68 protein-coding genes and 2 riboswitches (2 of these 70 running past the window's edge) are annotated in these 54,781 nt (G+C 38.0%); of the genes, 38 read left to right on the top strand and 30 right to left on the bottom strand.

Annotation, left to right across the window (positions count from 1 at the left end; genetic code table 11):
• Window positions 1–194: the 3' end of an assimilatory sulfite reductase (NADPH) hemoprotein subunit gene (gene cysI / locus U9R83_RS15600; protein WP_014459366.1), read on the top strand. 1,528 nt of this gene lie to the left of the window's left edge; only the last 194 of its 1,722 coding nucleotides appear in the window; the start codon falls outside the window, past its left edge; its stop codon occupies window positions 192–194.
• Window positions 195–242: 48 nt separating this feature from the next.
• On the opposite strand, the gene U9R83_RS15595 is transcribed toward cysI, so the two are convergent.
• A complete protein-coding gene (locus U9R83_RS15595; RefSeq protein ID WP_098113282.1) occupies window positions 243–509 on the bottom strand; it encodes a hypothetical protein in 267 nt (88 codons plus the stop codon).
• A gap of 199 nt (window positions 510–708) precedes the next feature.
• On the opposite strand from U9R83_RS15595, the gene U9R83_RS15590 reads away from it, so the two are divergent.
• Window positions 709–1,458 carry an SDR family NAD(P)-dependent oxidoreductase gene (locus U9R83_RS15590; RefSeq protein WP_226555288.1) on the top strand — a complete coding sequence of 250 codons (750 nt, stop codon included), beginning with the start codon at window positions 709–711 and terminating at the stop codon, window positions 1,456–1,458.
• A 40-nt stretch (window positions 1,459–1,498) separates the two neighbouring features.
• On the opposite strand, the gene U9R83_RS15585 is transcribed toward U9R83_RS15590, so the two are convergent.
• Both U9R83_RS15585 and U9R83_RS15580 read right to left on the bottom strand, forming a co-directional pair.
• The gene (locus U9R83_RS15585) at window positions 1,499–2,029 is read right to left on the bottom strand and encodes a GNAT family N-acetyltransferase (protein ID WP_243549506.1); all 531 of its coding nucleotides are present in this window, start codon (window positions 2,027–2,029) and stop codon (window positions 1,499–1,501) included.
• A 236-nt stretch (window positions 2,030–2,265) separates the two neighbouring features.
• A complete protein-coding gene (locus U9R83_RS15580) occupies window positions 2,266–3,270 on the bottom strand; it encodes a DUF3231 family protein (RefSeq protein WP_098113283.1) in 1,005 nt (334 codons plus the stop codon).
• Between the two features lie 317 nt (window positions 3,271–3,587).
• Here U9R83_RS15580 and U9R83_RS15575 point away from each other — a divergent pair, with 317 nt between their 5' ends.
• From U9R83_RS15575 to U9R83_RS15550, 6 genes are all read left to right on the top strand, one after another.
• Entirely contained in the window at window positions 3,588–4,382 is a 795-nt protein-coding gene (locus U9R83_RS15575; RefSeq protein WP_243549504.1) for an aminoglycoside N(3)-acetyltransferase, read from the top strand.
• Between the two features lie 270 nt (window positions 4,383–4,652).
• Window positions 4,653–5,885 carry an NAD(P)-dependent malic enzyme gene (locus U9R83_RS15570; protein WP_014459372.1) on the top strand — a complete coding sequence of 411 codons (1,233 nt, stop codon included), beginning with the start codon at window positions 4,653–4,655 and terminating at the stop codon, window positions 5,883–5,885.
• A gap of 164 nt (window positions 5,886–6,049) precedes the next feature.
• Window positions 6,050–6,355: an antibiotic biosynthesis monooxygenase family protein gene (locus U9R83_RS15565; RefSeq protein ID WP_209366965.1), complete on the top strand. Its 306-nt coding sequence runs from the start codon at window positions 6,050–6,052 to the stop codon at window positions 6,353–6,355.
• A complete protein-coding gene (locus U9R83_RS15560) occupies window positions 6,352–6,717 on the top strand; it encodes a hypothetical protein (protein WP_025751140.1) in 366 nt (121 codons plus the stop codon). Before U9R83_RS15565 ends, U9R83_RS15560 begins: the two co-directional genes overlap by 4 nt.
• 192 nt (window positions 6,718–6,909) lie before the next feature.
• Complete coding sequence (locus tag U9R83_RS15555) at window positions 6,910–7,554, top strand: hypothetical protein (RefSeq protein ID WP_243549503.1); 645 nt, start codon at window positions 6,910–6,912, stop codon at window positions 7,552–7,554.
• Window positions 7,555–7,653: 99 nt separating this feature from the next.
• The gene (locus U9R83_RS15550; protein ID WP_115654299.1) at window positions 7,654–8,073 is read left to right on the top strand and encodes an Rrf2 family transcriptional regulator; all 420 of its coding nucleotides are present in this window, start codon (window positions 7,654–7,656) and stop codon (window positions 8,071–8,073) included.
• Window positions 8,074–8,103: 30 nt separating this feature from the next.
• On the opposite strand, the gene U9R83_RS15545 is transcribed toward U9R83_RS15550, so the two are convergent.
• From U9R83_RS15545 to U9R83_RS15525, 5 genes are all read right to left on the bottom strand, one after another.
• Entirely contained in the window at window positions 8,104–9,726 is a 1,623-nt protein-coding gene (locus tag U9R83_RS15545) for an APC family permease (protein WP_182420942.1), read from the bottom strand.
• A gap of 401 nt (window positions 9,727–10,127) precedes the next feature.
• Window positions 10,128–10,583, bottom strand: coding sequence for a hypothetical protein (locus U9R83_RS15540; protein WP_243549501.1), 456 nt, complete (start codon window positions 10,581–10,583; stop codon window positions 10,128–10,130).
• 240 nt (window positions 10,584–10,823) lie between these two features.
• Window positions 10,824–11,276, bottom strand: a complete 453-nt coding sequence (locus U9R83_RS15535; RefSeq protein WP_013057779.1) for a DMT family transporter — start codon at window positions 11,274–11,276, stop codon at window positions 10,824–10,826.
• Between the two features lie 12 nt (window positions 11,277–11,288).
• Complete coding sequence (locus U9R83_RS15530; protein WP_243549499.1) at window positions 11,289–11,717, bottom strand: DMT family transporter; 429 nt, start codon at window positions 11,715–11,717, stop codon at window positions 11,289–11,291.
• A 70-nt stretch (window positions 11,718–11,787) separates the two neighbouring features.
• Window positions 11,788–12,102 carry an ArsR/SmtB family transcription factor gene (locus tag U9R83_RS15525; RefSeq protein ID WP_013083854.1) on the bottom strand — a complete coding sequence of 105 codons (315 nt, stop codon included), beginning with the start codon at window positions 12,100–12,102 and terminating at the stop codon, window positions 11,788–11,790.
• 296 nt (window positions 12,103–12,398) lie between these two features.
• Here U9R83_RS15525 and U9R83_RS15520 point away from each other — a divergent pair, with 296 nt between their 5' ends.
• The 3 genes from U9R83_RS15520 (at window position 12,399) to U9R83_RS15510 (ending at window position 14,869) form a co-directional block, all read left to right on the top strand.
• Window positions 12,399–13,889, top strand: a complete 1,491-nt coding sequence (locus U9R83_RS15520) for an MFS transporter (protein WP_243549497.1) — start codon at window positions 12,399–12,401, stop codon at window positions 13,887–13,889.
• 286 nt (window positions 13,890–14,175) lie between these two features.
• Entirely contained in the window at window positions 14,176–14,346 is a 171-nt protein-coding gene (locus U9R83_RS15515) for a hypothetical protein (protein WP_013057775.1), read from the top strand.
• A 130-nt stretch (window positions 14,347–14,476) separates the two neighbouring features.
• Complete coding sequence (locus tag U9R83_RS15510; protein ID WP_221781250.1) at window positions 14,477–14,869, top strand: hypothetical protein; 393 nt, start codon at window positions 14,477–14,479, stop codon at window positions 14,867–14,869.
• Between the two features lie 23 nt (window positions 14,870–14,892).
• Here U9R83_RS15510 and U9R83_RS15505 read toward each other — a convergent pair whose 3' ends face one another.
• Window positions 14,893–15,249 carry a helix-turn-helix domain-containing protein gene (locus tag U9R83_RS15505; protein WP_014459381.1) on the bottom strand — a complete coding sequence of 119 codons (357 nt, stop codon included), beginning with the start codon at window positions 15,247–15,249 and terminating at the stop codon, window positions 14,893–14,895.
• 267 nt (window positions 15,250–15,516) lie between these two features.
• On the opposite strand from U9R83_RS15505, the gene U9R83_RS15500 reads away from it, so the two are divergent.
• Window positions 15,517–16,500, top strand: coding sequence for an asparaginase (locus tag U9R83_RS15500; RefSeq protein WP_047750529.1), 984 nt, complete (start codon window positions 15,517–15,519; stop codon window positions 16,498–16,500).
• A 20-nt stretch (window positions 16,501–16,520) separates the two neighbouring features.
• Window positions 16,521–17,951, top strand: coding sequence for an aspartate ammonia-lyase (gene aspA, locus U9R83_RS15495; RefSeq protein WP_014459383.1), 1,431 nt, complete (start codon window positions 16,521–16,523; stop codon window positions 17,949–17,951).
• A gap of 31 nt (window positions 17,952–17,982) precedes the next feature.
• On the opposite strand, the gene U9R83_RS15490 is transcribed toward aspA, so the two are convergent.
• On the bottom strand, window positions 17,983–18,426 hold the full coding sequence (locus tag U9R83_RS15490; protein WP_140451398.1) for an HIT family protein: 444 nt from the start codon (window positions 18,424–18,426) through the stop codon (window positions 17,983–17,985).
• A 204-nt stretch (window positions 18,427–18,630) separates the two neighbouring features.
• Here U9R83_RS15490 and U9R83_RS15485 point away from each other — a divergent pair, with 204 nt between their 5' ends.
• The 4 genes from U9R83_RS15485 (at window position 18,631) to U9R83_RS15470 (ending at window position 20,817) form a co-directional block, all read left to right on the top strand.
• Entirely contained in the window at window positions 18,631–19,053 is a 423-nt protein-coding gene (locus tag U9R83_RS15485) for a MerR family transcriptional regulator (protein ID WP_328575326.1), read from the top strand.
• A 427-nt stretch (window positions 19,054–19,480) separates the two neighbouring features.
• On the top strand, window positions 19,481–20,062 hold the full coding sequence (gene clpP, locus U9R83_RS15480) for an ATP-dependent Clp endopeptidase proteolytic subunit ClpP (protein ID WP_182421064.1): 582 nt from the start codon (window positions 19,481–19,483) through the stop codon (window positions 20,060–20,062).
• A gap of 12 nt (window positions 20,063–20,074) precedes the next feature.
• Window positions 20,075–20,239 (top strand): hypothetical protein, encoded by a 165-nt coding sequence (locus U9R83_RS15475; protein ID WP_014459387.1) that lies wholly within the window; start codon window positions 20,075–20,077, stop codon window positions 20,237–20,239.
• A gap of 161 nt (window positions 20,240–20,400) precedes the next feature.
• A complete protein-coding gene (locus tag U9R83_RS15470) occupies window positions 20,401–20,817 on the top strand; it encodes a hypothetical protein (protein ID WP_014459388.1) in 417 nt (138 codons plus the stop codon).
• 279 nt (window positions 20,818–21,096) lie between these two features.
• On the opposite strand, the gene U9R83_RS15465 is transcribed toward U9R83_RS15470, so the two are convergent.
• Window positions 21,097–21,366 (bottom strand): GlsB/YeaQ/YmgE family stress response membrane protein, encoded by a 270-nt coding sequence (locus U9R83_RS15465; protein WP_013083843.1) that lies wholly within the window; start codon window positions 21,364–21,366, stop codon window positions 21,097–21,099.
• Window positions 21,367–21,716: 350 nt separating this feature from the next.
• Here U9R83_RS15465 and U9R83_RS15460 point away from each other — a divergent pair, with 350 nt between their 5' ends.
• On the top strand, window positions 21,717–22,532 hold the full coding sequence (locus U9R83_RS15460; protein ID WP_014459389.1) for an STAS domain-containing protein: 816 nt from the start codon (window positions 21,717–21,719) through the stop codon (window positions 22,530–22,532).
• Between the two features lie 43 nt (window positions 22,533–22,575).
• On the opposite strand, the gene U9R83_RS15455 is transcribed toward U9R83_RS15460, so the two are convergent.
• Both U9R83_RS15455 and U9R83_RS15450 read right to left on the bottom strand, forming a co-directional pair.
• Window positions 22,576–22,761 (bottom strand): aspartyl-phosphate phosphatase Spo0E family protein, encoded by a 186-nt coding sequence (locus U9R83_RS15455; RefSeq protein ID WP_014459390.1) that lies wholly within the window; start codon window positions 22,759–22,761, stop codon window positions 22,576–22,578.
• Window positions 22,762–22,919: 158 nt separating this feature from the next.
• Complete coding sequence (locus U9R83_RS15450) at window positions 22,920–23,183, bottom strand: GlsB/YeaQ/YmgE family stress response membrane protein (RefSeq protein ID WP_013083841.1); 264 nt, start codon at window positions 23,181–23,183, stop codon at window positions 22,920–22,922.
• Window positions 23,184–23,380: 197 nt separating this feature from the next.
• Here U9R83_RS15450 and U9R83_RS15445 point away from each other — a divergent pair, with 197 nt between their 5' ends.
• The 3 genes from U9R83_RS15445 (at window position 23,381) to U9R83_RS15435 (ending at window position 25,384) form a co-directional block, all read left to right on the top strand.
• The gene (locus U9R83_RS15445; protein WP_014459391.1) at window positions 23,381–24,145 is read left to right on the top strand and encodes a GNAT family N-acetyltransferase; all 765 of its coding nucleotides are present in this window, start codon (window positions 23,381–23,383) and stop codon (window positions 24,143–24,145) included.
• Window positions 24,146–24,286: 141 nt separating this feature from the next.
• Complete coding sequence (locus U9R83_RS15440; RefSeq protein ID WP_115654294.1) at window positions 24,287–24,763, top strand: hypothetical protein; 477 nt, start codon at window positions 24,287–24,289, stop codon at window positions 24,761–24,763.
• Between the two features lie 138 nt (window positions 24,764–24,901).
• Window positions 24,902–25,384: a hypothetical protein gene (locus U9R83_RS15435; RefSeq protein ID WP_115654293.1), complete on the top strand. Its 483-nt coding sequence runs from the start codon at window positions 24,902–24,904 to the stop codon at window positions 25,382–25,384.
• Window positions 25,385–25,420: 36 nt separating this feature from the next.
• Here the strand turns inward: U9R83_RS15435 and U9R83_RS15430 are convergent, their stop codons facing one another.
• Both U9R83_RS15430 and U9R83_RS15425 read right to left on the bottom strand, forming a co-directional pair.
• On the bottom strand, window positions 25,421–26,254 hold the full coding sequence (locus tag U9R83_RS15430) for an STAS domain-containing protein (RefSeq protein WP_014459394.1): 834 nt from the start codon (window positions 26,252–26,254) through the stop codon (window positions 25,421–25,423).
• Window positions 26,255–26,499: 245 nt separating this feature from the next.
• Window positions 26,500–27,282, bottom strand: coding sequence for an STAS domain-containing protein (locus tag U9R83_RS15425; protein WP_014459395.1), 783 nt, complete (start codon window positions 27,280–27,282; stop codon window positions 26,500–26,502).
• 152 nt (window positions 27,283–27,434) lie between these two features.
• Between U9R83_RS15425 and U9R83_RS15420 the strand changes: the two genes are divergently transcribed.
• The 3 genes from U9R83_RS15420 to U9R83_RS15410 all read left to right on the top strand — a co-directional run bounded on the left by U9R83_RS15420 (window position 27,435) and on the right by U9R83_RS15410 (window position 29,527).
• Window positions 27,435–27,698 (top strand): hypothetical protein, encoded by a 264-nt coding sequence (locus U9R83_RS15420; protein WP_014459396.1) that lies wholly within the window; start codon window positions 27,435–27,437, stop codon window positions 27,696–27,698.
• Window positions 27,699–28,050: 352 nt separating this feature from the next.
• Window positions 28,051–28,716, top strand: a complete 666-nt coding sequence (locus U9R83_RS15415) for a cobalamin B12-binding domain-containing protein (RefSeq protein ID WP_014459397.1) — start codon at window positions 28,051–28,053, stop codon at window positions 28,714–28,716.
• Window positions 28,703–29,527 (top strand): STAS domain-containing protein, encoded by an 825-nt coding sequence (locus tag U9R83_RS15410; RefSeq protein ID WP_014459398.1) that lies wholly within the window; start codon window positions 28,703–28,705, stop codon window positions 29,525–29,527. The genes U9R83_RS15415 and U9R83_RS15410 overlap by 14 nt, the downstream gene beginning before the upstream one ends.
• Before the next feature lie 239 nt (window positions 29,528–29,766).
• On the opposite strand, the gene U9R83_RS15405 is transcribed toward U9R83_RS15410, so the two are convergent.
• Window positions 29,767–30,681 (bottom strand): LysR family transcriptional regulator, encoded by a 915-nt coding sequence (locus U9R83_RS15405; protein WP_014459399.1) that lies wholly within the window; start codon window positions 30,679–30,681, stop codon window positions 29,767–29,769.
• 409 nt (window positions 30,682–31,090) lie between these two features.
• Here U9R83_RS15405 and U9R83_RS15400 point away from each other — a divergent pair, with 409 nt between their 5' ends.
• On the top strand, window positions 31,091–32,194 hold the full coding sequence (locus U9R83_RS15400; RefSeq protein WP_014459401.1) for a citrate synthase/methylcitrate synthase: 1,104 nt from the start codon (window positions 31,091–31,093) through the stop codon (window positions 32,192–32,194).
• A 54-nt stretch (window positions 32,195–32,248) separates the two neighbouring features.
• Here the strand turns inward: U9R83_RS15400 and U9R83_RS15395 are convergent, their stop codons facing one another.
• A complete protein-coding gene (locus U9R83_RS15395) occupies window positions 32,249–32,713 on the bottom strand; it encodes a DUF4306 domain-containing protein (protein ID WP_223260182.1) in 465 nt (154 codons plus the stop codon).
• A gap of 188 nt (window positions 32,714–32,901) precedes the next feature.
• Between U9R83_RS15395 and U9R83_RS15390 the strand changes: the two genes are divergently transcribed.
• Window positions 32,902–33,786 (top strand): diacylglycerol/lipid kinase family protein, encoded by an 885-nt coding sequence (locus U9R83_RS15390; protein WP_243549495.1) that lies wholly within the window; start codon window positions 32,902–32,904, stop codon window positions 33,784–33,786.
• Window positions 33,787–33,814: 28 nt separating this feature from the next.
• Here U9R83_RS15390 and U9R83_RS15385 read toward each other — a convergent pair whose 3' ends face one another.
• Complete coding sequence (locus tag U9R83_RS15385) at window positions 33,815–34,378, bottom strand: YitT family protein (protein WP_014459404.1); 564 nt, start codon at window positions 34,376–34,378, stop codon at window positions 33,815–33,817.
• Window positions 34,379–34,738: 360 nt separating this feature from the next.
• Here U9R83_RS15385 and U9R83_RS15380 point away from each other — a divergent pair, with 360 nt between their 5' ends.
• Window positions 34,739–35,893, top strand: a complete 1,155-nt coding sequence (locus tag U9R83_RS15380; protein ID WP_328575325.1) for an MFS transporter — start codon at window positions 34,739–34,741, stop codon at window positions 35,891–35,893.
• A gap of 186 nt (window positions 35,894–36,079) precedes the next feature.
• Window positions 36,080–36,526: a GNAT family N-acetyltransferase gene (locus tag U9R83_RS15375; RefSeq protein WP_014459407.1), complete on the top strand. Its 447-nt coding sequence runs from the start codon at window positions 36,080–36,082 to the stop codon at window positions 36,524–36,526.
• A 328-nt stretch (window positions 36,527–36,854) separates the two neighbouring features.
• On the opposite strand, the gene U9R83_RS15370 is transcribed toward U9R83_RS15375, so the two are convergent.
• Both U9R83_RS15370 and U9R83_RS15365 read right to left on the bottom strand, forming a co-directional pair.
• Window positions 36,855–37,211 carry a hypothetical protein gene (locus U9R83_RS15370; RefSeq protein ID WP_115654289.1) on the bottom strand — a complete coding sequence of 119 codons (357 nt, stop codon included), beginning with the start codon at window positions 37,209–37,211 and terminating at the stop codon, window positions 36,855–36,857.
• 66 nt (window positions 37,212–37,277) lie between these two features.
• On the bottom strand, window positions 37,278–38,144 hold the full coding sequence (locus tag U9R83_RS15365; protein WP_014459409.1) for a YitT family protein: 867 nt from the start codon (window positions 38,142–38,144) through the stop codon (window positions 37,278–37,280).
• A 162-nt stretch (window positions 38,145–38,306) separates the two neighbouring features.
• On the opposite strand from U9R83_RS15365, the gene cobT reads away from it, so the two are divergent.
• Window positions 38,307–39,344, top strand: coding sequence for a nicotinate-nucleotide--dimethylbenzimidazole phosphoribosyltransferase (gene cobT, locus U9R83_RS15360; protein ID WP_014459410.1), 1,038 nt, complete (start codon window positions 38,307–38,309; stop codon window positions 39,342–39,344).
• A gap of 59 nt (window positions 39,345–39,403) precedes the next feature.
• On the opposite strand, the gene U9R83_RS15355 is transcribed toward cobT, so the two are convergent.
• Entirely contained in the window at window positions 39,404–39,538 is a 135-nt protein-coding gene (locus U9R83_RS15355) for a hypothetical protein (RefSeq protein WP_013057740.1), read from the bottom strand.
• A 313-nt stretch (window positions 39,539–39,851) separates the two neighbouring features.
• Between U9R83_RS15355 and U9R83_RS15350 the strand changes: the two genes are divergently transcribed.
• Window positions 39,852–40,532 carry an FHA domain-containing protein gene (locus U9R83_RS15350; RefSeq protein ID WP_115654288.1) on the top strand — a complete coding sequence of 227 codons (681 nt, stop codon included), beginning with the start codon at window positions 39,852–39,854 and terminating at the stop codon, window positions 40,530–40,532.
• Window positions 40,533–40,547: 15 nt separating this feature from the next.
• On the opposite strand, the gene U9R83_RS15345 is transcribed toward U9R83_RS15350, so the two are convergent.
• The 3 genes from U9R83_RS15345 to U9R83_RS15335 all read right to left on the bottom strand — a co-directional run bounded on the left by U9R83_RS15345 (window position 40,548) and on the right by U9R83_RS15335 (window position 42,361).
• Window positions 40,548–41,315 carry a class I SAM-dependent methyltransferase gene (locus U9R83_RS15345; RefSeq protein ID WP_014459412.1) on the bottom strand — a complete coding sequence of 256 codons (768 nt, stop codon included), beginning with the start codon at window positions 41,313–41,315 and terminating at the stop codon, window positions 40,548–40,550.
• A gap of 188 nt (window positions 41,316–41,503) precedes the next feature.
• Complete coding sequence (locus tag U9R83_RS15340) at window positions 41,504–41,965, bottom strand: DinB family protein (RefSeq protein WP_014459413.1); 462 nt, start codon at window positions 41,963–41,965, stop codon at window positions 41,504–41,506.
• Between the two features lie 120 nt (window positions 41,966–42,085).
• The gene (locus U9R83_RS15335) at window positions 42,086–42,361 is read right to left on the bottom strand and encodes an AbrB/MazE/SpoVT family DNA-binding domain-containing protein (RefSeq protein ID WP_013057736.1); all 276 of its coding nucleotides are present in this window, start codon (window positions 42,359–42,361) and stop codon (window positions 42,086–42,088) included.
• A 412-nt stretch (window positions 42,362–42,773) separates the two neighbouring features.
• Between U9R83_RS15335 and rpsN the strand changes: the two genes are divergently transcribed.
• Window positions 42,774–43,043 (top strand): 30S ribosomal protein S14, encoded by a 270-nt coding sequence (gene rpsN, locus U9R83_RS15330; protein WP_014459415.1) that lies wholly within the window; start codon window positions 42,774–42,776, stop codon window positions 43,041–43,043.
• A gap of 29 nt (window positions 43,044–43,072) precedes the next feature.
• On the opposite strand, the gene U9R83_RS15325 is transcribed toward rpsN, so the two are convergent.
• Window positions 43,073–44,824, bottom strand: coding sequence for an SH3 domain-containing protein (locus U9R83_RS15325; RefSeq protein ID WP_209366959.1), 1,752 nt, complete (start codon window positions 44,822–44,824; stop codon window positions 43,073–43,075).
• Window positions 44,825–45,381: 557 nt separating this feature from the next.
• Between U9R83_RS15325 and U9R83_RS15320 the strand changes: the two genes are divergently transcribed.
• The gene (locus U9R83_RS15320; RefSeq protein ID WP_014459419.1) at window positions 45,382–45,915 is read left to right on the top strand and encodes a GrpB family protein; all 534 of its coding nucleotides are present in this window, start codon (window positions 45,382–45,384) and stop codon (window positions 45,913–45,915) included.
• A 35-nt stretch (window positions 45,916–45,950) separates the two neighbouring features.
• Here U9R83_RS15320 and U9R83_RS15315 read toward each other — a convergent pair whose 3' ends face one another.
• From U9R83_RS15315 to U9R83_RS15300, 4 genes are all read right to left on the bottom strand, one after another.
• Window positions 45,951–46,631 carry a DUF4397 domain-containing protein gene (locus U9R83_RS15315; protein WP_014459420.1) on the bottom strand — a complete coding sequence of 227 codons (681 nt, stop codon included), beginning with the start codon at window positions 46,629–46,631 and terminating at the stop codon, window positions 45,951–45,953.
• Window positions 46,632–46,746: 115 nt separating this feature from the next.
• Complete coding sequence (locus U9R83_RS15310; RefSeq protein ID WP_014459421.1) at window positions 46,747–47,184, bottom strand: hypothetical protein; 438 nt, start codon at window positions 47,182–47,184, stop codon at window positions 46,747–46,749.
• A gap of 92 nt (window positions 47,185–47,276) precedes the next feature.
• Window positions 47,277–48,014 (bottom strand): oxygen-insensitive NADPH nitroreductase, encoded by a 738-nt coding sequence (gene nfsA / locus U9R83_RS15305; protein ID WP_014459422.1) that lies wholly within the window; start codon window positions 48,012–48,014, stop codon window positions 47,277–47,279.
• Window positions 48,015–48,043: 29 nt separating this feature from the next.
• Window positions 48,044–48,328: a putative quinol monooxygenase gene (locus tag U9R83_RS15300; protein ID WP_014459423.1), complete on the bottom strand. Its 285-nt coding sequence runs from the start codon at window positions 48,326–48,328 to the stop codon at window positions 48,044–48,046.
• A 203-nt stretch (window positions 48,329–48,531) separates the two neighbouring features.
• Between U9R83_RS15300 and U9R83_RS15295 the strand changes: the two genes are divergently transcribed.
• Window positions 48,532–48,846: an ArsR/SmtB family transcription factor gene (locus tag U9R83_RS15295; protein ID WP_013083811.1), complete on the top strand. Its 315-nt coding sequence runs from the start codon at window positions 48,532–48,534 to the stop codon at window positions 48,844–48,846.
• A 19-nt stretch (window positions 48,847–48,865) separates the two neighbouring features.
• On the opposite strand, the gene U9R83_RS15290 is transcribed toward U9R83_RS15295, so the two are convergent.
• Window positions 48,866–49,201: a CHY zinc finger protein gene (locus U9R83_RS15290; RefSeq protein ID WP_014459424.1), complete on the bottom strand. Its 336-nt coding sequence runs from the start codon at window positions 49,199–49,201 to the stop codon at window positions 48,866–48,868.
• A gap of 178 nt (window positions 49,202–49,379) precedes the next feature.
• On the opposite strand from U9R83_RS15290, the gene U9R83_RS15285 reads away from it, so the two are divergent.
• From U9R83_RS15285 to kdpB, 5 genes are all read left to right on the top strand, one after another.
• A complete protein-coding gene (locus U9R83_RS15285; RefSeq protein ID WP_042992053.1) occupies window positions 49,380–50,447 on the top strand; it encodes an undecaprenyldiphospho-muramoylpentapeptide beta-N-acetylglucosaminyltransferase in 1,068 nt (355 codons plus the stop codon).
• A 159-nt stretch (window positions 50,448–50,606) separates the two neighbouring features.
• Window positions 50,607–50,749, top strand: a riboswitch (cyclic di-AMP (ydaO/yuaA leader).
• Between the two features lie 72 nt (window positions 50,750–50,821).
• The gene (locus U9R83_RS15280) at window positions 50,822–50,959 is read left to right on the top strand and encodes a hypothetical protein (protein ID WP_014459426.1); all 138 of its coding nucleotides are present in this window, start codon (window positions 50,822–50,824) and stop codon (window positions 50,957–50,959) included.
• A gap of 15 nt (window positions 50,960–50,974) precedes the next feature.
• A riboswitch (cyclic di-AMP (ydaO/yuaA leader) is annotated at window positions 50,975–51,115 on the top strand.
• Window positions 51,116–51,412: 297 nt separating this feature from the next.
• Window positions 51,413–51,493: a potassium-transporting ATPase subunit F gene (locus tag U9R83_RS27705; RefSeq protein ID WP_080564759.1), complete on the top strand. Its 81-nt coding sequence runs from the start codon at window positions 51,413–51,415 to the stop codon at window positions 51,491–51,493.
• Between the two features lie 24 nt (window positions 51,494–51,517).
• Complete coding sequence (gene kdpA, locus U9R83_RS15275; protein ID WP_182421063.1) at window positions 51,518–53,179, top strand: potassium-transporting ATPase subunit KdpA; 1,662 nt, start codon at window positions 51,518–51,520, stop codon at window positions 53,177–53,179.
• Between the two features lie 21 nt (window positions 53,180–53,200).
• On the top strand, window positions 53,201–54,781 hold the 5' portion of the coding sequence (gene kdpB, locus U9R83_RS15270) for a potassium-transporting ATPase subunit KdpB (protein ID WP_014459429.1). The gene runs 495 nt beyond the window's last position; only the first 1,581 of its 2,076 coding nucleotides appear in the window; its start codon is at window positions 53,201–53,203; the stop codon falls past the right edge of the window.

Raw genomic sequence — 54,781 nt, 5'->3', positions numbered from 1 at the left:
GAGCAGCATTTGATGGCAGCCGCTTAAGCAAAATGTATCGTGAAAATATCAGTGAAGAAGAAATTTTAAATGAACTGCGCGTCTTGCTTCCTCGCTATGCAAAAGAAAGAGAAGAAGGCGAGCACTTTGGTGACTTTGTCATCCGCGCCGGAGTAATCGAAGCTGTAACAGACGGTACAAATTTCCACGCATAATACGTATGAAGGGACTTTTCTAACTTACAGAAAAGTCCCTTTTTTATTTTAGTACTCTCTAACAAATACAGCTACTCCAAATACCCCTAATCTTTCCGCGGTAATTTGTTCAAAGCCGTTATCAAGTAAACAATGTGCTGCAGTACGATAGCGCTGATCTGGAGCTAATAAGCGTCCACAAGGATTTGCGCTGCCAATCACTGTTGCTTCCACGATAGTACGAGGAGCTTGTCTATCCAAAGGATTTCGCTCCCAAAGAATTGTTACCACATCCGGAGGACGGGGAATAGATACATTGCCTGTGTGTTCATGCATAGCCATCACCTCCTTACCCTATAGTAAATGCAAAAAATGACAGACTGCTTGTACACATGCTGATTTTTAGTAAAAAAGGCATTCAACTATGCCTAACTTGACTAATTTCATAGCAATGAGGTGATTAATAGAAACGGCTGGTAGAAAAAAAGAATGCTATAATGTAAAAGAAAGGAATTTTCATCAAGGAGGGAGAAACATGCAGCAAAAACGAGTAGCGGTTATTACAGGGGGAGCAAGTGGAATTGGCAAAGAGACTGCGTTAAAGTTTGCGCAAAAAGGAGACGCGGTGGTCATTGCTGATTACGATGAAGAAAAAGGAAAAGAGACGCTTCAACAAATTGAAGAAGCTGGAGGCAGCGCTTTGTTTGTGAAAACGGACGTCACAAAGTTCGAAGAAGTAGAAGCACTGATTGAGAAAACGGTGAACAAATTTGGACGAATTGATGTGATGTTTAACAATGCAGGTATCGGACGCCCTACATCTGTTTTAGATCAAGACTTAGAAGAATATCACCGTATTATTAATGTCAATCAGCACGGCGTTACATATGGCATTATGGCAGCGGGCAGGAAAATGAGAGAGCTAGGTATAAAAGGCGTTATTATCAATACGGCATCTATTTTTAGCTTCTTAGCCTCACCCGGTACCTATGCCTATCACGCAACGAAAGGAGCTGTTGTCATGATGACGAAATCAGCTGCGCTAGATCTCGCTAAATACGGTATTCGCGTCGTCGCCGTTGCGCCAGGATTTGTTGATACGCCCATTATTCAAGGCTATAAAGACAACGGTATGATTGAAAGAATGAAAGCTAAAACGATGAGCAGGGAGCTCACTACACCTAAACAAATTGCAGATATGGTTTATTTGCTTTCCTTAGAAGAAGCGGGAGCTGTAAACGGCAGCGTCATCATGGCTGATGATGGGTATGCGGCATTTAAATAAAAGGAAAAAGGATTCTTTTTAAGAAAAGAATCCTTTTTTATTATGTAGTAGGTAGGGAACTATAAACAAACGTATTGTGAGCTTTTCCGTTTTGATACATATAGTTTTTTAACACTCCTTCTTTTTGAAAACCGAGCTTTTCAAGCACATGCTGTGATGCTTTGTTTTCAAGAAACACAACAGCTCCGATCCGCACTAGCTGAAGGGTATCAAATCCATAAGCCATAACAGCCGAAGCAGCTTCCGAAGCATAGCCGTGACTCCAGTGCTGAGGGTGTAGCTCATAGCCAATTTCCGCACGCTTATGCTTTTGGTTCCACTGATTAAATCCAACTGTCCCAATTAATTCCCCCGTATCGAGCCGTTCAATTCCCCAGCGCATGCCTTTTTGATTTCTGTAATTTTCAGCAAAAATATCAATCAGAATCAGAGCTTCTTGAATAGTTGTGAATTTTTCTTGCCCGTAATATCTAATAACTTCTTTCTGAGAGAAGCAGTCAAAAATAGTATCTGCATCCGCTTCTGTTATTTCACGCAGTGTAGTGCGAGGTGTACGAAGAATAGGAAACATATTTTTCTCCTTTCTATTTTATATAGAAAGATTTCGTCAGCTCAGAGAAAATACCTTTTATTTTATTTTTCTGTTATAAATTAAGTAGAAATATGAGCTAAACGACTAAGAAAAAGACAGGAACAGCTTCTAAATAACGCAAACATTCGTTACGTACTAGCACTAAAAACAGTATACTAAAAAAACAAAAAGAGCTAGCTGTACGTAGAGCAGCTAGCTTTTCTGTAGGAAAGAACCTATTTTTTAGTTAACTGATTGCGATCCTCAATTTGAGGAGGCTCTTCAAGCCATCCGTTTTGAATCATAATTTTGCCGCCTTCTTTCGCCAAACTGTAAATGTCTTTTGCAAGCTGGAGCATCTTTAATGGCAAATCACTTCTTAAACTAAAGGCTCCTCCTAAAGCATTACTCCCCAGACCGAACGTACTCAAAAGACTCGTATTGTACATCATCAGCTTATCTGAAAAAGGAGGAACGGTTGAATTCGTCGCTTTTCCGGCATGAGTAGCCGGGGGTTCTATGTAGCTATGGCGTAAAATATCACCTAGTTCTGTTTCAATTTTCTTCGAAAGCTTCATACCCCTGACAAAATGCTGCTGTGCCTCTTTGTTGTTGGCCACTTGAGCAAAACCAATCATCAGCTGCATTCCTACAAGATTTGTATCAACAGCATGTTGAATAAGTGACACTTCAATGGTATTCAGCGATCGTTTTTCGCTAAGCCAGCTCAATCCGCCTATATAGTTTTGTTCATGGACAAAATGGACTTCCTTAGGCATAGAAACGTATGGGGGTTTTGCGATGACACCCGTTTCTAACAATACTTGTGTGGATTGATTGTATATGTCCTGTGCTTCTGCTGTTGCCTCTACGAAGAAATTTCGGACATCTTCTCGGTAAGACATGGTCGAATGCAAAGCAAACAGTCCTGTTTCAATTTGAGACATTAAGCGTATATACATGACTTCGAACATGTGGTCATATAGTTTAGGAACTCCTACGTTCACGTCATCTTTCGTAAAACCAATTGGGATAACAGCGCCTTCGTTCTCAAATATTTCTTTAATTCGAGCTACACTTTTTAAAGATCGGCTATAATATAGCTCAAAAAGTTCTTTGTAATCTTGTTTATCTTCCAGAAAATATTCTAGAAACCTCAAAATCATCGTTTTTTCTTGATAAGTCATCCATAAGTTAGCAAGCTCCGAGGACGTGAGCGGCGGAAGTTTTGATGTGCTCATTGTACACATTCCTCCTGAAAATAGTGATAAGTAAATATGTATAGCTTCATTAGTATTTCTTTTATTTATAGGAATATTCTTCTTTTTAATTTATTGAAAAGCTTCAGCAGCCGTTATTATAGTAAGATAGTTGAAGGAAATAAAACTTACTAACAAGTCAGTTGTATGATAACTGATATGAATAAAACTAAGTTTTTCTATTACTTTAAATAATTTGACAATTGATGTTATTCTTACTATTATGGAAACATAAGTTTTACATATATTGCTAGAGTTCAGCAAAATATTCTAGCAGCACTATAAGTAAGGAGCTTACGATGAAGCACATTGTCCAAGCAACAGATCACCCTAGAACGAAAGACACGTTAAAAGAAGATTTACGCAGGTTAGGCATAACCCAAGGGATGACTATCATGGTTCATTCTTCACTATCTTCATTAGGATGGGTAAACGGAGGTTCAGTAGCCGTTGTTCAAGCTTTAATGGAGACAGTGACAGAGGAAGGAACTATTGTTATGCCATCACAGTCGGTCGATCTTTCGGATCCATCAGAATGGAGCAATCCGGCTGTGCCAAAAGAGTGGTGGGAAAATATTCGGGAAACGATGCCTGCATATGATCCAGTGCATACACCGACAAGCGGTATGGGACAAATCGTAGAAACGTTTCGAACATACCCTGGCGTAAGAAGAAGCAGCCATCCAATGTATTCATTCGCCGCTTGGGGAAAGGACAGCGAAGATATCTTAAGAGATCATCCCCTTGAATTCAGTTTAGGCGAAAATTCTCCTCTTGAAAGGCTTTACAAAAAACATGCCTTTGTTTTATTATTAGGTGTCGGGTTTGGGAATAATACTTCTTTTCATCTAGCGGAATATCGGATTCCATATCGAAACGTGATTCAAAAAGGATCTCCAGTTATGGATTCAGGAAAGCGAGTATGGAGGACGTATAAAGAATTAGAGTTCCGAGAAGAGCTGTTTGAAGAGATAGGTGAAGCATTTATTGAAGCAAAAGGAATAAAAGCTGAAAAAATCCGTTCAGCACGTGCATACTTCTTTTCAATGCCTAAAGCCGTCGATTTCGCTGAAACGTATTTGAAAGCGCTATAGTAAGCAGTTGTATGTTTTCTAAGTTGTCTGTATATCAGACAACTTAAAGTGAGACAAACATGAGGCGCCGCCGCGTCTAGACTTTATATTAACAAAGCGCAGCAGTGGTTTAAGCAAGATAGTTTACTTTTTATATTCCTTGTTTCATAATGGCACTTGTCAGTGAATTTATCCAGTCAGGTTGTCTTACAATTATGAAGATGAAAAGCAAGTGTTAAATAAATTCATTAAAAAATTTAAATGTATAGAAAAAAAGGAGAGAATACAATTATGTCACTACGTGATCAAGCACTACATATGCATCAAGAAAAACAAGGTAAGTTAGAAGTTAAATCAAAAGTTGAAGTTCAAAACGCTCAAGATTTAAGCTTAGCTTACTCTCCAGGAGTAGCAGAACCTTGTAAAGAAATTCATGAACATCCAGAAACGGTGTATGATTACACAATGAAAGGAAACATGGTCGGCGTTGTGACAAATGGTACGGCTGTCCTTGGCCTTGGAAACATCGGACCTGCAGCTTCACTTCCTGTTATGGAAGGAAAAGCAATTTTATTTAAAAGCTTTGCAGGCGTAGACGCATTCCCAATTGCACTTGATACAACAGATACAGATAAAATTGTTGAAACTGTGAAATTAATGGCTCACACATTCGGAGGCATTAACTTAGAAGATATCGCAGCTCCACAGTGCTTTGAAATTGAAGAGCGCTTGAAAAAAGAAGTAGATATTCCTGTATTCCATGATGATCAGCACGGTACAGCAATCGTAACGGTAGCAGGACTTGTAAATGCACTGAAAATTGTTAACAAATCAATGGAAGACTTAAAAATCGTCTTAAACGGAGCAGGAGCTGCCGGCATTGCCATTACAAAGCTTCTTTATTCTTACGGCGTACGTGACATGATCATGTGTGATACAAGAGGTGCTATTTATGAAGGACGCCCTCAAGGTATGAACAAAGTAAAAGCCGAAGTGGCTTCTTATACGAATGTAAACAAAGAAAGCGGTACGCTAAGCGATGTAATTAAAGGCGCAGATGTATTTATCGGCGTATCTGCAGCAGATGCATTATCTCAAGAGATGGTTAAATCAATGAATGAAGATGCAATTATCTTTGCGATGGCAAACCCTAATCCAGAAATCAAGCCGGACGCTGCAAAAGAAGCAGGAGCTGCTGTTATTGGAACAGGTCGTTCAGACTTCCCTAACCAAGTAAATAATGTTCTTGCATTCCCTGGAATTTTCCGCGGTGCTCTAGACGTTCGCGCTACTCACATTAACGAAGAAATGAAAAAAGCTGCTGTTGAAGCAATTGCAGCGCTTATTACAGAAGAAGAGCTAAACGCAGATTACGTTATTCCTGGACCATTTGATCCTCGCGTAGCGCCAGCTGTAGCAGAGTCTGTAGCAAAAGCGGCAATGGATTCAGGCGTTGCCCGTATTACAATTGATCCAGCACGTGTAAAAACACATACAGAACAATTAACAAAAATCGAAAACTAATAACGGATAAAAAAGCCCTTTGAAATGCTGTTTCAAAGGGCTTTTTATGTTAAAGACTTGCTGTAACCGCAGTGAAATCTAAACGTAACACCATTTCATCTCCTATATGATGTACAATAAAGAGAAAAGAACCCAGGTTTTGTATCATAAAGGGAGGAACAAAGATGTACACCGTATTTTCAACATTTAATGTACCGGATGAAAAAGCTGAAGAAGTGATTGGAATTTATAAAAATCGTTCAAAATTAGTCGACGAGGCTCCAGGATTTGTAGATTTTCTACTTCTTCAAAACGATAAGCGAGCAGGGGAGCTCACCGTTCAGCTTACATTTGATACAAAAGAGAATTATTTAAGCTGGGTACGAAGCGAAGATTTCAAGCGTATTCATGATTTAGAGAAAAAGTACCCTGATCAAGAACTGGCAGCCGTCATCCCAAAAGTTTCTCAGTACAAAGTGGTGGCACGATGAGCTCACTTCCCGTTAATAAGATCGTCGAAAGAGTAACGGAGAAAATCTACGAGTTAGAACCTTCTTTACTCGAAAAATTCGGAGAGCGCGGCAAAGAAAGATGTCATGAAGATAATCACTACCATATGAAGTATCTTGAGACAACATATAAGTTAGACAACCTGCAAATTTTTACGGACTATGCCTTATGGTTAAACAATTTACTCACAAGCCGAGGCATGAAAACACAGCATATTATTGATAATTTTAATTTTATACAAGAAGCGCTGTTTGAACTAGATAATTATGGTGACAAACAAGTACAGGCGTATGTGACTTACTTAGAAGAAGCAAATCATATACTGAAGCAACAGCAGCTTTAAAAAAGAAGCTAGGACAAAAGTGTTTTAGTTAAAAGAAAATCCGAACGGGTTTGATTCTTGATAGCGAATTCAACCTGTTCGGATTTTTTTATTGGTAGGGTGAACGTAGGTTTCCTGTATGTAGTCATGTCTCACTTTTTTTGTTTTACATATGTATAAAGGTGGAAATAAAAAAGAAAAAGGAGAATACATATGCACAAACAGCGAACAAAAGGAATCCTGTTCTTAATTACTCTATGTATGATTGGGAGTGCGGCAGCTTGTTCAGGTGAACCGGCGAATAAGACAAAATCCGATAATCATAAAGCAGAAGAAAAGCCAATTGAAGACCGTCAAGAATTGACCAAGCTACAGCAGTATTCGAGCGACCCAAACATTAAAAAGGGGAAAGATGAAGATTTTGACTTGATCGGTACGTTAAAAAAAGACGCTGAAAAAGAAATGACGCTGAATATCGATGATCAACTCGTTAAAGTACCAAAAAGCTCTGGGATGGAAGTGGAAGGCTCACAGCTAAAAGATATGATTAATAAAGAAGTAGAAGCTGAAATTGATGCAGCTAAACAAGAAGCAACTAGTATTGAATTAACTCCAAAAGCAAAAGCAGATAAAAATGGCGTGTATGAACAAGATGGAGACGAACGTAAAATTGTAGGTGTTTTTATAGAAGAAAGTAACAAACATATAACGGTAAAAGTTCCAAACGGCAAAAAAACGTATCAAAAAAGCACAGACTTTGAAAAAGAAGAAAAAGGCAGTTTAAAAGAAAAGATCGTATACCTTGAAATCAACTCAGCTAATGAAGTAGAAAGTATAGAAAAAGAAGACCGTGAATAAATAAAGCTACAGTTCTTCTTTCCCTCCTTGCTCTCTTGACTTTTCCAACTGTGTCACTTAACGTTACAGTAGAGAAAGAAAAAAGGTGGTTTATGGAAGATGAACAGTGAATTTACCATTGCCGTGCACAGCTTAGTGTTCCTAGCAAATTTACCAGATCACCGAGCAAGCAGTGAATCGATTGCTTATAACATCTGTACCAATCCTGCACGGGTTCGGAAAATAATGAGTACACTCAGAAAAAACAACTTGGTTCGGACGAAAGAAGGATTAGGCGGCGGTTACAGGTTAAGCTGCAGCCCTGCTGAAATAAGTCTTGGGCTGATTTACCGAGTTATATCGACAGGAACGCTGAAGCCACACTGGTGCAGCGGCGATCCTGACGCTGACTGTATTGTGAAATCAAACATTCAAACAGTGATGGACGACATTTTTACAGAGAGTGAGCAAAGCGTAATCAGGCATTTAGATCAAATTACGATCGAAGATGTGCTGAAAAAAGTTAGAACTGCTCACTAAAAAGCACCTTGCATAAGCAAGGTGCTTTTGTTATGACTCTTTAGAAGCTGCTGTTTCATTCACTGCTGCTTTTAAACCATCATTTACTTTTCTTCCATTTTCTAAATACTCCGTTTTGAAGCCGCTTTTTAAAGCCCATGTGTAGAAGAGAAGAGAAACAACAACAATAATTCCCATATCCCATCCATATTTAATGACATTAAGACCGCCAAACTTTTCGCTTCCAAGCCAGGAAATAGTCATCATACAAAGTAAGTATACAACCATCCATACGCCGCCTTTGAAGTTCTGTCGAAAACCTTTCCATTTAGCTTTTGCTTGATAATAAAAATAAATAGGAAGGCCGATTAAAATAATAAACAAAACTTGTCCAGTTAGCGGCCAGCGCGCCCAATACAGCGTTAAGGAAGCAAAAATAAATCCGAGCGGCGCAATGATGCTTAATCCTTTTAAACGAAGGGGACGATATAAATCGCTGCCAGTCCTTCTTAGCGTCATAACCGTAACAGGACCTGTAATGTAAGAGATAAGCGTAGCGACTGAAATAATTTCAGCAAGTACGCCCCAGCCCCGAAATAAAAACAAAAAGATAAGAGCAACAGCTAAGTTAAAAAACATGGCTTGACGCGGAACACCATAAATCGGATGAAGGCGTCCTAAAACGCTCGGCAAATATTTGTTTTGTTCCATACCATAAATCATTCGAGCAGTAGTAGCTGTATACGTAATACCTGTTCCAGATGGTGAAACAAACGCATCTGCATACAATACAATTACAAGCCAGTTAATGTTAAGCGCAATCGCTAAATCAGCAAATGGAGAGTTAAAGTTTAAATGACTCCATCCTTTTGCAATATCAGAAGGATTTACTGCTCCGATAAAAGCAATTTGAAGAAGCAAATAGATGACTGTAGCCACTAAAATGGAGCCTACAACTGCAATTGGAATAGATCTACCAGGATTCTTTGCTTCCCCGGCCATATTAATGGGGCTTTGAAAACCGTTAAAAGCGAATACAATCCCGGACGTAGCAACAGCTGTTAGCACACTTGCCCAGCCGTTTGGTGCAATGCTGCTTCCAGAAGTGAAATTCTCGCCGTGAAAGCCTACAAATAAAAGTGCACCAATGGTTAATCCAGGTATAACAATTTTAAAAATGGTAATTAATGAGTTGGCTTTAGAAAATAATCCAACCGTCCAATAATTCAGTAAAAAGTAAACAACTAATAGCACAGTAGCGATAGCTAATCCTTCGCCAGTTAACGTTCCTTTTTCTACGAGATCACTTGTCCACTTGGCCCATTCCCAAGGCCACGAACTCATATACTGTACAGAAGCTACTGCTTCGACTGGAATAACGGATACAATCGCAATCCAGTTTGCCCAAGCAGCGATAAAACCAATAAACGAACCGTGTGAGTACTGCGTATACTTGACCATCCCGCCGGCTTCGGGAAACATGGATCCTAATTCACTGTAAGAAAGTGCAATAAATAAAATAACGACCATTCCAATGACCCATGATAAAATAGCAGCCGGTCCTGCAATTTGAGCTGCTCGCCACGCTCCAAATAACCAGCCGGAACCAATAATTGATCCAAGTCCCGTCATGGTTAATGCGAATGTTCCCATTCTTCGATGTAAATTGTTCATCTGACTAACACCTTTCATATAAAATAAGTCCTTCATTTAAGCATTGTTGCTTTATTATTATTATTCTGAAATCTTTGGTTGTCAACTTTTGTCGTTACATGCAGTTCTTAATACCTATTGATTTCCAGTTATGCAGGACAGCTATCCTCAACCTTTCTGTCACAGTAATTAAAGCGCTTTACTTTCTTTTTCATCCTACAGGAAACCCTACAGAAATAGATAAAAACCGACAAAAAGTTATCAAGTTCGTACCTTATGCACTAGCAATATGAAAAAATTAGGGGATAAGTGGTAGTTGTATTCCCTAAATACGTGAAGAAAAAACATACTCCATAATAAAGCCCCTTTTGAATAGGGAAATCACTACCTTCAAAAGGGGTGAAAATTAGCTACTTAGGTCTTTATCTTTCCTGATGCTTATACTCAAGTAGTTTTACGACGTTTTCTACATCATTTTCAGCAGAAAGTTCGTTGATGTTCACTTTATAAATGAGCGTATCTGTTGCAAAAAATTCATCTTCTCCCTGAGGCTTTACTTTTAAGTTTAAGATTTTCACCCGCACAATATGAGTGAATTTACCGCCTTTACCAGGCTGGATTTCACCCATTTGTATCCCAATATCCTCTTTTTTAATCGGACGAACTTTTACTTTTTTATGCTGTTTACCGTAAACCTTTTCATAATGAGAAGTAATATCTCGATGTACCCAAGGTTCAAGAGATTGATAAATAAAGTCTTTTACAACAGGCTGACTTACGTGTGATTCTATATTTTCTTCTGGTATATTTTCTTCTGCGGAAATGGAAAGCGTAAAACAAAAAAAGACAAAGGCTGCTAAAAATAAAAATTTTCCCACGAAAAAACCCACCTTACCTGTTCGTTTATGTAGCTGATTTTCTAGATCTGCATCATTATCTTTTGAACAAAGGGAAGAAGGTATGCACAATTTTTTTGTGGAATTTACCTTATTAAAAATCAATTTAGTTTAAATAAAATATGTTCTAAATAATTGATTGAAAATTCGAACGCGTTTATGGACAAAAAAATAGCCAAGTACGTCTTTATATATAGACACTTGGCTATTTTCATAATCATCTTATGCTGCTGTTTTCTTATTGCCTTTAAAGATAAAATAAAGAGCTAACAGCATAAATGCTACACCAATCCAGCGAGATAAATCAAACGGTACTTCCTTACTTCCAAACCAGCCAAAATGGTCGATAATCATACTTGCAAATAACTGACCGATAACAGTTGAGATGTTAGCTGCTGTTACGCCAATTTTAGGAACTGCTAACACGGTTAGAAATAAATAAGATGCTCCGAATAACGCACAAGTAAGCTGCCATTTCGGGACATCAAAAACAGAAAGAATGTTTCCTTGACCAAAGAAAACAACGACAATTGTTAAGATCATGGCACCTGTCGCAAAGGTTAAAAAAGCTGTTTCAAACGTACCTGTTTTTTTACTTAGTGTACCGTTAATAGAAGACTGAGCGCTTAGCGTTAATCCTCCTATTAACGTAAGTATCACCATTAATAAACTCATCGTAAAATCCTCCTAGAAAATAAGTACAAGCGCAATTCCCATACATACAATAGCCATTACGCGTTCTTTGTTGATTTTAATTTTGCTGCTGCCAAGACAACCAAAATGCTCAATAATCATACTTGTAATCATTTGGCCCACAATAACAGCCACCATTGAAATACCAATGCCGATAAAGGGGATACTAATCACTAGAATCGTTAAATAAACCGTACCTAATAATCCCCCGGTTAAATTCCACTTAGGCGCTTTTAAGACGTAAGGTAAGTCACCCTTTCCAGCAAACAAAGTTGTCAGGCCTAAAATGAGTGTTCCCATGATAAAAATATAATAACTGCTTTCAAGCTTTCCAACTGTTTTTCCAAGTTCTCCGGCAATAGCGCCTTCCATACTTAAGGCAGCGCCGCCTAGAACCGCAACCAAATAAACCAAAAACTTCACGTTTATCACTCCAACATTTCTTTATATTTGTATATCTAGAAAAATAGATATAATAAGTGAAAAAAACTCGTTAAAGTTTTTTTCGTAAGAATGAAGAAAGCTCTTGAAGCGTTTCTTCATTTCGGCGATAGTATGTCCACTGACCGTGCCGAATTGACTCTAACAAACCTGCTTTTTGCATCATGGAAAGATAGCTGGATACTGTTGACTGAGACAGCTGAGCTTTTTCTTGAATATCTCCCACGCAAACACCGCCTCTGCTGCTGACCTCCTTAGGCAAATGTGCTTGTTTGTCTTTAAAATGCTTTTCAGGTTCTTTTAACCACTCTAATATATTTAATCGAGTTTCATTAGATAATGCTTTAAAGATATCAATAGGTTTCATACTTATTATTTTATTCGTCACAGCTCAGATGTCAAATGTTCAAGTTTGCATTTTATAGCTAAATAACTAGCAATGGGTTGAATTATAACAGCTGTGAACAAAAAGTCAACTTATAATACCGTATAAAAAAAACGTTTTATCCAGCTGCTTTTCTATTTATATAAGTAGAAAGCAACTTATTTTTGTGAGTAGAACAGATGACATATTCCTTATTTTTCAAGAGATAGTTTAGTAAAATAGAAAAAAGTGAATAACAAAAGAAGCTAGTTCATTTACTTAAGGGGGGAGGGCTGCATATGCAAGGGAAAACAAAACAAGTGCGCTTTCGTAATATGGTAGCGTATGGATTTGGAGATTTGTTTGGGGGAGGATCCTTTTTTATTATCGGCACATTATTTATGGTGTTTTTAACGGATATAGTCGGGCTTTCTCCTGTAGAAGCAGGAACGATTGTAGCCCTTGGAAAAGTGTGGGATGCTTTGTTAGATCCAACCATTGGGTACATATCTGATCATCTTCAGACAAAAAAAGGACGAAGAAGAGTCTTTTTTCTCTTTGGAATCATTCCAGTTGCCATCACGTTCAGTATGCTGTGGATTCCTATTGAAGGCTCGCATATGTTCAAATACACCTATTTTATCTTAGCCTATCTTTTGTTTAACACGGCGTTTGGTATGGTGATGGTCCCTTACAACACGCTAGCAGCAGAAATGACTACAGATTATAGTATTCGTTCGAAAATGACGGGAATACGCATGGTCTTTTCACAAGGCGCTTCATTTTTAGGCGCTTTCTTCCCAAAACGAATCATCGATGCATTTCCAGGTGGACAAGGATATTTAATCATGGGAATTATCTTTGGTCTTCTTTTTGCTCTTCCATGGATCTTTGTCTATAAAGGAACATGGGATAGCGGAGAAATAGTGGAGCGAAAAAAGAAAAACGGATTTTGGTTAGAATTTAAGCAGCTTTTTATCAGTTTTGGAAGTGCCTTTAAAAACAAGTCGTTTAACGTGTATCTTGCCATGTATTTAGCATCTTACATTGCCATGGATGTATTTAATGCTCTTTTCTTTTATTTTATTGCTTATTACATGCTGCGCGAAGCTATCTATGCAGATACCTTGAGCTTTGTGCAAATTACACAAGTGCTATTTATTCCTCTTGTTACGTACATAGCTATTAAGTTAGGTAATAAATTAACCTATAACTTCAGTATGATTATCTGGGGAACAGGCATTATTTTATTCAGTTTTCTAACCACGGATAGTTCTTTAATTCTTATTTACTTAGCGGCGTTTTTCTTAGGAAGCGGTCACTCGGGAGCGATTATGATTCCATGGAATGTACTGCCGTTTGTATCAGATGTAGATGAGATGATTACGACAAAAAGAAGAGAAGGCGTGTATGCAGGGCTGATGTCATTTATTCGAAAATCGTCTCAAGCGCTTGCTATCTTTCTCGTAGGCGTTGCATTAAAGAATATTGGCTATGTGCCAAACGCCGAGCAGTCAGCGTCTACACTAGCCGGTTTACAAAAGCTATTCATGATTGTACCTGCTATTTTGATTTTACTTGGCATTACAGCAACCATATGGTTTAAAATAAGCCCGAAAAATCACAAAATTTTGTTAGCTGAAATTCAAAGAAGAAAACAAGGAGGTCAGGCGAAGGACGTTGCTCCTGAAGCAAAAGCGGTTTGTGAAAGTTTAACGGGTTATAAATACGAACAGCTTTGGAAAGACGTGACCATTCCAAAAGAAATTCGAGATAAAACGGTTGTTTAACCTCGAACTTCACGAAAAAGTGTAAAATTTTCAGCGTAAATATTCGCTAATTATATCCAATAAGAAACTTCCTCTGACGTATTGCCTTTTGATAAGAAAAGAAATTCTCCTGTCTATCGACTCATTTTTTAGGTGAATTTTAGAAAGAAAGGATTTATTACCACTAAAGATGTGCAATTTGGCACGTCTTGATAGGGTGGATTGTACAATTTATAATGAAACTATAAACTAGCCACAGGCGCTTTCAAGGCGCAGGTATAAATTAGAAAAAAGGAAGGTACAGTTTATGCCAATTCGATATGTTTGTCCACAATGCCAAGGAGCTGGTAAGAAATTTGGATTTATAAAGTGCAAAGTGTGCAACGGCGAAGGAAATATTATCATGTCTTCTAATGAGCCAGATCCAACTAAAAATAAAAAATTAAAATCATCTTCTAAGCAAGATAAAGCAATGTAAGCTATTATACATCGAACCCCGCTTTTTTATAGAAAAGCGGGGTTTTCTGCTAGACAGACGGGCGGTTTTCTTATGATACAATAAAATGAAAGCCACAAACATAAAGGGAACCGTAGGAAGAGGGAGATAGATGGAATACACAGCAAAACAGTTTACGCCGCAGTTAGAAAAACATATACATACAGTTGAAAGCTCTATACAAGAACTTCTCATATCCATATATGAACAATATAAACAAGCTTTTGAAAAGAAAGGCTTGCGGCTTTCTATAAGTGTGATCCGTGAAGGGGAAAATCCTTTTCAACCTGGTTATCATGCGACTATTCAAGTAGGTATTTTGGAAAAAGATGAGTTTTTAGATGTTCTTTTTATTCCTATCTGGCATTGTGTACGCACGTTTTTGGGTATTCGTTCTTCGAGGAGGCTCCCAGGCAGCAAGATAACCGGAGAGCTGATGGAAGAAACGGAGGAAGAAATTAAAAAAGAAGTAGTAGCCTATTTAAAACAGCAGCTAGAAGATTAGAAGCACCCTGCTTCTAATCTTCTTTAATTTGAAGAAAGTGTCGTTTCTTTTTCAATTTGCCTTTTAGCACGAATAAAAGCCGTCAGCTGCTGAATTTCTTCTTGAGACAGTTCCGCACCGTCGACCGTAATTCTATGAGTTTGAGGCGATGTTAATTCGATGGGGGCATCTGAAGGAGAACGGGGTTCCTTTTCTTTACCAAGTAAATAGTCTGTTGATGTATTAAATAGTTCCGCGATTGTAACAAGCGCTTCAAGAGAAGGACGACGATAGCCAGATTCATATCCTGCGTAGGTGCTTTTAGCAATTTCAAGCTGGTCGGCTGTATATTGAAGAGACCATTTTTTTTCTTTCCTGAGTTGAGCTAATCTGCTTAACATTCGTGACGCTCCTTTATATGTATAGTATGTAAAAAACCGAGGCATTCAGCTCACGCGCAGATCTCTACAATCAAACCGTGAGCTAATTTACATTTTTATTCATTATATCATTGCTGCAGAGAAAAGTGTACGCGAAACGAATAATTTTTCTCTTGATTTATTGAATTTGGGTTACTATAATTACAGGTGAAGTACGCGAAATGAATATAATTTATTTGATAGATTGTCAGGTCTTTTTACAGAAATTAAGCAAAGGGGATGTCGGTTTTGAAAAAACTATTATTGTTATCAACTGGCGGAACGGTCGCTTCACTTGAAGGTGAAAATGGACTTGTTCCTGGAATGGAGCCAGATCAATTATTAAGCTACATACCTGATTTAAATGAACATTGTCAAATTGACAGCAAATCTCTTATGAACCTTGATAGTACAAATATGCAGCCTGAATGTTGGATAGAGATGGCAAAAGCGATTGAAGAGCATTATAATGAATACGATGGTTTTGTTATTACTCACGGAACAGATACAATGGCTTACACATCGGCAGCTCTTTCTTACATGCTTCAGCATTCTAAAAAGCCAATTGCGATTACAGGATCTCAAATTCCTATTTCATTTAGTAAAACGGACGCGAAGCGCAATATTGCAGATGCAATTCGCTTTGCATGTGAAGATACAGGCGGAGTCTATGTGGTCTTTGACGGCCGTGTGATTCAAGGAACAAGAGCTATTAAACTTCGTACAAAAAGCTACGATGCATTTGAAAGCATTAACTATCCATATGTTGCGTCTATCCATGATAATGCGGTGGAATATACAAAACCTATTCATTCTAGTAAAGAAGAATTAACGGTTAATACATCTCTTTGTACGGATGTAGCAGTTGTTAAACTGTTTCCGGGAATTAAACCCGAATTTTTCGACGGATTAAAGGATGTATATCAAGGCGTTGTTGTTGAAAGCTATGGAAGTGGAGGTATTCCATTTCAAGTTCGCAATATTTTAGCCAAGCTTGTTGAGTTAACACACCACGGTGTATCCGTTGTCATTACGACTCAGTGTCTTGAAGAAGGAGAAGACATGGGCATTTACGAAGTAGGCCGAATGATTAATCATGACAGCGTCGTTCGCTCAAAAAATATGAACACAGAAGCCATTGTTCCTAAATTAATGTGGGTACTCGGACAAACCAAAGATCCTCACCAAGTGAAAAAGATGATGGAAACGTCAATTGCAGAAGATATTAATTAAAAAAGAAAGCAGGTACAGCTATGAAACAAGAAACAGCAGGATATCGTACAGAAGCTGATTTTCTAGGAGAAAAACAAATCCCAGCAGACGTATACTACGGTGTACAAACCGCACGTGCCGTAGAAAATTTCCCGATTACGGGTTATAAAGTACATGAAGAAATGATTAAAGCGCTTGCTATTGTAAAAAAAGCGGCAGCGCTTGCAAATATGGATACAAAGCGCTTGTATGAAGGTATTGGAAATGCGATTGTGCAAGCAGCTGATGAAATCTTAGCAGGTCAGTGGCATGAATACTTTATTGTGGACCCTATCCAAGGCGGAGCAGGAACGTCAATGAATATGAATGCTAATGAAGTTATTGCAAACCGTGCCCTTGAAATTATGGGAGACAATAAAGGCGAATACGGTAAATTAAGTCCTAACAGCCATGTGAATATGTCTCAGTCAACAAATGATGTATTTCCAACGGCTATTCATATTTCAACGCTCAACTTATTAAATAAACTTCTTGTTACAATGAACGATATGCATGATGTGTTTAAACGAAAAGCGCAAGAATTTGATCATGTAATTAAAATGGGCCGTACGCATCTTCAAGATGCTGTACCCGTTCGTCTTGGTCAAGAGTTTGAAGCATACAGCCGCGTGCTAGCGCGCGACATTAAGCGTATCAGCGCAACGCGTGACCACTTGCATGAAGTAAATATGGGGGCGACAGCTGTTGGAACAGGCTTAAATGCAGATCCTCGCTATATTGAAAATGTAGTCAAACACTTAGCCGATATCAGCGGTCTGCCGCTTGTGCATGCAGAGCATTTAGTGGACGCTACTCAAAATACAGATGCTTATACAGAAGTATCTGCAGCGCTTAAAATCTGTATGACAAATATGTCTAAAATTGCAAATGACCTGCGTTTAATGGCCTCTGGACCTCGTGCAGGCCTAGGAGAAATTAGCCTTCCTGCTCGTCAGCCTGGTTCTTCAATCATGCCAGGAAAAGTAAACCCGGTTATGGCTGAATTAATCAACCAAATTGCGTTCCAAGTAATGGGAAATGACCAAACGATCTCTCTTGCTTCAGAAGCAGGTCAGATGGAGCTTAACGTCATGGAACCTGTGCTTGTATTTAACTTGCTTCAATCAATCAGCATCATGAACAACGGTTTCAGAAGCTTTACAGATCACTGTTTAGCAGGAATTGAAGCAAACGAAACGCGCATGAAAGAATATGTAGAAAAAAGCGTAGGAATTATTACAGCTGTTAACCCTCACTTAGGCTATGAAGTCGTATCGCGTATTGCGCGTGAAGCGATTTTAACAGGAAAACCAATTCGTGAGCTTTGCCTTCAATACGATGTGCTAACAGAAGAGGAATTAGATCTCATTTTAAACCCATTTGAAATGACGAACCCTGGTATTGCAGGAAGTTCATTGTTTGATCGTCAGTAAATAGAGCGGCTTCCATAAGGAAGCCGTTTTTTTATAAAGACATTTGCTGAATGACGCGGCGCATTTTCTGCGCTGTTGCAGCCAAGGCGTCATCTTTTTCAGCCGATTCGGGAATTTGCGTATAAAAATCTCCGAAACACTCCTCTTGGTAGCGTGGAACGATGTGCATGTGAAAATGAGTTAGCTCGTTAAACATTCCCCCGTTTTGAGAGAGAGTAATTCCATTTGGAACAAAGAGTGTCTTCACTGCTTTTGTCATTAGCTTCGCTGCATTCATTACGGCGAGTATGTGTTCAGTATCGAATTCGTCGATTTCCACTATATGTGCTTTAGGAAGAATTAAAAGATGTCCTTCGTTAAACGGCTTGTGGTCTAATAGGCACGTCACAAGCGAATCTTCAAATATCACATGCGATTTCTCCTGGTTATTTGCTAATCGACATCCTAAGCAATCTACACTTGGATTCCCCATCATATGTTCTCTCCTTTTTTAAGTATACACAGTTGTTTTTTCGGTTAGTGAAGAGAGCCCGGATATATGACCTGGGCTCTTTGTTTCGTTCTTTTTATATATTTCGTTCTTTTATCTAAAATTTACCATGGTTTTAATTGTAAAAACAAGATCTTTACAGTATAATGACATTGTAACAGTTAACTGTAACTAATAAGGAGGGGTTGTTTGAACACGTATACAGGCAAGCAAATTACGGAGTTATTAAATAGTGAAGGTGCGGACTTGAACCTGCGTACGGTACGGTATTACACGCAAATAGAAATCGTTCCTCCGCTAGTGCTAGTGGGGAATAAACGCGTCTATACAGATCAGCATGTTCACTACTTTCGAGCCGTTTTAACATTATCAAAAGCAGGGGAGTCATTAGCTTCCATTCAAGAAACGCTGCGTTCAATGAGTGATGAAGAAGTAAAAAACATCGGTGCGCAGCTTCCTCTTTATCAAAGCAAACAAATTCAAAACCAAGAGATGCATAAAGTCAATGAAGATGTGTTTGTAGCTATGAATCGAAATTTATCAGCGGACGTACGGCAAAAAGTAATTGAGTCCGTTACTCAAATTTTAAAGGATCATTCATCGCATGATTAAATTGGCCTTGGCAAAATCAGTGATGGAAAAAGAAGAAGGAATGAATCACCTTTGTATTACATTTGAACATCTCCAAGTACAAGTAACAAACATCACATTTGATATTCAGCTGCCCGAAGGTCTGTTTAAAATGACAAACTTAAATGGATACCGGGAAAACAAACAAGGGCAAATTGAAGTAAAGCATATTGACGATGAACCTCTATTAATAGAGCTCTACACGGAAGAGACCGTTTTATATCCACAGGCAGAGATTGCAGTTGCTGTGACTTATCGCGATGAAAGCTTGCATATGCGGCAAGAAAGGCATTCTCTAATGATTAAATTTACGGATGAAGATTTGATAGGGGATTCATTTTTAAATCATGAAATCAGTGCAAAAGTGAAAAAATTTGCTCGTGCTAATTCAGGGGAAAGAGGCGGTCACATGAACTTAATTCCATATGTAGTGGAACAAACAAGCAAAGGAGAGCGTGCTTATGATATTTATTCAAGGCTGTTACTCGACCGAGTGATTATGCTCACAGGTGAAGTTACGGATGAAGTAGCTACTAGCATTATCGCTCAGCTTTTATTTTTAGATGCAGAAAACCCAGAAAAAGATATTAGCATTTATATTAATTCACCGGGAGGATCCATTACAGCGGGCATGGCTATTTTTGATACGATGCAGCTTATACGTGCAGATGTAAGCACATTGTGTATAGGGCTAGCGGCATCCATGGGTTCGGTTCTACTAGCGGGAGGAAAAAAAGGGAAACGCTTTGCTCTTCCTAATAGTGAAGTAATGATTCATCAGCCGCTAGGTGGAGCAAAAGGACAAGCAGCTGAAATTGAAATTCGAGCAAAGCGTATTTTGCGGTTAAAAGACCACCTGGATGAACTGCTGGCTGAACGAACGGGACAATCGCTTTCAACGATTAAAAAAGACACTGATCGAGATACATTCTTTACAGCGGATGAAGCAAAAAAATATGGCTTGATTGACCAAATTTTAGTTCATCAATAAGGAGGATACCGTATGGAAAAGTCAAATCGTTATTCAGTAGAATATGAATGGGGAAACGTGATTTTTTATCAAGAAGTAGAAGCAATGACTATACAGGAAGCAAAAGAGCGCATTCAACATACAAAAGTAAACGCTGCTATTCGCGCTGTTCATGTCATAGAAGATGTCGAATCGTAACGAAAAACTGGATCCTTTCGGGGATTCAGTTTTTTTAGGTAAATGAAGCAGGGATTTATATGAAGAAAAGAGAATGCAAAAAGAGATTTAAAAACGAGCAGCTGGTAGCATCATTCAGCAAGAACATCTCATTTCAATTACAAAAAGAAAGGTAGATGTAAATGAAAAAAGTGTGGTCTGGATTAGTTGTTCTCATTGCTATTTGTTGGGTGATAACAGGATGTCAGCAAAGCAGTGCTTCAAGCGGTACTGTTGAACAAAAGCTCGTAATCGAAAAATACATAGCCGATAATCAATATGGCCATGCAGTTAAAATGAAAGACCAAAGTCAAGTGCAGAAAGTGCAGCAGTGGTTAAAAGATGTATCATGGAGAGAAGAAAAAGCTGAAATGATTCGAAAACCTAACTACATTCTTCACTTTGAACCGGTAGAAACAAAAAAGGATATAAAGGTACAATCTTATCGGATGTGGGTAAACGTTGGAAACGAAACCGTTGAATTAGCTACAGATACACACTACGCACAGTTAAAGGGCAAACAAGCAAGATCATTTATTGAATTAGTAGAGCCGAAATAGAAAGCAGCTATAAAACAATGTCCAATAAAAGCTAAAACTGCACCCGTTCATATTGAAGCTATCTTCACCGATATGCTTGAGGATCTTGAAGGCACAAAGCTGCTCATTATTAACGCGCTTGATATGAAGGTGTAGAAGCATTAAATGTGAGAGGTGACAAGCAGCAATTTTTAAATGTAGCAATAAAGAATTACACTTACAGGTACGTCATTGTTAAAACATTTTGCTACAAGAAATAAGTAAAAAAGAGAAATCAAGACGCTGATTTCTCTTTTTTATTCAGGCATGTCGATGATTATTATTTCCGCGCATTTTGCGTAAAACAAAACTCACAATTAAGACTAAAATAACAGCACCAATAATAGCAGGAACAATTGCGAATCCGCCGATTTCTGGACCGAAATCTCCAAAAATTAGAGAGCCTAACCATGCTCCAATGAACCCAGCGATGATGTTTCCGATAATTCCACCTGGAACATCTCGTCCTGTTAACACACCAGCAAGCCAGCCGATAAGTCCTCCAACAATAAGCGTCCAAATAAATGACATATACCTAACCTCCTTTTTATAGGGAATTCCTTTTCAGTCTTTCCTAAAACACATTTTGTCATGCGACATGCTTGCTGCAAACCCTTTTACATTTTTTCATCTATTTATCATATATGCTAAGATAGCCGAACATTAAATTGAAGAGTTATGTATGAGAATTCACCGTGAAAGTAACGATAAAATAAAGGAGAGAAGTTCAGCTTATGTACGTTTTAGATTCAATTTAGCTCATTCTATTCGCAAAAAGGGACATCCGGTTTACTTTTTAAAGCTTTTTCTCCTAGTTTTACTTTTTTTAACGGTATTTATGATATCATTTTAAGTAAACTAATTCTTAACGGGAGAACAATATGGAATCATTATTATTAGATGAAAAACTTAAACACATTACGAATTTAATTCTAGAAAAAAAAGAAGAGTTCTCAAAACAAAAACAATATGAAGAAAAAGATATTCAACAACAGTTAGAACCGTGGCGCGTTCATTTAATTCAAATATATGCTGATTCTGTCTCCACAAATGATACGAAAAACTTTGAAGTGCTTGAGGAATGGGGAAGAGAAGTAGCGAATTTACTCGTTGTCCTTCAGCTTCCGTTGGATGTAGCATTAGAAGAAATCAGCTATTACCGAAATATTATCGGGGAAATTATTAAAGAAGAAGCAAAAGCTGAAACGTTTACGTTTGATGCCTTCTATCAAGTTATTTCTCGTTTCAACTTAGTAGTAGATAAGGCCGTACACTGGGTTAGTAAATCATATATGACCGACTTTGCAAACAAAATCCAATCTGCTCGCTATGCAATTGATGAACTTTCAATTCCTGTGGTACGCATTACGAAAGAAATTGGCGTGATTCCTCTTGTTGGCGATTTAGATACAAATCGCGCTCAAATTCTAATGGAAAATGCCCTTCAGCACGGCAGCGACTACAAGCTAAATTGGCTGATTATTGATTTATACGCGGTGCCAATTATTGATACAATGGTAGCGGACCAAATTTTTAAAGTAATCGGCGCTTTAAGATTATTAGGGATTCAAGTGGTTTTAAGCGGGATTCGCGCTGAAATTGCTCAGACGATGGTGAACTTAGGGTTAGACGTGGCTGACATTACGACTTTCAGTAGCCTTCACCAAGCAGTGGAATACGTTAATCAAGCGGACTAATATAACACAAAAGCCCATGATATGGTTACATACTCATGGGCTTTTATTGGTAGAAGAAAATTTGAAGCTTATTTAATAAAGCATCTAATGATTGACTAATTTGAAGTGTGTTAGGACTTGTCATTCCTTCACGGACAGCTGTTTGAATCATTAACGTTCTTGTCTGTTCGATTTCTTCTATTAGTATTTGGTACATGGATTTGTCTTTTGAGTGGGTTGAAAGCAGCATGTTAATTCCTCTTTTTTCTATAGTGATTATGGTTAAATTAACATTAATAGGTTTATTTTTCAATATTATGAAATTAAAAATAGTAAATTTTAAGAATTTTTTATATAAAAAAAGAACCTCTTTTTCAACAGAGGTTCTTTTTCTAATATAATAATTTATTAGGCATGTTTATGACTACCACGCATTTTTCTCATAATGAAACTTACGATTAACACTAAAATGATTGATCCGATAATAGCAGGAATAATAGCAAATCCACCTACAACTGGTCCGAAGCTTCCAAAGATAGCTGAACCTAACCAAGAACCGATAAAACCGGCAATAATGTTACCAATAATACCTCCTGGAACGTCTCTTCCCGTAATTAATCCGGCAAGCCACCCAATAATACCACCTACAATAAGTGCCCATAAAAATGACATAAATATCATCCTCCTTTTTAATGATGTATTGCTTATATAGGTTAGTACCCCACTTAAAAGAAAACTATTCATAGAATAGCAAAAAAAATAAAAAAACTTGTAAAAGGATTTTAGAACTGCGATACAATCATAGAAAATAGACTAACTAGTATATAATAGAAAAAGGAACATAGTTTAGAAGAGAAAGGAGACATGAAGTGAAAATAAAAAATCAAAGCGACGTAGTAGAACAGCACTTAATTCAGCACTGGATGTATTTTCAGCATACGAAGAAATCTGTGAAGGTGGATACGTCGGAAATTAAATGGATTTCTGCATCTCCTTACAATCGCGGCATATATGCAGGAACCCGTCATATTGAGCCTGCGTTAGGGATATGCTCTCGGAAAGGGGAGGAACCTCTATGGATTGTTGGTCCATCTTCATATGATAACCTTGGTCCAGTTCTTCATAAAAATGGATTTGTTCCTTATGAAAAGTGGATCGGAATGATTCAGCACATTCAAGAAAAAGAATACATACATACAGGAATAGAAGGGTTTCGATGTAAGCGAGTTCACACAGAAGCTGAATTGAAAGAATGGATAACTGTATACATAGACGGCTATCAAAAACCAAAAGAATATCAAGCTGACTTTCTTGAAAGGTTTGGGGAGCTTATGCAGCACACTGACCAATATCACTTATTTCTAGGTCTTTATCACAACCGGCCAGCTGTGGCTGGGTCTCTCTTTTTTTGTGACGGTACAGCGGGTTTGTATTGTATCACTACAGCTAGACATATGAGGAGAAAAGGCCTGGCCACCGCATATTTAAAGGAAGTTCTTACTGAAGCAAAAAAACAGGCGGATACGTGTATTTTGCATGCTACAAGTGCAGGAAAGCCAGCTTATGAGAAACTTGGTTTTACAGCAGTTAACGAATTTGATGTATACAGATGGAGAAATAGGAATGGAACATAATGTGCTGCAGTTCACAAAAAAGAGACAAAATTCGACAAAATTTTAAAAAAGTGTAGCTTCCATTTCGTTTTTGGTGTATCCTAGGACAAAGCAGCAGCATGAGCTAGTGTTGTACATAGAACACAGATAAAAGGAGTCATTATGAAACATTTTTTTAAAACGAGCACGTTTTGGATAGGTTTGGTTGTTGGAATCGCGCTCACATTTGGGGGATATTTTACTGTTACTAGTATTTATGATTATTATTTAGGACGAGAACAGCTGAAAGTATTGACTGCCTCTCAGAAAAACCTTCAAACTGCTTTTAAAGAGTATAATCAGCTTATGACCGAAAAAAAAACCAAAAAGCAATTTATCAATGAACTCGATGATATTTCAAATACGATAAACTATGAATATAATGAATTAGCTTCCCTTGATCCTACGATGAAAACGATGTATAAGCATACGGGCGTCATCGATGATATGGAACTGATGATTGATAATATTGATAGCATTTATGAATTAACGATGAATGATCACAAAGACGCAACAAAACCGCTTCAAACCTACGTATCTGATTTAATGGAATATGTAGAAAAAGATATGAAAAAAGAAATAAGTATGCTAAGTAAATAGAACAAAACAGCTGTCTAAACAAATAGGCAGCTGTTTTTTTATTGATTCTAAAAGGAATCTTTTGGTTGCAGGCGAAAGAGTATACTATGCACCCACTCACTTACGTGCACCACGTTCACAAAAAAGGGAGGACATAGTATGAAAAAAGTGGTGGTTATCCTATTTAGTTTATTTTCATTAGCCGCATGTCAGGTTCCTACAGCTGAAACGCTTGAAGATCCTTATCCACCCGCTATAAAAATAATAGCCGAAGGCAAAGAAGCCATCATCAAGCCTTTATTTTTTTGCTGGACCGAATGTGAAGCTGATTTTGGCGAACGGAAAAATTTTAGACAAATTGTTATGAAAGATAGTATTCCCGTCTCTCAAGGTGGTCAAGTGTCCATTAAAATAGATGGTAAAAAACCTAATGCGCTTTATTACAAACAAATTCGCAATCAGTCTATTTATGAAAACATAATAGAAAAAAAGGACATAAAAAAAACATCTGCTATTATAGTAGATTCTGCCTCTAACAGTGACAGTGATCGGTATATACTCGTAGCAGATTGGAAAGATAACAACGGGAAAAAGTTAATCGGGCGTGTCTACTATACCCCAGTGAAATTTGAAACACCATAGATATGGCTCTCTATACTGTAATAGAGAGCCATATGTTTAACTAATAGAATTAAGCGCCTGTGCAAGAGAAGAAGTAGTCTTGACATGTTCAAATGAAAGCCCTAAACGAATTGCAGTTTGAGAAATTTCCGGTCGAATTCCAGATAAAATTGTTTGCACCCCGATTAAACGAAGAGCTTTTACCAAATTAAAAATCTCTTGTGCCATCATCGTGTCAATCGTAGCTACACCGAGCAGGTCAATACATAAATGTTCAACGCCTTTTTCTGAGCATTGCTGAAGCGTGTTTTCTAAAATAAACTGACTTTTGACCGTTCCAATATCCCCTACAAGAGGCAGAAGTGCAACTTTGTTTTGAAGCATGATAACAGGAGAACTTAATTCATTAATTAACTCTTTCTGAGCGTTCAGCTGTTCTTGCGTATTCTTATGATATTCTTGAATAAAGATATAAATAGATAGATCAAACGCTTTAACAATAATGTCATACCACATAAATATCTTATCTACGCTTATCTCATCCGAATGCAAAGAGATAAACTTCTTTAAGTAATTAATGGCAATTTTTTGTGAATTAAAATATTCTCGAACGATAAAGTGAAGAGGCGTACTTAAATGCTTTGGATCACGCGCTAGTTCTATTGACCACTGCTGAAAATCCGAAAAAAAATACTCCTCATCTTTTATAAATACGTCAAATAAGTGCTGAAAATAATCTTGATTTTGCTGCTTCAGTTCTTTCACAATTGCTGGATTTTTACTCGAATAGACAGAAAACTCATTTTCATCGTCGACCTGATTGTACCAGTCTTCAGTTAATTGAAGAGAATGTTCTTTGAAAAAATGATATAAGTCCTGATTTTTATGCATGAAGACTCTCCTTATATATGTATAGTCTGATTGATTTATAAATAAAGGCATAAAAGCATAAAAGCATCCCCTGACCTAGAGTGAGGATGCTTATAAATAAATCCATTATGAAGCGCATTTATTTTCCTATACGCCTTGTTTTCCCTAACTGTATACTCTCAAACCCAATTTATTAAAAAATAAACATTTTTTAACTGACATATTCATGCATTTTAACTCTTTTTCATAAAGAACCACTTTTGGACTTATAGCTTTAGCTTCGGTAAGGCATCTTTAATGCTTTGATAGACTAAAATGAAGGACATATCATCTTCTATAGTGCTCATATGTATGGCCATGTTAGGAGAAATTCCTGTTAAAACAAGCTGAGTTCCCATGAGCTTCAGCCAATTGTAAATATTAAGAATATCACGACCGAATGAATCATTAAATTGCGCTAACCCTGATACGTCTAGGATTAAATAACGATCTTTGCTGGTTGTGTTACGCGAGGTGAAGCTATTAAATAGCATTTCTATACGCCGTTCGTTTAACGTTCCGATTAATGGAAGAACAGAGATTCCTTCCTCTATTGGCACGATAGGGGTAGATAGCCTTTCAACTTCTTCCAAAGCTTGCTGAAGCTGTTCTTGGGCTGTAATTTCTATGGTTACGTCTTTTTGAACACCGATAAAGTAATATTTATCTTCTTCTTCTATATATGTTGGGTCAATCGTTAGCTGATTATGAAAGAATGAGCCGTCTTTTCGGTAATTCACAAGCGTAACAGAGACTGACTGATTGCGGCTGATAGCGCTGCGAATTTCATCAACGTGGTGCGGGTTTGTAAGAGGACCTTGTAGAAAACGGCAATTTTCCCCTAATACTTCTTCTTCCTTATAGCCGGTCATAAGGGAAAACCCTTGGTTAAGGTAAATAATTGGATTATCAGGTAAAGAAGGATCCGTCACGATAATGCCAGTTTGTGAGCTATGAAGGGCCTTATTTAAAATGGACCATTTTGAATCTTGAGCTTCAGGTATAGTCAATGCATTCCCTCATTCCTTGGAATTTTTATAAAAATATTGTGACATAAACACGTTTAAAAAACAATTTTCGACGCGTTTGCTTCTAGATAAAGAATAAAGATAAGGAAAAATATGTTATAATAGTTTCAGGGGCAAAGGGAGTGTGAACAAATGTGATAACTATCAATTTATTTAACGTTAGTTTCTTTGTGATGGCGCTAGTAGGCTTCATTCTTATTTTTTGTTTGCATCTAAAGTTTAACCGGCCACTGCCATTATTTAAATGGTCTTTCTTGTTCGGAACGGTGCTGCTATCGCTAAGCGTATACTTGTTTATGGCGACCAGCCAATATATTCATTTGATATGGAATACAATCGGCTCAGTTATGACAGCGCTCTATCTTATCAGTATTATGGTCGGAGCAGAAGAGTCATAAATACATATGTTTGAAAGTCTATTGAAAGTGGAAGATAAGTAGAAATGCTTAAAAGAGAACGAGACGAACTTACATTCTTTGAGCCGAAATGATGACAACTGGAAAAACACCTCGGTAAAAAATGCCGAGGTGTTTTTCGTAAATAAAAGGGAAAGGAGAATATTTAAAGAAATACTAGTCATGTTTTACTGAGTGTAGTAAAATAAAAAGTTATTATTCTATTTTTAGGTTGTTGCTATTAGCAACATGTGTTAGTCTAGAAGTGGTATACATTTTAGGCCATCTTGAAAAAGAAAGACGAGAAGCTTTTATCCAAGTTTCTTAAAAGCTTTACGTTTACTGAGGTGAAACAATGAAATCTCAAGTAGAAAAATTTGTAGGCTATTTATTAGCTGGTGATCAAGACAGCGCTTGGGAAATTGTGCTAGAAGAAATCCAACAAGGAAAGAACAGCCTAGATATTTATGAAAATTTAATTACAACCGCAATGCGAGTAACTGGAGATATGTGGGAAGAAAATATCATTTCTGTAGCTGATGAGCATGTTGCAACTACGACGTGTGATTATGTGCTAACTCGCTATCGCTTTTATAAAAAAATTCAGGGACACGCTTCAGACACCGCTCCAAGGGCACTGCTTCTATGCTTGGAACAAGAACAGCACTTCATTGGTTTAAAGATGGTGGCTTTATTGTTTGAGGAACATGGTTGGAATACTCGCTTTTTAGGAGCCAATCTACCTCTGGAATACGCTGAGAAAATGGCTATAGAATGGAAGCCGCACATGGTAGGATTATCTGTCAGCATCCCTTATCATATTGAGAGGCTTGCTGAATATACCAAAACTTTGGACAAATTAGAACCGAGACCAACAGTAATGGTAGGAGGGCGCTTAGTTTCTCAAATTGATTTCCGTTCTTACTGTTCTGAGCATACACGCCTAATTCCGGATCTTCACCAACTAAATAACTGGTTAATCAGTTATCACAAAGGAGTGGAAGTTAATGTCGATGCTTGAATATGTTCCAATTCCTTACTTTTTAGTGGATACTGAATTTAATATTTTGGAATGGTCACAACAATCAGGTCATTTATTTAAGCCTTCAGCTAATTTTTTAGATCTTGTAGACGTATTTAGTCAAGAAAAGGCGAGAAAGTTTTTAAGCTTGCGCCAAAAAGATTCTCGAGAATTGTCTGTAGACGAACCTCATGATGAGCAAACGCTTGTCCAAAGCCGAGGCCAGGCTATTCAGAAAGTAGAGCTTGTGATGCAAACCAATGATTCGCCGTATTCACTTTTTGAATGCTTGATTCAATGGGATAGCGATATAGGTCATTTAGTTTGTATTCGCCAAGATGAACGTATACAAGAGCTAACGAATCTTGTTCAAGACCATCGGAAACGATTAGCAGATACAGATTTTGAACTGCTTGAACAAAAAGAACGTCTTGAAAAATCATTACAAAAAATTAAGCAATTGTCCGCTTCTTTTATTAAGTTATCCTCTAAAGTAGGACTTATACCTCTTTTTGGAGACTTAGATACAGCTCTTGTAGCTGAAAATACGTCCATTTTGCAAAACTTTGCGCATGAAGGAAATTACACCACGCTTCTATTTGACTTTGGAGGCCTAGATATATTAACGACCGAAGGAATTCAAGCTTTTGCAGGCTTTATGCAGTCCTTCTATCTCATGGGTATCACATGCTATATTATTGGCATGAAGCCGCACCATACGGCTGCTTTGAAAAATAGAACCTTTGGTGATCAAATTATTTATATGAATAACCTGAGTGAAATTATTGCCGTGAATAAAAATGTGAGTTAAAAGAGTGGAGGAGAAGAAAGAATAACTTTCTTCTCCTCTTTCTGTATACACTTCTTTTGTTACAATTAAACATTTATTAAATCATATTCGGAGGGGTAAGATGATCATAGAAGAATGGATTGCGCTGCTAGTTCTGCTAGGGGGATGCTTTTTTTTAGTCAATCGGATGACAAAAAAGATTGAAGAAGATAGCAAAGATGACTAAAAACCTCTTCCTAATGAAAGAAGAGGCTTTTTTGTTAAGAGTTTGCTGACATCGTATGAGACGGTAAAATGATATCTTGGTCGACGAGAAAGGACAAAAGTTCTCGTGTAGCATATGACATATAGCGATCTTTTTTCAAAATGATGCCGAGCTCCCACATTGGAGTAGGTGCGGCAATTGGAATACTTTTAATAAAAGGGTTATTGATTTTTGGAAACACGGACTTTGGTAAAATAGCAATACCTAATTCAGAAGCAACTAGTTCAATAATCAAATCCCATTGAGAACTTTCGTACGCTATTTTTGGATGAAAGCCCGCTTGAATGCACTCATGAATAATGCGATCATGAAGAGAGAAATCTTTGCTGAACAGGACAAACGGCTCTTCTCTAAGCTCGCTCAAAGCAACAATTGATTTAGCTGCCAGCGGATGCTCATGATGAATGTATAAATTAAACTCTTCTTCAATAAACGGATAGATGTGAAAAAGAGGGTTTTGAATAGGCAACACGATAATGCCAAGGTCTACTTGTTCGTTTTCTACAAGTTCGACAATTCGCTTTGCGCCAAGCTCCACAAGCTCTAATTTCACCTGAGGATGTTTTGCTGTAAAGTTTTTTGCAATCATCGGGAAAACAACAGTCCCTACTAAAGGAGGAATTCCTACTTTAATATCTCCTGTAGGCAGATTCCGTAAATCATCTAACAGAGCATGCAGCTCGTGAAGAGTGGATACCAGCTTTTGGCTTTGCCCATACACAATCTGTCCTGCATCGGTTAACGTCAGCTTTCGAGTAGAGCGATCAAAAAGATCTACGCCGAGTTCTTCTTCTAGTTTCTTTACAATTTTACTTAATGCTGGCTGAGACAAGTGAATTGCAGCTGCTGCTTTCGTGAAACTTTTTTGATTGACTACTTCCATGAAATGTTGCAGTTCTCGAATATCCATAAATTCTCCTCACTAGTATTCTTAGTTTTCATACTATTTATTCTATTTATCTATTTTACTTATGATTCAAATAAATGTAAACTCTTACATAAGGAAGTGAATAGTGATTCATCTAAATATAGCACATCAAATTCCTCTAAATACGTTAGAAATCCGCATGTTTGTAAGCGTTAACAAAAAAGCACCCTCGAAGAAAATCCTAGAAAAATATTTTTTTCTCCCGTAAAACAAAGCCGCGAGCGCAGAAATAACACGTGTTGAAATGTTCATTTTGTATACTGTTCTGACAATTAAGAAAGAGGAATAAAATGGTATAGTGCACCACTAAGGTGAGTCTATTCATTCTGCAAACGAGCCGTACATAGAAAAAAGGGCTGGTTTGTTAAAAATAATTGGGGGAGTGGTTGAGATGACATACGTTAAAGGACTAGAAGGAATCGTTGCAGCTGAAACAAAAGTAGGGCATGTTGATGGAGAGAAAGGTCAGCTGATTTATCGCGGATATTGGGCAAAAGATTTGGCGATCAATTATTCTTTTGAAGAAGTTTCTTATTTAATTTGGAACGGCACGCTGCCAAATCATGATGATTTAAAAGCATTTAAACAAAAAATGGTGACTCATCGTACGCTTCCGGCTAATATTGTTGCGTTAATGGACTGTTTGCCAAAAGATACAGAAGTGATGAGCGCGCTTCGCACATGTATCTCAGCATTAGGAGACCCTTCATACAGCTGGCCTCCGACAAAAGAGCAGGCGCTTGCGATTACAGCTGTAACACCTACCATTATTGCCTATTGGTATCGTAAAATGAATGATTTAGAAGTAGTAGAGCCTAACGAGCATTTGGATCATGTAGCAAACTATTTATACATGATTAACGGAGAAATTCCAGATCAAAGTTTGGTTACTGCGCTGAACGCATATTTTGTTTTGACAATTGAGCATGGGATGAACGCCTCAACCTTCTCATCACGCGTTATTTCATCTACCGAATCTGACATGGTTTCAGCTATATGCGGAGCAATTGGCGCGATGAAAGGTCCGCTTCATGGAGGAGCTCCTTCTGGTGTTATTACCATGTTTGATGAAATTGGGAGTGAAGAGAATATTGAGCCTTGGGTTCGTAAAAAATTAGATAATAAAGAGAAAATCATGGGATTTGGTCATCGCGTTTATCGCACACATGACCCAAGAGCAGAAGCATTAAAAGAAGTATCGAAACAAATTTCAGGAGACAATGGGCTATTTGATTTAATTGTTAAAATTGAAGATAAAACCATTGAGTTACTCAATGAATACAAGCCGGGTAGAGGCATTTATACCAATGTAGAATATTTCGCTGCAGCAGTTATGAAAGCGGTTGAGCTTCCGTCTGAACTATTCACCCCAACCTTCACAGCAAGCCGTGTAGTTGGCTGGACAGCTCATGTCGTAGAGCAGTCAGAAAATAATCGTATTTACCGACCGCAGTCTGCGTATATAGGTTATACGCCAGTTGAACAAAATCAATAAATAAACTCGGTTTCACCTAAAAAACGTCGGTAGATCCGACGTTTTTTCATATGGTTAAATATATTCTTTTTGAGAATAAAATCGCTTTAATAAATAGAATAATCCGACTGCTAAGCATAAACTTGCTGCAGCTAAGCTAGAGGTAATCATGGCGTGCTCACCTTCGGTAGGGGTATGTGAAAGTTTATAGCTGCTGTAGCATAAGAGAGCTGTGATACATAAACAGCAGGAGCTAATCAATCCATACCGCTTTTTGAAGCCAATAATAGATAGTAATACAATCAAATAAATTCCGCTCACCATCATCATAATTGGAAACTGAGGGTGGAATTTAATTGTATATAACAAATAATCGATGTGAGAATAGTGATGAACCGCCGAGGACTTTGTTAGCCCTCCGGTCAAACTAGCTGATAAAGGTCCTTCAAGCATCGAAGAGCCGTTATACCAAGTAGCGACTGAGGAAAGTAAAAAAACAAAACAACTTGCAAATAGCTGCGTCATGCATTTTATTGACACGTATAGAAAGCTCCTCTCAATAACCATCTTTTGTTAATACAAGTCCGAAAATTATTATAGCAGGTTTTGAAAGTAAAAAAAGTACTATTGGAATGGTTTCATAAAACGTTCATATTTGAAAAGGTTTGTTTTTTTAAAATAAAGGGAAAAAAGGTGAAACGGAAGATATGAATAGAGGAGAGAGAAAGATGAAGGCAGCAGTGATTTTGAATCCAAACGCAGGAAACAAAAAATTAGTAAATGAAATTGACTTTATATGTGATCGGTTAAACACTGCATTTGAGACGGTTACTTTATATAAAACAGAGCAACCTGGAGATGGTGCCGATCTGGTAAGAAAATTGGAAGGCAAAGCGGATGTCATTATTGGAGCAGGTGGAGACGGGACAATTTATGAACTCATCAACGCTCTTGCTCCGCTGAAGCAACGCCCTGTATTTGCTATTTTACCTGGAGGAACGTGCAACGACTTTTCGCGTGCAATTGGAATGAATCAAAATCCTTTAAAAGCAGTGGAGCAAATTATAGAAAAGCAGACGGAGGCAGTGGATGTTGGAAAACATGGCGAAGATTATTTTTTAAACTTTTGGGGAATCGGCCTCGTAGCTGATGTATCTGAAAATATTTTAGAAGAAAATAAAGAGAAATTTGGTAAGCTCTCTTACTACATGAGCGTAGGTAGAACTTTGAATCAAGCAGAGCCTTTTCAATTAAAAATGACGAGTGAAAAAGCTTCCTATGAAGGAGAAGCTGTTATGGTGTTAATTGGGAACGGTCCTTTTTTAGGAGGAACTCGCGCTATGCTAGGAAACAGCTCATTTCAAGACGGATTATTAGATGTATTCGTTATTAAAGAAATGGGAATCGAGCCCGTGATGGCATGGTTACAAACAAGCCCTGATGAGGAACAGCTTAACCCTGACAGCAACCTTATGCATTTTCGTGCAAAAGAAGTCCATATCGAAACTACTCCTGAAAAAACGGTAGATTGTGATGGAGAAAAAGAAACGACAACACCTTCAACGATTACGGTTCTCCACAATCACATAAATATGATAGTCGGAAACAGATAAAAAAACGCTGGAACTTCCAGCGTTTTTTTTATGAAGAGAGCCATCGGGGAGAAGTAAAGAGCATAATCATTATGCTGCTCATCGTAATAACAAGCATGGAATAGCAAAAAGCAGTAAATCCGATAATATGTAAGCCCACTATCATAATCGTACTGTCTAAGATAAAAATGGTTACTCCTATATTGATTTTCCATTTTTTTGATACAATAATAGCAATTAAATCAAGCCCATCCGAACTGATGCCGTAGCGAAGCATCAGTCCTATTCCCATTCCTACGAGTGCGCCTCCAAGCAATGAGCTAAAGAGCAAAGGAAGCTCCAACGTGCCTTCGAGAATAGACAGCCATTCTGTCATAAAAAAAGAAACAAATAAACCTATACTTCCATAAAAAAAGTTTTGACGATGACGAAAAAAAGCATATAAATAGACAGGTACGTTCAAAAAGAAAATGGACATTCCGATAGGAGTTCCAAACACATAATATACGATAAGCCCAAATCCTATAAGTCCACCGTCTAGTAAGTGATACGGAGCAATAAATCCGTTTAGCCCTAGTCCAATTAATAAGCTGCCACAGCAAATCGAAACCACTCTCGAAAAAATATTCCTCACCCTATACGTTAAATTTTAATAGGAGTACTCGTCCATCTATGTATATGGCAAGCTTAGGTTATTTAGAAGTAAAGAAGAAGAAAAAAGAAAATTATGTAAAAAGTATTGATTCTATAACTCTGATATTCTATAGTTAATCTAACTTCGTTTTCACGACAATTTCTTGATTTTTTACGATACTGTTTAACTGTTTGTATTTTTTAATATATAAAAAAGTTGTGTTGTGCAAAAAGCATATGATTGTAATAAGTCGATAAAAGCAAGCCGCTATATAAAGGGGTTGATTACGTGTAGGATTCTCTTTCTTTTCAGTCATACTAAAAAGAAAGAGGGATTGTCGTGAAAAATCGTTCCGTACTTTTTTTATGGTTTGGTCAAAGCCAAGCCAATTTAGCAGATGTATTATATATTGTTGCGTTAATCAGCATTCTTTATGCTCAAAATAGTTCTCCTGTGCTGCTTTCATGCATTCCGTTTACCATTACGGCTGCTAAGTTTTTGAGCAGTTTTACTGTGCCTTTTCTTATAGATCGCTACAGGGCTAAGCGTATTCTTGTTGTGTCTCAGCTGTTAAAAACCAGTGTTTTGTCTATGTTTTTCTTGTGGCATATGTCGCTTATCAGCATGCTGTGCTGCGTGGCGTTTATTGCTTTTTTCGATGGGTGGGCAGCTCCGGTTCAAAGCTCTATGCTTCCTCATTTAGTAGATAAAGAGAAGCTGTTAAAATGGAACAGTATGTTTAATGTCACCGATCAAACGATTCAGATTGCAGCCTATCCGCTTGGAAGCTTTCTGATCATTAGCTGGGATGCTACTGGCCTTTTATGGCTGTCATTTTCGTTATTCAGTTTATCAATCATATTTATGCAGGCCATTCGCATGAACGCTCATTCTTCTAAAACGAAGCAAAAACAAGGGTTAAAAGAGGGATGGAAGCTAATTTGGCATTATCCGCGCCTGCGGGTTTTATTAGTCATGGAGGTTTTAGAAGGGATGGCTGCCGGCGTTTGGGCATCAGCAATTGTCTACGTGTTTGTGAAAGAGATATTAAATAAAAATGAAGCTTGGTGGGGATATATTAACAGCAGTTTTTTTGTTGGAACGGTTCTTGGTGGTTTCGTTTTGCTGAAGATTTCAGTTGAGCAAGAGAGAAGTCTTTATCATATCGTAATACTAGGCAGTCTTTTTTCAGGTTTCTTTACATTATTGTTCGGAGTGATATCTGTGCCTTTTCTTTCACTTTTACTTAGTTTCGCTATTGGCATTGCCCTTCAAATAAGCGCTACGTGTTCTTACACGCTTACACAAACGGCCGTTCCTTTAGAAAAGCTTCCTAAGGTGCTTTCCGCTACGCTGAGCGTTTCATATGTGACGTTTGGGCTTTCGGTGCTGCTGCTTGGCGCTGTTGCTTCGCTAAATGTGACCGCGGCGTTTCTAACGGCAGGAGGACTGATTGTAATCAGCGGCTGTGTAGGTGAATTATGCGCTTGCTAACTAAAAAAGGTTGCTGTTTGCAACCTTTTTTTAAAACAGCGTATTTTCTCTCCTCAACCGCCGTATAAGGTTGTTTGCTTTAAATACCCCCTTGTGTAAAAGTAGGAAGCTTTTCACGAAAACGAAAGGAAAAAAAGTATAGCTATCGAATTATGTTAAGAGCGTTGAGCTAAAAGGAGTGATTAAATGGTTGTCATTCGACAGGCGGTTGAAACTGATCGAGAGCGACTGGCTACGTTAATGCAAGAATATATAGTGAAATTCTGTGAGCAGCCTGACCCTTCCCGGAAAGCTTTAACTTTACATATTAAGCGTCTATTGAATAATCCTTCCTATGGTATCCAATTTGTTGCTGAATTGGAAGGGAAACTAGTAGGTTTTGCGACGGTGTACGTATCGTGGAGCACCCATTATTTTAAAGAAACAGCCGTCTTAAAAGACTTGTACGTATCTCCTTTAAACAGAGGAAATAAAATTGGTGAACGTTTGTTTAAGATTTGCCTTGCCTATTCTCAAAAGTATGAGTTTGCAGGTATGACCGCTGAGTGCAGCAGTGAAAATAAAGTTGCTCAAAACCTTTATCAAAAAATGAACGGTAAAGAAAATGAAGGGGTTCAATACCGTTTTTTTTAAGAGAAGTACAGCTTTTACTTTTAAGACTTCTACTAAATGGCAAAAATATGTTATAGTATGAAAAGTGAAATGGATGAAAATGTCGGTGGGCTATATGTTAGATGATCGTATCAATAGTAGGGAGAAGTTGGACTAGCTGTTTGAAAGGCGGCCATCCTATTTTTAGTATAGCCGCAAGGAAGGAGCAGGACCTTGAAAAAAAATCCAATCTTAAACGCGTGGAAAATAGTAACTGCGACGAGCGGTTTTTTACTTGCGCTGTTTATCTTTAAAGTCCGAAAAGGAAGATAACCATATAAAGAAAGCTCCTCGATTGAGGAGCTTTTTATTATTTAGTAATAGGAAACGTCAAGGGAGTCACTGTTGACAAAGAATCTCTGTAAGAATGATAGGTGAAATAATGACGTGTTGGACTATAAATAGTCATGTAAAGCAAATAATCATATTTCGTTTCCATATAGAAAAAAACGCCGTCTGCGTGGAGTGTATAGAAAGAGTACGAAATCCCGAGCAGCGTTTGTTTTTGTACGCTTGTGCTTGGGTTTTCTTTAAACCATTCATACAGTTCAAACACACTGACTCCTTGTGATGATTGCAGCGTATGTACTTTGTCATATAACTTATCAGATACATCGGAAACCGACTGTTTTAATTGATGAAATAAGTTGGACATTTGTTCTTTCATTGTGGTGAGCTCCTTTACGGGTAGTCAGCTATTAGCATGCTCAGAGAAATCCACGCTTATGTATAGTTAGTGAATGGCTGATTTGAATTTGCCGCCCTGCGCTTCCTGGGTATCCATAATGGTTGTAAATGCATGTGGATCAATTTCAGAAATAATAGTTTTAAGCTTGGTAATTTCTAAACGCGTCACAACTACGTATATGACTTCTTTTTCTGTACCTTCAAATCCGCCTTTACCATACAGTTTCGTCACGCCGCGGCCTAGACGATGCGTAATAGCGTCTGATAGCTCTTCATAGTGATTTGAAACAATAAAAGCTGCTTTTGTTTCATCAAGCCCTTGAATAATCGCATCGATTGTTTTAGAAGCAATATAGTACGTAAGGATCGAGTACATGGCCTGTTCCCAACCTAGCACGAACCCTGCCCAAGCGAAAATAAAGATATTTAAAAACATCACAAATTCGCCTACAGAAAACGGGATTTTTTTTGTTAATAAAATACCTAAAATCTCAGTTCCGTCTAACGCTCCACCGTGACGAATGACCGTTCCTACACCTGCTCCTAACAGCAGCCCGCCAAATACAGTAGCAAGAAGCGGTTCAGATGTTACAGCTGGAACATGGTGCAATTGAGATTCTACAATGGATAAAGCAACAACTGCAAACATAGATGAAAAGCAGAAGCTACGACCAATTTGTTTGTATCCACTATATAAAAAAGGGAGATTAAAGATGATGATAAGAAGACTGAACGGCAATTTTGTTAAGTAAACTAAAATTAGAGAAATACCGATAATACCGCCATCAATGACGGAATTTGGGACTAAAAATAATTCGATAGAAACGGCAGCCAAGGAAGCCCCAATTAACATCATAATGTAGCGATAAATGAGCCGACCTGCCTTTTCCTTTTTATGCTGTTTCGTTGTCATAAAATCTTTCCTTTCAAAATACTGCCTATACGCAACTCTTACTAGTATAACTAAGTCTTGGGAACTCTATCCAATTATCTACTTTAAAAAAGACTAGCCAGAATAAACAAAATCCTGTTAAATTAAACGGTAGACATTTGCTGAAATAAAGGAGCTGTACATATGATAAACGTTTATATTCCAGCGCTTCAAACAAGCGCTGGCGAAAAAGCGGCACGCTATATTGATACATTAACCAAACCGATAGGAAGCCTTGGGAGACTTGAAGAAATAGCAGTTGAACTAGCGGCCATGACAGGGGAAGCTTTTCCGACAGTCACGCCCCCAGGAGTCCTCGTTTTTGCAGGCGATCATGGAATTGTAAAAGAAGGAGTTTCAGCTTATCCGCAAGACGTAACGGCACAAATGGCGCTGAATTTTTTGCAGGGAGGAGCAGCTATTAACGTGTTTAGTCAGCAAATAGATGCACAGTTCAAACTGATTGACATCGGCATTGCTTCTGACCTTTCCCATAAGGATCTTGTACAACGCAAAGTGAAGCTGGGCACAGCAAGTTTTCATAAAGAAGACGCGATGACGCGCAGTGAGGCAGAGCAGGCTGTTCAAGTAGGATATGAAGAAGCTGAAGAGCTTATTGCCCAAGGAATTAAATGTTTAATTGTAGGAGAAATGGGCATCGGAAATACCACGTCAAGCACGGCTATTTTAGCTGTATTGACAGGGGAAAAAGTTGCTAAGCTTGCAGGAATGGGCACAGGGATTTCTGACGAACAACTGCGCCACAAAGTGAACGTGATTGAAGAAGCCCTGCAAAATAGGCACATTAACCCTCAAGATCCGATTGATATTATCAGTAAAATAGGGGGGCTTGAAATTGCCGGAATGACAGGTGCTATGCTGGCGGCAGCTGCTCATCGTATTCCTATTTTAGTAGATGGTTTTATTTGTACAGTTGCAGCCCTTTTAGCGACAGAAATCAATATACAAGCAAGAGACTATATGTTTGCTAGTCACCAATCCGTTGAACAAGGTCATGCGTGTGCGATGAAGCTTCTTGACAAGAAGCCTCTTCTTAATCTCAATCTTCGGTTAGGTGAAGGAAGTGGGGCTGCTATTACATTTCCGCTGTTGCACTCAGCTTCATTGATGATTGCCAACATGGCCACGTTTCAATCTGCAGGAGTGTCTGAGAAAGAATAAAACTCAAAAAAGACATGGGAAGAAAACCATGTCTTTTTTCTTTATTTTATAAAAAAACCTTATATTTTTAACATCATAAACCAGTAAATGCTAAAACTAGCACCTGTTAAAATGAATGATCCAATAATTAACAATACCAGTGCAACGCGTCGTTTAATCGCTTGAATTTCTCTATCTTTTGGCAAACGTCCCATTGGTCTTCCTCCATTATGTAAATATTTCACGTATTTTCCTATTTTACTCCGCTTTAAAAAGAGAGAACATATGTCAAAGTTACTAAAAATCAAATTATTTTATAAAAAATTGTATCCCCGTCAGTGCAAAGAATACGTATTCTTCTAATGAGAAAAGAAATACCCTAAAGGTTTACTTACATGACAACAACCTTTATCATATAACTGACTATACTATGATGTTATCCAAAGTTGGAAGAAATCTCAATAAATGTGAGTGTTATAATTACATAATAAGAGTCAGAAAAATTTAAAAAAAGAGTGTGAGCAAACAATGAACGGTATGTTGATTATTCGGAACGGTGCTCCTTTTTATGAAGGAGCTTCCGTGCCTATTCCAAAAGATAAAGCCTGTATTATCGGGCGAAGCAGTGAAGAATGGGAGCCTTATCTGGCCTTTCAAAGTGCTTACATTTCACGGAAGCATTTTGAAGTAACGTACGAAAGCAATACATTTTTCATTACAGACTTGTTTAGTAAACACGGGACAAAAGTAAACGGAGAAGAGTTACAGCCTGGAACTCCTCGTTTATTGAAAGAGCAGGATGTCATTACCTTAGCAAATGAAGAGGCAGCCTTAGTATTTAGAAATGATGATATGGATGCAACCCTCGATTTAGGACCTTTGCTAAAACAAATAAATAAGCCATTTTACACATTAGATCCAATTTTGCAGAAAGTAAAAGTAAAAGAGGAAACATATATTCTGTCAGATAAAGAATACGCGTGCTTAGCTTATCTTCTAGAATACAACAATCAATTTGTTTCAAAAGAAGCGTTAAAAAAAAGCGTTTGGCCTGAACGAGTAGAGTCAAATGGAGAAATTCTAGTAGCAGCGGAGGAGCTGAATGCGCTGATTTACCGGGTTCGCAAAAAAATAGGAACATATTTAGAAATCGAAGTGATTCGAGGAAAAGGATATTGGCTGCACTTTAACGAAAATGGACGTGAATAGAATCACGTCCATTTTTTAATCTCGTTTTACAGCATGTACACGTATATGTTTAGCTTCTGCTAGCCAAGATCCATTTTGAAATAGTTTATCTTGCATTCGATTTTCTAAGCGCGTGATGAGGACATTTTTAGTTTCTGTCGTCACGTGAGCAAAAAGAGGGGCTGCATTTATTTCTAGCCAATTACGCAAGCCGTTTTCCCCTTTTAACAAGAAGGGACGGCTGTAGTGAATGGCCGTGGTGACTTGAAAATTCTGTGATTCCAAAAGAGAAGAATATTCAGCTACAGAAGGAAAGTACCATGGGAAATCTACATCGTTATAAGGGATATCAAACGTTTTAAATTGACGAATGATTTCTGTGAAAATTTCGTCCATGTTTCCTTTTCCCCAAAATTCTGCTACAAATCGGCCATTTGGTTTTAAAGCATTGTAAATGTTTTTAATGACAAGGTGAGGGGGACGGATGTCGTGTAAAGTTGCATTTGAAAAAACTGCGTCAAATTGTTCGTAATAAGGAAGGTTAAGGGCATTTAACTGTTCAAAGGATAGAGTTGGGTACTGATGACGAGCCTGTTCAATCATATTTTCAGAGCAATCGATGCCCGTCGCATGGACATGAAGCTTATTGAGCTGCGAAATAAATTCGCCAGTGCCGCAGCCAATATCTAAAATATGTTCGCCAGCTTGAGGAGAAAGAAGGTTCATAGCACTTCCTCCAAATGAAGAAACAAACGGAAGATGATACACTTGAGCAATTTTTTGTTGGTTAACAGTTTGACTCATGAAGTGATTCCTCCTTTGTAAAAGATGATGACTATCGTTTTATAAGAAGAAACAAGCTTTGAATAGTAGATATGAAGTTATTGATAGAATTATACCATATATCTTACTTATTATGCCGAAAACTCCAAAGAAAAAGCGCACCAAACTTCTAGCTTGGGCGCTTACAAGCACGAACTATTTTATAACCATTAACCGAACTGAACAAATAGAGGAAGATCTGTATGACCCATCTCACGTACGTAGACGTATAAATTTCCTTTATGATGAATTTCATGGTCAATCGCCATTTGTAAAAGTTGTCTTCCGGGAAGCTTTCTTCCAAACGCTGCAGTTGCGTCAATCGTCTTATTTAAATCATCTTCGCTAAGTGAGCGTAATACGTCTACTGTTTTTTTCGTGTATTCAGCTGCAAGGTCCGATAATGACTTACCGCTAAAATCAGCTTTTTGACCAAGTGGAGATAAATCACCGGATTTTACCACTGATGCAAATGCATAAAAGGATGTTAAAATATGCGTAGATAAGTCAAAAGCGGACATAGATGTCGGGGCAGGCTTGTATTCATAGTGACCTGCTTCAATTTTGTTGATTAATTCATTAGTTACGTTTCGATGTGCTAAAAAGTGATGAGTAATTTGTTCAACTGTCATGATAAAAGGCTCCTTTATTATGTATTCGCTTCTGAGTATAGCATCTGAAAATCAGAAAGCGAAGAAAAAACTTTATCAAACAGAAAAACAGCTGCATATGAGCAGCTGCTTTTCATATTATTAGAAATTACGTTGTTTTAACTCTTCAAGCAATAACTCCATACCTTCGCGGCTTAAAGTTAATTTGCCATCTGCGATTGTTACGTTGTCAGAAGATACTTCGCCAGTAATCGCACAAGCACCGTTCGGCTCATATTTCTTTAAAATAATTCGATCTGTTTCGACAAAAATTTCAACAGGATCTTTTACATCTATTTCAAGAACACGTCTTAACTCTTTCGGAATTACGATACGACCTAAATCATCTACTTTTCTTACAATACCAGTCGATTTCATTTTTTAATCACCTTTACTTTTATATTTTATTGAGTACGCAAAATATTATTTTTGGAATTTCTAAGATGATTATATACTAGATAACCGCTAAATTTGTCGAAGTTATTAATATGTAAATGAACTGTAATATTATTGAAATATTATCTGTAAATACAAATCCTCCTACAATATGGAATATGTAGGGCTCTTTGTATGATATAGGAGATGAAGGAATTAATTACATTTGACATACAATGTTATTTATGTTTATACAGCAGCTTAGGGATAGGCTACATGTAAGTATGGAAGCAAATAAGTTGAAAGAATGAAGAAAATATGATTAAATCAGAGAATAACTTGCTCAAAATAATTAAATCGTAATGATTACGTATTTCAAATAAAAAAGTAATAAAATGAAAGGATGACAAAGAGTTTGGCTAAAAAAGCAAAAGTTGTAAAAGAACAAAAGCGTCAAGAGATGGTAGCGAAGTACGCGCAATTGCGCCAAGAGCTGAAGGAAAAAGGAGATTACGAAGCGTTAAAAAAATTGCCTAGAGATTCTTCACCAACGCGCTTAAATAATCGCTGCCGCGTTACCGGTCGTCCTAGAGGCTACCTTAGAAAATTTGAAATGTCACGCATCGCGTTTAGGGAATTAGCATACAAAGGACAAATTCCAGGTGTTAAAAAAGCAAGCTGGTAGTATAAAAGCCCTCATAATGAGGGCTTTTATTATTTATTAGCTGCAAAATATCGAGCAATTCCTTGATAAATGCCTGTAGATATTTGCTGCTGATACGCGTTAGAAGAAACAATTTGCTCATCGTGAGCATTTGATAAAAAGCCTAATTCAAGAAGTACAGCACGCTGGTTGTTTTCTCGAGTAACATAATAATCTCCAAAATGAACCCCCATATCCTTCATAGAAGGCGCGTTTTCAGCCATGCTTTCTTGAATGTATTTTGCTAATTCTTTATCTTTGGCTTCACTGTAATAAAATGATGCGATGCCGTTTGCAGAAGATGAAGTAGAAGCGTTATAGTGAATGCTGATAAATGCATCTGCATGCTTTGCTTCACTAACGTTCACTCGTCCGCTTAGTGAGATAAAAGTATCGTTTGAACGAGTCATAAATACATTTGCTCCAGCATTAGCTAAGCGGCTTGCTACAAGTTTTGCTGTTGTTAGCGCTAGTTTTTTCTCAATTGATGATTTACCTGAAGTACCAGGGTCATATCCGCCGTGCCCAGCGTCTACTACAATAATTTTATCTTTTAAAGCAGCAGAAGGGGAAGGCAAACTAGCTGAAGTTGTGGAACCAGCCGGAGCTGTTAGCCCTTTTGATACCCATGCTGTTTGACTTGCAGAGTACTGAATTTGCACCCAGTCATTCTTTTCGCCTACTTTTTTGAATCTTTCGCCTGCTTTTGCTACACGGATAATTCCCGCGCTTAAGCTCGGCTGACTGCGTAAATTTGAAGCTTTTGTAATTTGAATAGACTGGGCTGTTTGTGAAGACTGTCCGGAATCAGCTTGCAAATATTGACTTGCTACCCAGCCCGTTTGACCACTTGCCGTTTTGATCTGTGACCAAGATCCGCTTTCTTTTACCACCGTTACTTTGGAACCTCGGGATAAGTTCGTCACGACCGATGCGCTTGTGCTCGCAGAAGAGCGAACATTTAATGAGCTAGCGTTAACAACCGCTGACTTGGATGTCGTAGAACCCGAGTTACTAGTCGGTGTAGAAGAACCGGATCCTGCTTGTAGGTACTGACTCGCCACCCAGCCCGTTTGACCGCTTGCCGTTTTAATCTGAGACCAAGACCCGCTTTCTTTTACCACTGTTACTTTGGAACCTCGCGATAAGTTCGTCACGATAGACGCGCTTGTGCTCGCAGAAGAACGAACGTTTAGTGAGCTGGCGTTAACGGTCGCTGACTTGGATGAAGTAGAACCCGAGTTTTTATTCGGTGTAGAAGAACCGGATCCTGCTTGTAGGTACTGACTCGCTACCCAGCCCGTTTTGCCACTTGCCGTTTTAATCTGTGACCAAGACCCGCTTTCTTTTACCACCGTTACTTTGGAACCTCGCGATAAGTTTGTCACGATGGATGCGCTTGTGCTTGCAGAAGACCGAACGTTTAATGAGCTCGCATTAACGATCGCTGACTTCGATGTCGAATTTTCGGTAGAAGTACTGTTTGTTTGCGTTTTATTTATGTATTGAGATGAAATCCAAGCGTCTTTACCGTTATAGGTAATTTTAGCCCATCCTTTACTTTCATCTACTATATTAACGGTGTTTCCCTTCGTTATTTTCCCAACGATAGCACCGCTTGTACTAGGCGTTGCACGTACATTTAACGATGTAGCAGTTACTTTGGCCGATTCAGCTGCATCTGCATCAATGGAATGCAAAAGCAATGAAGAGCTTAAAAGAACAGAAGAAACGGCTGTGTACATGACATGTTTTTTATTCATTTTTTCCTCCTTGCAAATTAATTTCAACATAAGTTTATTGGTATACAAAGCATATATCGGCAAAAAGTCCAAAATTTTGAGTGAAATCTACTATTATCTCATAATACCGATATTATCCATCATACTATATGTCGAAATTCAATTGTATAATGAATTTGAACTATCTGCCATCCTTACCGATAAAATTTTACATTAATGTAAAATATAATTATGTTAAAGGTTGAATTTAGAGATATTAAAAGCATTTAGTCCTTTGTTTATCTACATTTTGAGGACGTGTTTTATACTAGAGAAAATGTAAAATAGTATAAAGCAGCCGGATGTGAATAGGATAGAGGAGAGATAGCAGATGAAATCGTATCTATCTTTTGAAGGAGGAAACATCCACAATTATGAAACATTTAGAATAAAAATAACAAAAATATATAAAATAATAAAAAGCCTGTCTATATTGCTGTAAAGATCGTAGCATAAACTAAAAGTAAATAGTTAGAAAATTCTTTCTTTTTACTTTGAAACATGGTACAGTATAAAAAAGTGAAAGGGTGGAAACTGATATGCGAAAGATTGTTCAGTATGAAACAAAGTGGTCGCTTTTGTATCAAATGGAAAAAGAAGCGTTGCTTAATACACTAAAGGACTTTTCAGTAGACATCGAACATATTGGAAGCACGTCCGTTCCAGGATTGGCAGGTTCACCAATCGTTGATATTTTAATCGGAGTCAAACGCGAAGAAGACATAAATGAAGTGCGGGCTATATTAAAAAATAAATCTCACGTATATGTAGCGGAAAAAGAGATGTTTGTCTTATTAAAAGAAGGCGTTCCAGCTGCGCACTATCCTCCAATTATGACAGCTAAAAATGCCCGTAGGCTCATTCCACATGATGCTAGAAGAAGTCATGTGTATGTAACGGTCAGTGAATCTCCTTACTGGAACGAGCGAATTAATTTCAGGGAGCAGTTACGCTCGAGCGAACGTGCTAGAAAAAAATATGAAGGTATGAAATACGAGCTTTCAAAACGATTGTGGAACGACATTTCTACCTATGAGTACAAAAAAGAGGAATTTATTCAGAGCAGTCTATAAAAAACGTCATTTCAATTGAAATGACGTTTTTTAAGTTAATTATCTTGTAAAACAATTGTTTCAAGCTTGTCAGCAGTATTTACTGCAAGAACCGTATAGTTTTTACCGCTTTCAAGATTTGTTCCAGGAAGACTTAGTACCTCTTTTCCATCCGCTGTGGAAACAGATAGATCGTACGAACCCGGATTTACTACTTGATAACCTGAAATGCTTTTAAAAGATAGATCTTTAAATAAAGGAGCAGCACCTTTAGGGCCTACGTTTACTGCAGGAGCATCAGGAGATAAATGAGCAATACGCAGGCTTGCTTTTCCATCCATTCCTTGCTTATTATTCGTGAAAGCCTGTAGTTCAAGATTTTCCGCTTTATTTACGGCTGCTACTGTATATGATTTTCCACCGTCTACAACAAGGGTAGCTTCAATGAGCGAATCTTTTGTACCTTTTGTCTTCGCTTCGTACACTTCTACTTTATGAGAACCAGCTGACAAAGGCAGGGGATTAGAGACATCTTTAAACTTTGCTCCTTCTACCAAGGCTTTGTCATCCACAAAAATGTCTACAGCCGGAGCATCCGGTGAAGCATGAACAATGCGAACTTCCGCATTTTGAGCTGTTCGGTCATCTGCAGCAGGGGGTGTTTCAGCGGCAAATACTAACATGCGGCTAAGTGCCAAGAAGGCAATCACTGCTACCATTACGAATAGTCGTTTCATCAAGTATCACTCCTTTTTTAGTATACACAGCTTTATGTAAAGAGAAGAACTGTGCAGTTGTTAGCGTATACTAAATAAAAGCAACTATTCGTGTGTTTGTTAACTTTTGACGTGTTTACTGAGATTTCTGACGGAAAAATCGAAGAATAGCCAAAATATTGTACAGAGTTGTTAAGAGCCACGTCAATAAAAAGCCTAGGCCAAGCCCGATATTGGCATCTATATACGTATGCGTGAAATCATCATATACGACGTAGGCAAGAGGAGCAATCGACAGCAAAAATAGAAAAGGAAACAAAAGCGTTTTCCACCTGCTTGAAGTGAAAGTTAAATACAATAAAAGGAAAGCGGAGAACAATAGAAGACCGTCTCGAATAGCCCAAGGTAAAACGCCGATATGTGGATTAGCAAGAAGAAAAGTTGGGACAATTGAAAGGAGGAAAAGAAGAGAGAGCAAAGTCACGTGAAGTGTGTGCTTTTTTGTAAAAGCCGGCACTAATAAAAACGCTGCCGTTGCACCTAAAAGAAAATTACAGATTAAAATAAACTCCATATCAACACCTCATTTATTGAGTATTACTTTTAGTCTATTCAGCACGCTGTTAAAGTAGATAAAAAAGCTGCGATGTTCATCGCAGCTTTTGGTTATTCGAATTTAAATCCTTGTTTTTCAAGCATCGCTCGAACTTCTGGATAATAAATGGTTTTATAAATAGCTGATACAGTTTGTGACCAGTTGCGGTCATCAGCACCGTTTGTTCTGTTTTTCATATACTCTGCCATTTCAGCATCATAGTCTTGAATCAATGACTTTAAGTCGTGATTATAGCTTTCACGATGGTGCACGGCAGCTTGTGGCAATCGAGGCTTTTTCGCAGAATGATCTGCCGGATGTCCAACCACAAGACCGCTTACTGGGAATACGTATTCCGGTAAATCCAGCAGTTCAATGACTTCTAGCGGTTTTCTGCGAATTCCTCCGATTGGTACTGTACCTAAACCGAGTGATTCTGCTGCAACTGTTGCGGCTTCTAACGAAATTCCAGCATCAGTTGCCCCGACTAAAATTGATTCAAGCCCATCGGTTACGCCAAGAGGGGCATCGTTAAGCTCAGCTGCAATCTTAGCACGATTAAAATCTGCACAAAAGATTAAAAATAGAGGAGCTTGGTCAATCCACGCTTGGTTGCCGGCAAGCTCTGAAAGTTTTTTCTTCTTTTCTTTATCTTGGACGCTAATAATAGTCACTTGCTGTCCATTAATAGAAGAAGCAGCTGACTGAGCAGATTGAATAATCGTATCTAAATGCTCGTCGCTTACTGCTTCATCTGTATACTGACGGATAGAACGATGATCTTGAATTGTACGAATTGCTTCATTCATGATGCTTCATCCTTTCAAAGAAGTTATGATTAACCTTGTAATGTTTTTACATCTAAAGGTGCTACAAGTACGCCAGTTTGAGCAAATGCTACAAAACTTTGGAAGTGAGCTGATTTATTGTGCGCTTGAATTGCTTCTTCGCTTTTCCACTCTTCAATCATCATAAACGTGTTAGGTGTAAAAGCATCTTCAAATAGCTGATAGTTGCTGTTTCCTTCTTCTTGTAAAGAATGCTTAATTAGTTCTTGTACGTTTTCTAAAAATTGTTCTCTTTTTTCTGGGTTAACTTTCATTGAAGCTTGTAAATGAATCATGGATGATTCCTCCTTTAATAATGATGGTGCTTTATATTATTTGTTTTGTTTTTAATCTTTCATTCAATTTATGATTAAAATGAAGATAAGTTCGAATATCATCGAACAATGAAACTATAACACCAATTAAATAACAGTGCAAGGATTTAGTTCGAAAGATATCGAACATTGATACACAAAAGAAGCTGTGTTATATTTTAAGCATGAGAAAACCTTATCAACCACCGAAATCTGAAATTAAATTAACGCCTATTTTACACGCGTTGAGTGATCCTAACCGGCTGCGTATTGTACAGTGTTTAGCGACAAGAAAGGAGCAGACCTGTTCGTATTATCAAAAATTAAATGTATCGAAATCAACGCTATCACATCATATTAAAGTACTTCGCGAAGCTGGAATTATCAAACTACGTATAGAAGGCACGCAGCACTATTATTCTTTGCGATTAGAAGAACTTGAGGAATTATTCCCAGGTCTGCTTCCTTCCATTATCAATATAGATGAGCAGTTATTTTAAAAGCTGAACGATGTTTCGTTCAGCTTTTTTGTTCAAAATAAATGTGTCCATGCAGGCTGCATCCGGGATTAAAAGAAGAACGACAGTGAGGGCAAGTCGAGTTACAGGTTAAATATTCATTAATTGAGAGCTCATGTTTACATACTCCGCAAAGAATAGCTTTTTCATTAAACATAGATTTTGGCCATCTTTTAATGTCGTGATTAGCATGTCCATTATGACATTGATAACATGGATAATATGTATTACAGCAATAAAATTTTATTGCAATAATATCTTTATCAGTATAATAGTGCACACAGCGCGTTTCTGAATCCACTGTGTCACCTTTTACCACAGGTACAGATTTGTTCATTATAATCACTCCTTATGAAAAGTATAGCATGCTTTTATACGCCTTATCATACATATGTAAAAAGAAAAATGCTATAATAAAACCATCGTTTTACATGTCAGATTACATGCTAAAAAGATTAGATAAAAAATTAATGTCAAAACAGATTGATTAAGTGATGCAAAGAGAGGAAGAAAAAATGAGTAAGCAAGTTATCGTTTTTACCGGAGGCGGAACAGCGGGGCACGTAACGCCAAACATTGCGATTATGAAAGAATTAGACAGTGAAAAATGGGATATCCATTATGTCGGTTCTCACAATGGTATTGAGAAAGAATTAATTGCTAAATTAAACGTTCCATATCATGCAATTTCAAGCGGGAAGCTTCGTCGCTACGTGGATATGGAAAATGTAAAAGATGTATTTCGAGTAGCAAAAGGGGTTGGCGATGCGCGTCGCGTGCTGAAAAAACTAAAGCCTTCTCTTGTTTTTTCAAAAGGCGGTTTTGTCACAGTTCCTGTTGTAATGGCTGCTAAATCTTTAAACATTCCCGTGTTCATTCATGAAAGTGATTTAACACCGGGACTAGCAAATAAAATTGCGCAGAAATTTGCCACTAAAATTTTCACTTCTTTTGATGAAGCTGCAAACTACTTTCCAAAAGAAAAAGTGCAGGTTGTTGGTTCACCTATTCGAAAAGAGTTATTTAGCGGAAGCGCAGCGAACGGGGAAAGCTGGCTTCGCTTTTATGATAAGCGCCCAATTTTAACCATTATGGGCGGAAGTTTAGGAGCGCGCCGCATCAATGAAATTGTTCGAGAGTCTTTGCCTGAATTGCAAAAGAAATTTCAAATTGTACACCTTTGCGGAAAAGGCAATATTGATACAAGCCTTGAAAAAGAGTCGGGCTACCGTCAGTTAGAATACGTAAATGAACAGCTTCCGGATGTTTTAGCGGCAACTGATTATGTGATTACACGCGGTGGATCCAATGCCATCTTTGAGTTTTTAGCTCTTCATAAACCGATGATGATTATTCCTTTATCAAAGGCACAGAGTCGCGGAGATCAAATTTTAAATGCACAATCCTTTAAGAAAAAAGGCTACTGTATGGTTGTAGAAGAAGAACAGTTAACAAAAGAACTGTTTTTGCGTGAAGTAAATGAGCTTCAGCAGCAGGCAAGTACAATGAAGCGTACAATGCGTGAAGCAACAAAAACGGATGCCATTTCAATTCTTGTAAATGAAATTGAGAAAATGAGCTAAAAAAAGCGTTCTTATCGAGGAGATAAGAACGCTTTTTTTCTTTCAAAACTATTATTTTAAAATAATGAATAAATATAGAAAAATAAAGCTTTTAAAATTTCAAAAAATGTTGTTGACAGTAAATTTTAACAGGAGTAAGATTACTCTCATGAAACGTTCCACAGTGAAACGCTGAGTCTTTCCTGAAAGAGAGGGAAAGAGCGGAGGACCCAATTATTAGGGGTGAATCTCTTAACTGAGTAGGGTTACTTTCTTGACCCGAACCCGTCAGCTAACTTCGTAAGCGTTAAGAGAGAGGATGGTGTAATCGTGGTCGTTTTCTATAACAGCGGATAGTACGCTCCTTTCAAAATATAGGTGAAAGGAGCGTCCAGATGCATTTATCTAAGCAAATGATTCAAATGATTGAATATCGGGCAATGTGCGACCAGCAATCTTTTGATCTAGCAAACCGCTATTTGTCTACGTTGGCTAATCAAAGTTTTAAACGCAGCAGTAAAAGTCATCATTAAGTCTAAAAATTAAATAACAAATATACGCTTAATCAATTATGAGCGGGGGACCCAATATTTTGTACGTATGTACTAGGGGTGAATCTCTTAACTGAGTAGGGTTACTTCCATAACCCGAATCCGACAGCTAACTCCGTAAGCGTTTTGGGAGTAAAAAATTCGTGTCAATCACGGCTTATTTGTCGTGCATTAAACCGCGGAAGAGAACTCTCTTCTGCGGTTTTTTAGTGAAAAAAAATAGCATCACGTCTCGCGGTTAGCTTTTTTGGACCTGATGCTTTATGAAAAGAAACCGTCACTAAACTTAGAAGCTATCATTTTTGTCAGGAAACAGTTAGGAGGAAGCAACTTGGATATGATGATGCTTGGAACGCTTGCCTTATTAGCGACTGCTATGTACGGAATTATTCGCTGGTCGTCTCATGTAGTAGACGACAGAGAGGAGAAGTGAACATGTCGTTCATTTTGTTAGGTATTTCAATTACCGTTTTAATTTATTTAGTATATGTACTGTTAAATCCAGAACAATTTTAATAAGCGGAGGAATAAAACGTGGGGATTTTTCTACTATCAGTTGCGCTGCTGCTTATTTTTGTAGCGCTTATTGCAAAGCCCGTAGGTATTTATATAGCGAATGTATTTTCAAACGATAAAAACACTAGCTTGATAGGAAAGATAGAAACAGTGATGTTTAAAGCAGCAGGAATTAAAGGGCTTAATCAAACGTGGAAGCAATATGCATTGGCTCTCGTGTTGGCGAATACGTTTATGATTTTTGTGGTGTACCTTATCTTCCGATTCCAAGGGGTACTGCCGCTAAACCCAAGCCACATAAAAGGAATGGATCCGGCCCTTGCTTTTAACACAGCCATTAGTTTTATGACAAATACGAACTTGCAGCACTACAGCGGTGAGTCAGGTTTGTCCTATTTCTCACAGATGGCCGCCATTGTATTTATGATGTTTGCTGCACCAGCAACAGCACTTGCAGTAGCAATCGCTTTTATTCGCGGGCTAGCAGGGAAAGAAATGGGAAACTTTTTTGTTGATTTTGTAAAATCAATTACGCGTATTTTACTTCCTATTGCTTTTATAACAGGTATTTTATTTACGTTTTTAGGTGTCCCTCAAACGTTAAGCGGAACGGTGACTGCCCATACATTAGAAGGGGCAACACAGCAAATTGCAAGGGGACCAGTTGCTTCTTTTCTTTCAATCAAAGAGCTAGGCAACAACGGAGGGGGATTTTTTGGTGTCAACTCAGCCCATCCATTTGAAAATCCCAATGCGTGGAGCAATGTGTTACAGATTGTCCTTATGCTTTTATTACCAACCGCACTTCCTTTCACATACGGAAAAATGATCGGACAGCGTAAACAAGGTCGCATCTTGTTTGTATCGATGAGTATGCTGTTTATCGTTATCTTAAGCACAGCGTTTGTAACAGAGTGGGGCGGTAACCCTAGACTTGATGCTTTTCATCTAAATGAAGCGAGCGGTTATATGGAAGGGAAAGAAGTCCGGTTTGGTGTCGGTATGTCAACGCTGTACGCCATCGTGACGACAGCAAGTGAAACAGGCGCGGTGAACGCGATGCACGATACCCTGACGCCTCTTACCGGGTTGTTAACGCTTGGAAATATGATGTTAAATACCGTATTTGGCGGTGTCGGAGCAGGATTTATGAATGTCATGATGTACGTCATCATCGCCGTATTTTTATCAGGTTTAATGGTTGGAAGAACACCAGAATACGTAGGTAAAAAAATTGAAGGAAAAGAAATGAAACTAATCGCCGTGACGCTTATCCTGCAGCCGCTGCTAATTTTAGGAGGAACAGCTGTAGCACTTACCACTCATTTAGGAATGGAAGGTATATCAAATCCAGGCTTTCACGGGTTAAGTCAGGCACTGTATGAATTTACGTCGTCAGCAGCAAACAATGGATCCGGTTTTGAAGGATTAGGTGACGCAACGCCGTTTTGGAACATTTCTACGGGAATTGTTATGTATATTGGACGTTACTTCGGACTAATTACAATGCTGGCGGTATCGAGCTCACTAGCATCCAAACAGCTTGTTCCCCAAACACCTGGGACATTTAAAACGGATACGTCTTTATTTAGCGGCATTTTAATTGGAACTACCGTTATTGTAGGAGCACTTACGTTTTTCCCAGTGCTTGTACTTGGACCGGTTGCTGAGTATTTAACACTGTAATAAAGAAAGCGGAGGATCATAATGAATAAACGGAATTTTGCAAATGATCTTGAATTGGATCACAACAGTCCCATTCAAGGTTCTGTAGATAAACAAGCTTCATCCATTTTTATTCAATCATTAAAACAGGCTTTTATCAAGCTAAGTCCAAGAACAATGATAAAAAATCCTATCATGTTCGTAGTAGAAATCGGGTTTGTTATTACACTTTTTTTAGCCGTTGTTCCAGACCTTTTCGGAGAAAGTACAGTAAGCGCAGGCTTTAATATTGCCGTATCTCTCGTGTTATTTTTCACCATTGTTTTTGCTAATTTTGCAGAAGCATTAGCAGAAGGACGAGGAAAGGCACAGGCAAACTCATTGAAGAAATCTAAAGGCGATATTACAGCTAATCAGCTTCAAAACGGGCAGATGATACAAGTTTCGGCATCGCAACTAAAAAAAGGAGACATCGTCGTCGTTTCACAAGGTGAGATGATTCCTGGAGATGGAGAAATCATTAAAGGACTGGCGTCTGTTGATGAATCGGCTATTACGGGCGAATCGGCACCTGTTATGAAAGAAGCAGGCGGGGACTTTAACTCTGTAACTGGAGGTACAAGAGTTGTCAGTGATGAAATTACAATTAAAATTACGTGTGAGCAAGGTGAATCGTTTTTAGATAAAATGATTTCGCTTGTTGAAGGAGCACAGCGTCAAAAAACACCAAATGAAATTGCGCTAAATACGGTTTTGACAAGTCTGACGATTATTTTCTTACTAGTAGTTGTGACGCTTCCTGTCTTTACAAACTACCTACACTTTAAGCTCGACACGGCCATTTTAATTTCACTGCTCGTCTGTCTCATCCCTACAACAATTGGAGGCTTATTATCGGCCATTGGAATTGCTGGGATGGACCGAGTCACGCAGTTTAACGTGATTGCTATGTCAGGAAAAGCAGTAGAAGCAGCAGGTGACATTAACACAATTATTTTAGATAAAACCGGTACCATTACGTTTGGAAACCGAATGGCTCATCAATTAACGACTGTAGAAGGCATAGACGAACGTGACCTTTACAAATGGGCGTTTGTTTCTTCTCTTTATGACGAAACACCAGAAGGGCGCTCAGTTGTTGATTTTATTCAAAATCGCATGGGAGTAGAAGATCTTAGAAAAACCGAAGGAACGTTTGTTGAATTCAAAGCGGAAACGCGAATGAGCGGCATTGACTTACAGAATGTATCTGTACGAAAAGGGGCAGTGGACGCCGTCACGGCATGGGTAGAGTCAAAGGGCGGGATGGTTCCCTCTGATTTACAGCAAAAAGCAAATGAAATTGCAGGAGCTGGTGGCACGCCGCTTGCCGTCGCCGCTGATGATAAAATTTATGGCTTGATTTATTTAAAAGACACGGTAAAACCAGGAATGAAAGAACGCTTTGATGAACTTCGTAAAATGGGCATTAAAACAGTCATGTGTACAGGAGATAATCCGTTAACCGCAGCAACCATTGCAAAAGAAGCGGGAGTAGATGAATTTATTGCGGAATGCAAGCCAGAAGACAAGATTCAAGTGATTAAATACGAACAGCAGCAAGGAAAGCTAGTTGCCATGACA

The organism is Priestia sp. LL-8 (assembly GCF_036227845.1).
GTDB classification, from domain to species: Bacteria; Bacillota; Bacilli; order Bacillales; family Bacillaceae_H; genus Priestia; species Priestia zanthoxyli.
The sequence above is the reverse complement of the archived record's forward strand: the minus strand, read 5'-3'. Positions and strand labels throughout refer to the sequence as shown.

Coding starts and splice junctions, on each gene's coding strand:
- U9R83_RS15290 (WP_014459424.1), bottom strand. CDS start 49,201: ATGAACAAATCTGTACCTGTGGTAAAAGGTGACACAGTGGATTCAGAA.
- U9R83_RS15335 (WP_013057736.1), bottom strand. CDS start 42,361: ATGAAATCGACTGGTATTGTAAGAAAAGTAGATGATTTAGGTCGTATC.
- U9R83_RS15405 (WP_014459399.1), bottom strand. CDS start 30,681: ATGGATATTCGAGAACTGCAACATTTCATGGAAGTAGTCAATCAAAAA.
- U9R83_RS15510 (WP_221781250.1), top strand. CDS start 14,477: ATGGAATACACAGCAAAACAGTTTACGCCGCAGTTAGAAAAACATATA.
- U9R83_RS15300 (WP_014459423.1), bottom strand. CDS start 48,328: ATGATTCATTTACAAGCTTCAATGAAAGTTAACCCAGAAAAAAGAGAA.
- U9R83_RS15535 (WP_013057779.1), bottom strand. CDS start 11,276: ATGAGTTTATTAATGGTGATACTTACGTTAATAGGAGGATTAACGCTA.
- U9R83_RS15455 (WP_014459390.1), bottom strand. CDS start 22,761: ATGCTGCTTTCAACCCACTCAAAAGACAAATCCATGTACCAAATACTA.
- U9R83_RS15375 (WP_014459407.1), top strand. CDS start 36,080: ATGGTTGTCATTCGACAGGCGGTTGAAACTGATCGAGAGCGACTGGCT.
- U9R83_RS15365 (WP_014459409.1), bottom strand. CDS start 38,144: ATGACAACGAAACAGCATAAAAAGGAAAAGGCAGGTCGGCTCATTTAT.
- U9R83_RS15465 (WP_013083843.1), bottom strand. CDS start 21,366: ATGTCATTTATTTGGACGCTTATTGTTGGAGGACTTATCGGCTGGCTT.
- U9R83_RS15440 (WP_115654294.1), top strand. CDS start 24,287: ATGAAACATTTTTTTAAAACGAGCACGTTTTGGATAGGTTTGGTTGTT.
- U9R83_RS15320 (WP_014459419.1), top strand. CDS start 45,382: ATGCGAAAGATTGTTCAGTATGAAACAAAGTGGTCGCTTTTGTATCAA.
- U9R83_RS15520 (WP_243549497.1), top strand. CDS start 12,399: ATGCAAGGGAAAACAAAACAAGTGCGCTTTCGTAATATGGTAGCGTAT.
- U9R83_RS15435 (WP_115654293.1), top strand. CDS start 24,902: ATGAAAAAAGTGGTGGTTATCCTATTTAGTTTATTTTCATTAGCCGCA.
- U9R83_RS15565 (WP_209366965.1), top strand. CDS start 6,050: ATGTACACCGTATTTTCAACATTTAATGTACCGGATGAAAAAGCTGAA.
- U9R83_RS15310 (WP_014459421.1), bottom strand. CDS start 47,184: ATGGAGTTTATTTTAATCTGTAATTTTCTTTTAGGTGCAACGGCAGCG.
- U9R83_RS15325 (WP_209366959.1), bottom strand. CDS start 44,824: ATGAATAAAAAACATGTCATGTACACAGCCGTTTCTTCTGTTCTTTTA.
- U9R83_RS15525 (WP_013083854.1), bottom strand. CDS start 12,102: ATGAAACCTATTGATATCTTTAAAGCATTATCTAATGAAACTCGATTA.
- U9R83_RS15505 (WP_014459381.1), bottom strand. CDS start 15,249: ATGTTAAGCAGATTAGCTCAACTCAGGAAAGAAAAAAAATGGTCTCTT.
- U9R83_RS15295 (WP_013083811.1), top strand. CDS start 48,532: ATGAGAAAACCTTATCAACCACCGAAATCTGAAATTAAATTAACGCCT.
- U9R83_RS15390 (WP_243549495.1), top strand. CDS start 32,902: ATGAAGGCAGCAGTGATTTTGAATCCAAACGCAGGAAACAAAAAATTA.
- U9R83_RS15470 (WP_014459388.1), top strand. CDS start 20,401: ATGAAAAAAGTGTGGTCTGGATTAGTTGTTCTCATTGCTATTTGTTGG.
- U9R83_RS15450 (WP_013083841.1), bottom strand. CDS start 23,183: ATGTCATTTTTATGGGCACTTATTGTAGGTGGTATTATTGGGTGGCTT.
- U9R83_RS15570 (WP_014459372.1), top strand. CDS start 4,653: ATGTCACTACGTGATCAAGCACTACATATGCATCAAGAAAAACAAGGT.
- U9R83_RS15475 (WP_014459387.1), top strand. CDS start 20,075: ATGGAAAAGTCAAATCGTTATTCAGTAGAATATGAATGGGGAAACGTG.
- U9R83_RS15575 (WP_243549504.1), top strand. CDS start 3,588: ATGAAGCACATTGTCCAAGCAACAGATCACCCTAGAACGAAAGACACG.
- U9R83_RS15370 (WP_115654289.1), bottom strand. CDS start 37,211: ATGAAAGAACAAATGTCCAACTTATTTCATCAATTAAAACAGTCGGTT.
- U9R83_RS15595 (WP_098113282.1), bottom strand. CDS start 509: ATGCATGAACACACAGGCAATGTATCTATTCCCCGTCCTCCGGATGTG.
- aspA (WP_014459383.1), top strand. CDS start 16,521: ATGAAACAAGAAACAGCAGGATATCGTACAGAAGCTGATTTTCTAGGA.
- U9R83_RS15585 (WP_243549506.1), bottom strand. CDS start 2,029: ATGTTTCCTATTCTTCGTACACCTCGCACTACACTGCGTGAAATAACA.
- U9R83_RS15355 (WP_013057740.1), bottom strand. CDS start 39,538: ATGGGACGTTTGCCAAAAGATAGAGAAATTCAAGCGATTAAACGACGC.
- U9R83_RS15430 (WP_014459394.1), bottom strand. CDS start 26,254: ATGCATAAAAATCAGGACTTATATCATTTTTTCAAAGAACATTCTCTT.
- U9R83_RS15400 (WP_014459401.1), top strand. CDS start 31,091: ATGACATACGTTAAAGGACTAGAAGGAATCGTTGCAGCTGAAACAAAA.
- U9R83_RS15590 (WP_226555288.1), top strand. CDS start 709: ATGCAGCAAAAACGAGTAGCGGTTATTACAGGGGGAGCAAGTGGAATT.
- U9R83_RS15560 (WP_025751140.1), top strand. CDS start 6,352: ATGAGCTCACTTCCCGTTAATAAGATCGTCGAAAGAGTAACGGAGAAA.
- U9R83_RS15550 (WP_115654299.1), top strand. CDS start 7,654: ATGAACAGTGAATTTACCATTGCCGTGCACAGCTTAGTGTTCCTAGCA.
- U9R83_RS15555 (WP_243549503.1), top strand. CDS start 6,910: ATGCACAAACAGCGAACAAAAGGAATCCTGTTCTTAATTACTCTATGT.
- nfsA (WP_014459422.1), bottom strand. CDS start 48,014: ATGAATGAAGCAATTCGTACAATTCAAGATCATCGTTCTATCCGTCAG.
- clpP (WP_182421064.1), top strand. CDS start 19,481: ATGAACTTAATTCCATATGTAGTGGAACAAACAAGCAAAGGAGAGCGT.
- U9R83_RS15345 (WP_014459412.1), bottom strand. CDS start 41,315: ATGAGTCAAACTGTTAACCAACAAAAAATTGCTCAAGTGTATCATCTT.
- U9R83_RS15340 (WP_014459413.1), bottom strand. CDS start 41,965: ATGACAGTTGAACAAATTACTCATCACTTTTTAGCACATCGAAACGTA.
- U9R83_RS15490 (WP_140451398.1), bottom strand. CDS start 18,426: ATGATGGGGAATCCAAGTGTAGATTGCTTAGGATGTCGATTAGCAAAT.
- U9R83_RS15460 (WP_014459389.1), top strand. CDS start 21,717: ATGGAATCATTATTATTAGATGAAAAACTTAAACACATTACGAATTTA.
- U9R83_RS27705 (WP_080564759.1), top strand. CDS start 51,413: ATGTCGTTCATTTTGTTAGGTATTTCAATTACCGTTTTAATTTATTTA.
- U9R83_RS15315 (WP_014459420.1), bottom strand. CDS start 46,631: ATGAAACGACTATTCGTAATGGTAGCAGTGATTGCCTTCTTGGCACTT.
- U9R83_RS15415 (WP_014459397.1), top strand. CDS start 28,051: ATGAAATCTCAAGTAGAAAAATTTGTAGGCTATTTATTAGCTGGTGAT.
- U9R83_RS15580 (WP_098113283.1), bottom strand. CDS start 3,270: ATGAGCACATCAAAACTTCCGCCGCTCACGTCCTCGGAGCTTGCTAAC.
- U9R83_RS15515 (WP_013057775.1), top strand. CDS start 14,176: ATGCCAATTCGATATGTTTGTCCACAATGCCAAGGAGCTGGTAAGAAA.
- U9R83_RS15285 (WP_042992053.1), top strand. CDS start 49,380: ATGAGTAAGCAAGTTATCGTTTTTACCGGAGGCGGAACAGCGGGGCAC.
- U9R83_RS15410 (WP_014459398.1), top strand. CDS start 28,703: ATGTCGATGCTTGAATATGTTCCAATTCCTTACTTTTTAGTGGATACT.
- U9R83_RS15350 (WP_115654288.1), top strand. CDS start 39,852: ATGAACGGTATGTTGATTATTCGGAACGGTGCTCCTTTTTATGAAGGA.
- U9R83_RS15280 (WP_014459426.1), top strand. CDS start 50,822: ATGCATTTATCTAAGCAAATGATTCAAATGATTGAATATCGGGCAATG.
- cobT (WP_014459410.1), top strand. CDS start 38,307: ATGATAAACGTTTATATTCCAGCGCTTCAAACAAGCGCTGGCGAAAAA.
- U9R83_RS15545 (WP_182420942.1), bottom strand. CDS start 9,726: ATGAACAATTTACATCGAAGAATGGGAACATTCGCATTAACCATGACG.